We start from the raw sequence: 57,671 nt of genomic DNA, 5'->3' as shown, positions 1-57,671 counted from the left end.
TCTTGGGTTATGACATCTTTGCTTGGTACGGTTCTGCTGCCTTAGCAGAATACCTGCCGCTCTCTGATAAAATCTGGAAATTAAAGCCATGACGCCTTTTGAGTGGTGATCGCTGGTAATTCCCAGACCATTATTGAATTACTCGTACGATTGCAGAGCCTTCTTAAATTTACTGCGCATTCTACGACGCAAACGTTTGGGGCCAATGACTTCTAAGCTTTCACCAAATCCCAATAATAAACGCTCCAATTCATAATTCAAATGGGCGTGTATTTGAAAGGTGACACTACCATCATCATGCTCTTCAAGAATCTTTTGACTATGATGGAAAGGTTTGGTCACCACATAAGGCGCATTATCTCGATCTACTCTAAAAACAACGTCCTGTAATTCCCGGTTGGAAAGAACGGTAACGCCTATGGTATGCTCATAATAAGCATCTGCATCAAGATGTGCCGATTTGTAACGGGATTTGAAATCGTAATCAACCCCTAAAATGCGATCCAGCGCAAGCGTCAGGATCTTATCATTCTCATCCCGCATACCGACGATAAACCAGCGGTTGTTATATTCCTTCAACAACTGTGGATGAAATTTAATCATCGATGGTGCATGGGCTTTAAACGACTGGTACATCAAATCGAGAACCACTTCCTTTAAGATCGCTTGATACAATTCATCCAGCAATTCCAATCCTTTAAGGTTTGCATTCTTATCCAAATGTATCACAGCGGCCTTATGGTGCCGCTGGGTATAGATCTTATCCTCTAATTTTTGAAAGACGCCTTTAAACTCGTCAAATAAGGAGAAATCCTGAAATTGCTTGAGCATATCCATAGTCTCTGACAGCACACTCATATCATTCTCGGTAAGTGGGATATTGGTGATGCTATAATCAGGATCAGAATACCGGTAATATTTCTTTTCATACACCTCTATGGGAGCATTATAACCCAACGCATCTCCTCTCATATGCTGTAAATCGAGCTGTATGGTTCGTTTACTCACGTTCACATCCTTTCCTGCCAGATCATACAAGGCATCACTACAAGCGTCGATCAGATCCTCAAGCGTCCAGTCCCGCATGTTATTCTGCAAACACTTATCAATAGTTTTATAACGTATCAGTGCATTTTTATTCAGTGCCATAGCTTTAATTCTAACTAAATCTAAAGATTAATTATAACTACGCAAAAAGGTTGCGTAGTAGGATGCAAATATTTGTGCAGAGTTAGTAGGGAAGTATATTCTTTGTGGTTTCAACTTCCCTAAGTGGTGGCTCCGTCAACCAAAGGAGTGGGCGGAGCTTTTATTAAAGTAAATTTAAGACGATGAAAACAGTTACAACAATTACTGGAAAAGATTTAGTAGACATGGGTTTTCCTCCTGGAAAATGGTTTAGAAAAGCCATCGACCATATCAATGAAAAACAACTTTCTAAAACCGAGATGGAAAATTATCTAGAGCAGTTTAGGTTGCCAGATCCTCAACCACTATTTGAGGTGCCTGTTTTTTATAATATGAACATTAGCGCTTCTAATGAATTGGAAGTAGAAAATATCGCCAAAGTCAAAGAAACTATGGATGCGGTCATGCGCACACCAACTGTCGTTGGTGGTTCTGTAATGCCTGATGCATGTCCTGCGGGACCTATGGGAACGATTCCCGTAGGTGGTGTGGTAGCGGCTAAAAATGCGATCCACCCAGGGATGCATAGTGCAGATATTTGCTGCTCGGTCATGTTAACGGACTTCGGTCAAGCAGACCCTAAGATGATTCTGGATGCTGCACAATCTGTGACGCATTTCGGTCCTGGCGGTCGTCCTCGTGGGCAGCAATTCCAAATGCCGGATGATTTGATGGAGGCTTTTAAAACCAATGAATTTCTTTGGGATGAAAAATCCATCTCGGTCGCTCGCGAGCATTTGGGTACTCAAGGTGATGGGAATCATTTCTTGTTTGTCGGCAAGTCAGAAAAAACCGGTAATACCATGATGATCACGCACCACGGCTCTAGAGGTCCTGGAGCAAGATTGTACAGCAAAGGCATGGCTACAGCAGCTCGTTTTAAGGAATTGCTGTCGCCTCAAACCTTACGCCAAAATGCTTGGATTCCTTTTGATACCGAAGAAGGACAAGAGTATTGGAGTGCGCTACAGATCATACGCGATTGGACAAAATTGAATCACGAGTTGATTCATGACGAGGTGGCTAAAAAAGCAAAGGCGACCCAGGAAAACAGATTCTGGAACGAGCATAACTTTGTCTTCAAGGATGGAGATATCTTCTACCATGCAAAAGGTGCAACACCTCTAGACGCCAAGTTCATGCCGGATATCACAGGACCTCGATTGATTCCATTGAATATGTCAGAGCCTGTGTTGATCGTTCAAGGAGAAACGACTAAAACCAACTTAGGCTTTGCGCCTCATGGAGCTGGTAGAAATATGAGCAGATCACAGCATAAACGTAATTTGGCACACCTGACAAACGAAGAAATCTTTGCGGAAGAAACCAAAGGATTGGATATCCGATTCTACTCTAACGAAATTGATATTTCAGAACTTCCTAGTGCCTACAAGGATGCAGACAACGTACGTGAGCAAATGCAGGAATTCAACCTAGGCAGGGTGTTGGACAAAGTGATGCCTTATGGCTGTATCATGGCAGGAGACTGGCAAAAAAACGCCCCTTGGAAGAAAAAGAAACGCCATCGTAGAAATTAGAATCAAAAGCCCGCTAGAGATAGTAGGCTTTTTTTGTTTAATAAAGTCACCTACGTAACTCCTGAGCGCTTACTAACTTATAATCTTTATCCCATATCGTAGTAAGATACAGGTCATACAATTTATAAGGTGCATTCACTTTAGACTTCACTTTGTATTCCATCGGGTAGGTGATATAAAAGTCACCATTATCTTGTTCAACTATATTGATCTTTTCAAAGTCGACTTTCGTTTCCGTAAAAGGATATGTATTTCTATAATCCTCAATATCTTTTCTAACATCTTCTAGACTTGGATTCTTCACGCCATACCAGTTGCGCATCTTGGGCGATATGTAATTGTGTAATGTGGCTAAGTCATTACTATCTAGATGTTGGTAATATTCAGCAATGGTATTTTTTAATACTTCAGTATTGGTCTCAGGATTTACGGCGACAGTGGTAGGTGTATCTCTACTTTCATCGTCTAAGAAAAAATAAGTCGTGCCAAACGCAATCACAGCAACGAGACCTAGGACCGAAAGAATCGGTTTGGATAAGAATGCCTTTTTAGTATGTTCAGTAGCTTCAAAAGCTACAGGTTCGACTTTTTCGTCTGTTGTGACCCGCGTTGTAATTAATGAACTAGGAACCTCAGCTTTTGGGATTTGAAGTTGGAAAGCCGTGCTCACAGGTATGGACTGCTCACGATGCATTTCATAGGGTATCAGACTCACGTATTCTGGATCCTCTGCCGTGTTCCCATAACCCAAAACAATATAGATGGGAACCTCTGTAGTATGAATTTCTTGAAAAGTTGTCGTTTGGGTATCACTTAAAATTTCATAACGCTCTTTAAAAGAATTGGTTCGATATTTCGCCTCCACATGGAATTCCTTACCAGTCAAGCGACACTTGAATCTAAAGTCTGGCTTTCGCGAGTTGGTCACATAACGCTCTTTATTTTGTTCATAGCCATTTGTTTTATGCTGGAGATCATAAGCATTGTAAGGAAACAGAACCTTTTCTACATAGTCTTCAAAGGCTAGTCCTTTGTCAAAGGAATCTTGGTTGTGATTTTCACTCATGATGGCAATCTATAAAAGTCCACTTCACTTTCCAAATATTGGTTTTTCTAGTTTCATGATGACTTCAACGGTTGAGATAAACGTGTCTATTCGTTTTTACATAATAACACCTCTCAATCCCTTATTTTATTTGAGATCAAGCAACTCAAATATCTCTTTTGCCATATATGGATTAAGGCTAGAGCCTTTAATCACATGCACAAATCCTAATTTGCAAGAATGATGTCCCATATCTAAGTACGGTAATACAAATTTTCCTGAGTTATGTGTTTGGGAGCCATCATTCGGATACAACAACATACTTTGTTTGGCATCCCAATGGTGGTTATAAACGTACATTTGTTTTAAATCAGCATCATTGGGCTTGTTGCTCTTTATGACTTTCCATTTAGTGTCGATCACATATTTCAAACCCTCTTTCTCTAGTACAATATCGGGCCGAATGGTTTTCCTCTTCCAAAACAACTGGGATTCCTGTCCCTTTATGTGCCAGCTTCCATCATTACCCTTTCTCAAAATACGCAAGACATATTCCTCCCACAATCTATTCATATCAAACATGATGGCAAGCAAATCCTTGCGACCTGCCTTGATATCAGGCCGGTAATTAAGCAAAATAAGTTTTGCAATGGACAGTGCTTTTTGATAGGGTTTATGCTTTCGCGAAAGCGGAATACGTTCAAATAATGTTGCATTTACTTTAACTCTGCTCACTTCGGGAAATAGGGAACGAACCCGACCCATTTTGTCAGCAAGTTGTGAGTCTTTTGAAATGATGGATATCAGACAGAGAGCCTCGTTTAAGATTTGATGCATAAGGTGGTCTTTAGAATAAATCGTATGGTGTGTAAAGAACCGTTCCTTATGGACCAAATTCTTACTGACGTGCTGGCTAAAAACTAGTGCCCCTTTAAGCGCTCTCTGTTGTCCTTGCTGCTTGCTATATTTCTTAATGAGTCCTTGTCTAATAAGCGCTTCAACCTCGTTTAGGAATAATTCAAAATATAATTCCAAAACAGAGTTAGCTCTTAGCTTCAAATTGGCTGACCCGCTTTCTTTTGCCGTGAGCAAATGACAAGTTTTGAGCATGGTAAGCAAGACATGCTGCCATTCCTTTTTATTATCATTCCTACCAGCTTTCGGCAAGACTTCAATGGTGGTGTTGCCTATTTGAATGGCACCAACATATTGCTGGAATTTAACGCCTTGATTGACTAGAGTGAAGAATGGGGTATCAGGATTTGCGTCGAAATAGTCTAAAAAGGACTTATATATCTCTTTTGAGATAAGTTGTTTGCTAGGACGCCTAGCCGTATTAGTAGTAAGTGTCTCATATTCAAAAACCGATATATACTTTGGTCTTCTAGGCATCGTTACTATGGCCCATTAGCTGCTTGATAGCATCGCTTATATTGATTTTCTCATCAGCTCTAATTTCATATTTGATGACATCACTGTAATCAGAATCATAATCACCATCAGTGGAAGCAAAAGTGACGTTGCTATATTGATCCTTATCCATAAAACCTTCTCCTATTACCATAGCGATCTTGACATAATCATTAAAGAAATATTCCTGAAGTAATGGTATGATCTTATACTTGAAAACTGTTTTTAAGTCCTTTCCTAGGTTGCTAGAGTTTATCAAATTAAGAAAATAAGAGTGCCCTATTTGATGATCCCGATCTATGAGAACGGTAATACGGTTGTTGATGGTTCTAAGAATATTAGAAATTTGATACCCTTCAAACTCTTGATAGTTAAGCACATCGTCGATCACATCGTAGTCTGGCAACATTTCCTTAAATTCAAATCTACGTCTCAAAGCGCTATCCAGCGCCTCAATAGAACGGTCTGCGGTATTCATGGTACCTATGATGTGAAGGTTTTGTGGTACAGAGAATTTTGTTTTAGAATAGGGTAAAATGACGCTCAACTCATTCTCTGCTCCTGCCCTTTTATCCTTTTCAATAAGTGTGATGAGTTCTCCAAAAATGGAAGCGACATTTCCACGATTGATCTCGTCTATAAAAATAGCATAAGGTTGTTCAGGGTTATTTCTTGCAAGATTAGCCAGTCTTTTGAATACACCATCGCTCATTTCATAACGCAGCTCTGCATTCTCATCTTCAAGGACTGGCTTAATTCCTTCCACGAAATCCTCATAAGTGAAGGATTGATGAAATGTCACGAATTCGTAGTTTTTTACTTCATCACCAGAGTTTGTTTTATAATTTTTGAATCGATCGAGAATATCTTCGAGTTCAGAAAAAGCATCCTCGTCTATTCCATCAGCAATTCTCCATGTCTTATCTTCATTTTTCCAAAAGGCTCTTACATTACCTCTACCTACAACATTCACATTATCACATTCATCAACCGTGTGCCTTTGTAAACAGCCCCAGGCAGATGCTTTTATGTTTCTAATAGAACTCAACTTTGACTTTGCAACAATTGCTGGATGAATTATTAAATCTGATACTTTCGAATTTGGAATGTCTTTTAGAGCTATATAATAGACTTCCCACCATTGCAAAGACTCTACCTCTTCTATCAAATAATCTTCTTTAGTTTTGGCATTAGCGGTCTTAGTAAAATGCTCAAAATAATTGTTCTGTAGCTTAAAAGTCTTTCCCGTTCCAGGAGGCCCGTAAAGAATTTGATTTAAAGGCATTGTCTTCTTTTTATAAGTTGCCGCTGGTTCCGATACTTCGGTGAAGGATCCAGTGAATTGCTTTCTATACTGCTGTTCAAAAACTGCTTTCTCGAAAGCGGTATTCATGTTTTTTCGAAACCCGGATTTTTTAATTCCGTCCAATTCCCGAATCATCTGATCCAAGACAACTTTTTTATTATTAATAAGTACATCGATCCTATCAAATTTTACCATTACGATACCATCATTACCTTCATAGCTATAAGTAACCTCTTCAAATGGTTCATTGCTTATTACTTCATAAGCACCTCTATTTGTTCTGGAATCTAACGACCAACCTATTCGCTGGCCTATAAGAAAAGCTAAACGCTTTTCATCTTGACGAGTATTATATGTAAAACGATCATCTCCCCTTTCTATCTTCAAGACTGAATGTATCTCATCTAAAAAATTAAAAAAGTTATCTATTTGAGTTTGAGTAAAGTTTACTAATACATTTTTTAATTGAGTCTCATCTTCTTGAAAAACCTGTATTGGCGTTTTCGAATTTTTCGCATTAGTACTTTCCCAAGCTAAATAAGATAATTCAGGAAATGACAATTCAGATTTTTCCTTGATGGTTTTGTTGATTTGTTGATACTCCTCATAATTTTCAAAGTGAAAATCAATACCTAATTCATCTTTCAAATATGGTTTTGAAGGACCATTGATTGGAAAATAATCAAAAGGGCGTACATAAAATAGCACCTCTGTAATTTTAGTTTTGCCAACATTCCGAATATTTAATGCGCGTTGAAATAGTTCGTTTGATATTGTGTGATCTATGGCCGCATTAAATAGCTCCCAGAGTATTCCAAATTCATCTCCAACTCTCTCAAAGGCATATGGAAACATCCAGACTTTTTGAGCATTAGCTGTGGGAATGCCACGTTCACCGTTTGGGTAGAATAAATCCAACTTATTTGCCAGCGACTGAAGAATCTTTAATCTTTTAGTTTCTCCATATTTGTGGATATAGCAGAAAAAAGTAAAGGGATCAATTTCTTCAATTTCTCCTCGAACTCCATTACCAAAATCATCCTTACCAATAACAACACCCGTATCTTCAAGCATTTTTAGAAGCTGCTTACTTTTTGAACGTTTATCCTTTAAGTATTCAACTAATTCTAGATGAGTCTGTGTCCAATTATAAAAATCAACTTTTTCTTTAGGTTCAATTTTAAAATTATTTCTCTCATAAGCCTTGAAACAATCTGTCTCTAATCCACCCTTGAAGTACCGTTCTATCTTTCTGCCAACGGCATGAAAATTAGCATAGGCCATAACCGCTTTGGGAGGGAATGTTTTACCATCGTGGATTAAATCATATGTGGAGGAAGGACCAAAACCTTCTGGAAAACCTTTGTCTTCAAAGTCTTCAATACCCTTTAATATGTGTTGCTCTGTAACTTTATCAAATAGCATTCTTGTTCTCTGATTAATTATTTTAAACGACCTAACTTATCAAATTCATCTACAGTTCAATCTAGCTTACATCGAATTTTATCATTTGAATCCATATTGCTCCAGGCCGAACCTATCCCGTCATTCCCTGCACAAAAACCTCAACAAACTCTTTCATTTTATCCAATATTCGTTCGCCTATTTCACGGGCTTTTAAAATGCTAGGTCTGTTGTCCAGGCATTTGAATATATCATCCCGCAGGGGTTCTCTTCCGTAATTTGTGTAGCTATCGATAAGTGCTCTAAATTGTTTCTTATCCAGATTTTCTTCTTCACAAATTTTAGAAAGCGCCATGATGCGCTCTTCGTGCCAGAAACGTTCAAACTCATCCTGTATAGCGTCGACATCGTTAATGTAGGGCAGGTTTTCTTCTATAAACTTTTCTATCAATTCGCGTTTGCTTCTCAGCTCTACATCACCAGTTAGCATATCAATGATGGCTTTTTTCTGAGCAGTGGCGTCAGCAGATTTTGACTCCTTCAGTTGTGCTAGTAATTGTAATATATAGGCGACATTTATCTTATCCCGATGGATCAACTCCAACTCAAAATCGATATCGTCCAGAATGGATGCTTTGTGGACTTGTCGATCGTTCTTGACTTTATCGTTGAGGTCAAGGTATTTTCCCTTATAATCTTCAAAAGTCTGCTCATCGATACCCAGATCGTCCCAATCAAAATCTGTGTAAGATTCTAGAACATTTTTGGCTCTCAATAAACGTCTAAAAGCCATTACGAATGCAAGCTCATCCTCTTCACTCATCAGATCATCAACACTTTGGTAGGTTGGAACGATCTCCAATAAATTTTTTAAGGCTTCATCAAATTTCTCTGCTATAGATTCATAAGGCGGTAGAATGATTTCTTCTATCGCATCTTTATTAGAGAATAGGGTAACGGCCTCATCTGTGGCTTTCTTCAGGTTTCTAAAGCATAGGATGTTCCCTTGCGACTTCTGCTCTCCCAGAATTCTATTCGTTCTGGAATAGGCTTGTATGAGGCCGTGGTATTTCAAGTTCTTATCTACATACAGGGTATTCACGCGCTTAGCATCAAAACCGGTAAGCATCATGTTGACGACGATCACAAGGTCTAATCGATCTTTATCTTGAAAAGTTGTTTTCTCACGTTCCTTCAATCGTTTACTTATATCCTTGAAGTAGTTCTCAAACTGCTGTCCATCTTTAGTGGAAAAGCTCGTATGGAACATGGCGTTATAATCAGAGATATAGCTATCTAATTTTTCTCTGGTATGACTTGTTTTGTAAGACGCAGTAGGCTCCGCAGCCATGGCCAGTTGATCATCGTCTGGCAGGTAATCTTGTGCATCTTCGTCATCTTCATTAGTGCCGTAGGAAAATATGGTGGCAATACGCATATCATGCTCGCCCTCATCCTTCTTGCGTTTGAAAATATCGTAATACGTAATGAGTGTTTCAATATTGCTTACGGCAAACAATGCCGAATACTCTTTACTAAAAGTTTTCTGGTTGTGATAAGCGATGATGTAATCTGCTATTTTTTCTAGACGTTTAGGATCTTTAAAGACTTCTGCCTTATCGATATCTTCTACTTCTATATCTATAAAAGTTTTGCTCTTGCGTTTGTATTTACCAACATACTCAATCCCAAAGCGCAATACATTCTGGTCTTTGATAGCATCTGTAATCACGTATTTATGCAAGCATTGACCAAATAAATCTTTAGTAGTACGCTTGCCCAGGTCATTCTTGGCAGCATTATCCTTAAATATGGGAGTTCCTGTAAAACCAAATAACTGACTACTGGTAAAATACTCGGTAATTTTTTTATGGGTATCGCCAAATTGACTCCTGTGACATTCGTCAAATATGAACACTACTTTTTTATCCTGAAGGTGTTTGAGGCTCTTCTCATAGTGCACTTTGGAAATAGCATTATTCAGTTTTTGAATGGTTGTCAATACCAGCTTTGAATCGTCTGTAAGTTGTCGTACTAAGGATTGTGTATTGTCTGTGACATCAACGCTATCCTTTTTAAAGCTGTTGAACTCCAGCATGGTCTGGTAATCTAGATCTTTCCTGTCCACTACAAATACTACTTTATGGACATTAGGCAAGTCCATAATGATCTGGCTGGCTTTGAAAGAGGTTAAGGTTTTACCACTACCGGTCGTGTGCCATATATAACCGTTGTCATTGCTCGTCGCTACTTGATGGACCAGCTTTTCTGTGGCGTAGTACTGATAAGGTCGTAATACCATAAGAATCTTGTGCGTCTCATTGTGTACTACGTACTGAGCGATCATTTTCGCCAGGTGGCTGGTCGATAAAAACGCTTTCGCGAAAGCGAACAAATCAGTAATATTTTTGTTATCCACATCTGCCCAAAAGAAGGTTTGCTTGACGGATTGCAACTTATTATTGGCGAGATATTTAGTATTGACCCCATTACTAATCACAAATAATTGCACGTACTGGAACAGGCCACGATTGGACCAGAATGAATGCCGCTGATAGCGATTGATCTGATTGAAGGCTTCCTTGATTTCAAGACCACGCCTTTTCAATTCTATTTGAACCAACGGCAAACCGTTTATGAGTAGCGTGACGTCATAACGGTTTTTATAAGTGCCTTCCTGAGTAATTTGATTGGTTACCTGAAAGAGATTGGTATTCCAGTCTTCTTTATCAAAGAAGCGCACATAAAAACTATCGCCATTCTCGCGGGTTATGTGCAAACGATCTCGCAAGGTTTTGGCCTTTTCAAAGACATTGCCTTTTTCTAAATGATTAAGGATAATTTCAAATTCTCTATCAGAAAAGGACGTTTGATTAAAGCGTTCTAATTGGTTTTTCAGGTTAGCAAGTAGCACATCACCATCTGCGATGAGGATATTCTCGTATCCCTGCTTTACCAGCTGCGCAATGAGCTTGTTCTCTAACTCAAGTTCTGATTGTTTGCTCATCGCTTTTATTTACCGAAATCTTGGAAAAGATAAGGCTCTGTTTCCTGAATAAATTGGATAATCTGTTGGCAGGTAGTTGAAACTAGATTTTCATAATGATCGGATTCAGAGTGGTAGAGTTTTTTCAGTAAATCTGATGAATTTAGATGGAGGTTATTGCCGCTTTTTGTCATCAAAGTTTGGATGTGTTTCCAAACATCATTCAACTTGTTTGGATTAGGAAGTGACGAACAGATTGCACCTTTATGGCCATAAAGTCCTACAAACATGGCTCCATTTGTATTACCTCTACCGCTAAAAGGTTCTACACAAAAGCTAAATGGAACGTGTTTCTTATCAATGTAATGAACCCATATTTTAGAATAGGTTTGATCAATAGGATGTTCACTGATTACATCATATTTGCTAATATCCAGACTAATTTTTAATCGCTTAATGATTTCCTTCCTGAAGTTTTCTCGTATAGTGTTCACTAACTTTTGGTAATTATCAGCTACATATTTGGATTCTTCAAAATAGTCGATCATAGTGTCAAATAGCTCCATCTCTGCTTTGTTATCTAGGGTGTGTGTTAGTTTTTTGATAAGTAAAATATATTGATTGATCGCCTCTCTGAGCGCAGTGAAATTGGCGACTTCCCTTAAACATAATTCTAACCAATGTTGAATCTCATCTCTGTAACTGATATTGTAAAAATGCTCGCCAGACTTTAACTCTAACTTACTAAATTCTGAAGGCTCGTCGCCCTTTAAAGTCAAATAGTAAACTGTATTTTGATCAGTCCTATGGTTGCAGTAACGCTGTATTTGAGCCTCTTGATCATCTGCATGAATTTTGTTCTCTATACTGATGATATTATAATCCTTATCCTTCAAATAAATATCTATCCTACCACCTTTGGCATTACTGGTAGCTTTCCCTATTTTATTCCTACACAAATTTATCGTGCCGACAGCTTGCTCTGCTCTTACTTTGGCATTGTTTGTATAGAAAGGTTGAGAATGATTTATGGTGGTCAGAAAATGTTTAAGAAACACGTCACCCATACGATGAGATCCTTTTGGATTAAGTAGTTCTGTCAAAAACGCAGAATGCGTTCTGTTTTCCCTAGTTTCTATATTTAGGACCGCAAATAAATTAAAGTGATCACCTTTAGCTATAGACAGCTCCTCTTGATGCTCTATAATCTTTCTAGTTTCTTTAAGCAGTTTTTTCAAGTCTTTTACTTTTTCCATTTGAATAGGCTGGCTTGTGGTGCTACTTTGTTTTGATTAGCTCCATAAAAATGGAGCGGAATTTTATTGTAGTAGTTGCAAGCCAATCAATGGCTTCATCCCAGTTTTCCTTGTCATTTAAATCAAACTGCTTTAAAAGCGTAATGACTTTATCTCTATTCTCTGGGTTTGGGTTCCACGAAAGTTCTTCACCTATGAAATTTTCAATATGACTTTTTTTACTTTCAAAGTAAGGCAACCATTCTTCTGCGTTCTTACTACCAATATAAACCCTTACTCCTATTTCGTTTCGATCAGTGTTGAATGTATTGGACAAATGAATACCAGATTTTCCTAAAGCAATATCAAACCAATATTGCGGTCTAGGAGTTTGTAGCTTTTGTATCTCATCAAACTGTAACAATCTTGTTTTAAATATTTTCCAGAAGTCTAATTGCGTTTTTCGGGTATCACTCAGACCCTGCCCTTTTTCTAGATCTTCTCGTTTCTTTTCTTGGGCATCAATCATGAACTCCTCTGTTTCTGGCAAAGGAATTATTTGTTCTACTTGCAGGAATATATTTTCACCTTCCGTAAACGGTGTTGCTCTAAAACACTGAACTTTTATTTCATGTGTTATCAACCACAAAACTGTAGAAGTGACTTCTTTTCTAAAGTGGTTAGCAATAAAAATAATTCGTTGATCTCCAGAATTGAGATACAATTCTTCATCCTCGATAGCCAGAAAGTCCATCACTAAATCATCTGCACTTTCTTCAGAATGACTCTGTAATAGGTATTGTTGAAATAAGTTTAGTATTTGTTTGGTTGTGAGAGTTGAGCAATAGGATGCATATTTGATGGCCTGCCAAGCAACATTCCTACCTGAATCATCAAGCTTGTTTTCAATAATAACTAGATTACCTTCTTTATCTAGTGCCAATAAATCAAGTCGCTCGTTTGTATCATTAAAGCCACTAAATTCTTTTTGAATGATGAGCAAATCTTCACCTAAGACCTCTGGATTTTTAGCGATCCATTCTTGTAAATGATCACGCTCTCTAAAACCTAGATCTTTAAACAAACGCTCTTCTAGCTTCTCAATGTCGTTCGTTAGCGTATTAATTTTATACATGTTCTATTAATTCTAAGGTGTTCATTTAGTTTTCTAATATCGTTACACAAACAACCGCTGCAACAATCCCTTTTTAAACTCCTGCGTTTTTAGTAGCTGACCAGCAACGGTTTCTATTTTTGCGTCTAGCGCGCTCAAGTAAGTCGCTATTTTTTGTTGTTCTTTTTGGGTTGGACAAATGATAATCGTGCTGTAAACTATGTCGCTACTTATATTTTGAACTACACCGCCAGTTGACAATCTCAAATATTGCTTCTGTAAAAATTCAGAATTCAATAAATGTAACAGGTATTCCCTATTTAAAAAGTCTTCGTATTCTCGAAGAACAAACCAACCATCGTAAATACAACCTTCAATTTCTAACAAGTATGATTTTCCAAAACTCATAGAGTTTGCTAGGATAATCTCGCCTTTTCTAACAAACCTTGACTTTAAAGAACCTTTTTTAGTGATTTTTTCAGCCACGTCGGATATTCTGTAATTGTTTGAGTTTTTAGTATCGCCTATTTTAATCCAATTAACGCCATCGCTTTCCGTTGTGGTATATTTTATAATAGGTCTTGGTGAACTTCCTCTGTAAAGTTTTATGTATTTAGAAAACCTCTTCTTTTCCCAATCTGGAAAATCATTTCCATCATCATCTTTAAAACGCAATTGCTGGCTGAAAAGCTGTTGCATCACGCCTTTTTTATAGTGTTCTAGTTGTTCTTTTTTGGTGGTGAGTTGCTGTAGCTTTTTATCTACTGCGGTTAGGAAACTGGCTATTTTTTGTTGTTCTGGGTGTGATGGTATAAATACATTAAACAATCTAATACTTTGAAAGTTCAAGCCTTCTCGTCCACTTCCTGTTTGTCTTTGAAGAATAAGTTTTTGACCTTTATAAGAGGATATAAAAGATTGGATAAACTTTGGACTATTGTTTTTATTCAATCTGATTATACAGACATGTTGATTAACATTCCCTATTTCAAAATCATTTGGCACAATACAACTCCTGCCTATCGAACCTCCAGTAATGTTTAACAAGATGTCTTCAGATTTCACAATACTACCTTTCATTTTAGAATTTATGTCTTCTGAAATACAAATTCCATCCAAAATTAATTTTCCATCAATCACATTTTGACTTCTAATAAATGGTATTCCAGAATCTTGATATACCTCAGAGCCTCCTTTTGGTGTACTACCACTTCCTACTTTGACAGAAATGTTTCCAAACTTCTTCCTTTCCCATTCCCCATCAAACTCTTTAAACCTTAATTGAGGCACCATTATGTTTTTCTTTTGCGCACCCATTAAAAAGGAGTTTCAATATTTAGCTGCTTGCAAAAGTCGGCTATGGTCTTATCGGTCTCGTGCATGTCAAGATCCAGTTGTTTTATTGCTGTCGCGACAGCAGTAATATCTATGGGTTCTTCTTCTTCAAAGGTGTCCACATAGCGTGGGATGTTCAGGTTGTAATCGTTTTCTTTGACCTCTTCCAAAGTAGCGACATAGCTGTATTTATCTTTAGAAACCCTGTTGCGGTAGGTGTCTATGATAAGGTTAATGTGTTCCTTTTGGAGTACGTTTTGGGTTTTTACTTTTTCAAAATGGGCGCTGGCGTCTATAAAAAGGATATCGCCAGCGTGTTCCCGTTTTTTCTTTAATACCAAAATACTGGTTGGGATGCTGGTACCATAGAATATGTTTGCAGGCAATCCTATCACGGCATCTAGGTAATTTTTATCCTTGATAAGGAATTTCCTAATATGACCTTCGGCCGCACCGCGAAAAAGCACACCATGCGGTAAGACGCAGGCCATGGTCCCATCGTCTGCCAGCTGGTGCACCATGTGTTGTACAAAGGCAAAATCGGCTTTGGATTTGGGCGCCAGTTTCCCATAATCAGCAAAGCGGTCATCGCTCATAAAAAGTGGGCTCGCGCTCCAGTTTGCCGAGAATGGTGGGTTTGCCACAATGGCTTCAAATCGTTTGTCTATATGCTTAGGGCTGGGATTTACCAGCGTGTCCTCGTTATAAATATCAAAACGCTTGTAATGCACGTCGTGCATGATCATATTCATACGGCATAAGTTGTAGGTGGTCGGGTTGCTTTCCTGACCATAGAACTCGCCTACTTCTTTAACTTCTTTGGCCACACGCAATAGTAAGGACCCAGAACCACAGGTAGGGTCATAGACGCTTTTGAGTTTGATTTTATTTGTGGTGACTAACTGCGCAAGAATTTTAGACACTTGTTGTGGCGTATAGAACTCACCCGCTTTTTTACCGGCACCGCTGGCAAATTGCCCTATCAAATATTCATAGGCATCACCCAGCACATCACTGTCAGAGTTCTCTAAATCAAAATCGATACCGTCCAGGTGCGTGAGTACCTTAACGATAAGCTCGTTCTTAGCATCTTCAGTCTTTCCTAGCTTGCTGCTGGTCAAGTCCAAATCTTCAAACAGATTGCCAAAATCGTCTTCACTCTCGCTGCCCATGGTGCTTTGCTCAATGCTGGTAAGCACATTTGCCAGGTCGCCCAGTATAAACTTGTTTTTGCCGCCAGAGTTGCCACGCTTTGCCAACTCGCTAAACAGCTCACTAGGTTTTAAAAAGTAGCCCAGTTTATCAAGCGCTTCATAACGTATGGCTTCCAGGTATTCGGCTGCGTTCTCGTGAGTCTCTACGGTATCATAACTCAAGCCGTCGGGCTCGAGGATAACATTTGCATACAGTTCCATTTTACGGCTCAAATACTTGTAAAAAATGAACCCAAGGATATAATCCCTAAAATCATCTGCATCCATATTACCACGCAAATCGTTGGCTATGTTCCAGAGCGTTTGTTTGAGTATTTGTTGTTTTTCTTCTTCTGACATTTAAGTGTTTAACTATAAGTTATAGGTCAATTACATGCCTGCCTGCCGTCCAAGCAGAAAAGCAAAATAAAACCCCAAAAACCAGATTTAATCCTGTATCAGGAAAACATCATTCTTTTGGGGTTTCTAAATATAACAAGTTTGATAGAAAGAGCACGGATGTCGGCCCAGATCGTTCGTAAAACATAAGATCCAACGTAGGCTGGTAATCAGTTAAGTTATCTCAACCGACTCCTTTATAAAATATATCAACAATTTGAGCTCTGCTTTGTCATATTTTGATCCTCAAATAGTTACAAAATAGTTGTAAATAGTTATAGAAAATGGCAAGAACTCAGGTTTATAAACACCTTATCCACAAAAATGATCTTCTCATTGTTGAATACTGGTATAGATGAAAATGGGTACAAATCATTTAATGACAGTACTTTTGGAAAGTTGACAAGCATTATTAACATAAGTCCTACTTATAAACACTTAGTGTAATAAACAATTCATGATACCCAGAATCGTCATACGAGCCGAAGAAGTACAAGCCCTGGAAGGCTGCAGTGCCTCAACCGCCTATGAACGCATTCGCCTGGCCAAAGCTGCTCTTGACAAAAAGCCATACCAAAAACTAACCATAGCAGAATTCTGCAACTATTACGGCTACGATCTAGAATTGGTTACCGATTGTTTGACAAACCTCCAGAAGGCTTCTTAAAACAAATAGCAGCCTCAGACTAAAACAGAACATTTAAATCTTAATAAACTGATTTAATGCATCTTGCACACCTCATCGATGTACAAAGTGAGGTGTACTTTTTAAAATTCATGCCTTGTCGTAGGTTGCATTCCATAAGTTCAAAATCGTAAAGGAAAGATGAGCAAAAATCGCCATCATGTAGATAAAATAAAATGTTACCGCACGGTAAAAAAAGGGCTTTTACCTTTAACAATCAGTAGCAACAAAAGTTGTCCTTTTAATTACCACAGACTTTTAATAAGTTGGTGCTGGAATGGACTAAAACGGCCTTAGCCTAGGAATAACAATAGATCAGAACCTTGAAAACGTCGCTACATAGCAAAAGACTCATCATCCAGGTACAGGATGTGATGACTATTTTTGGCGTTTCCAAAGAGACCGCCTACCGGCGCATCAAACTCGCCAAGGACGCCCTGGGCAAAAAGAAACACCAGCAACTCACCATCACCCAATTCTGCGAGTACTACGACGTTCCCACCCAGGAATTCCACCAATCCATCTTCAACCTGTAAAACATTCTCGAACTCGAACTCGAACTCGAACTTGAACTTGAACTTGAACTTGAACTTGAACTTGAACTTAAGTTTAGGTTTAATTGGGACTCAAACATCCCTTCTCATCTTACTTTTATTTTTATTTTTCTTTTTCTCCTTCCCCAACACCTCGTCAAAACCACCACAGCCAGAATACAAGTCGAAATTCCATAAGACCTCACCGCAGGAAGTGGCGGATTTCTAGAGTGGCTTATGATTACTCAGCGGCTCGCTATCCATCAATTTCATTTCAATAATCCTTCTAATTTAATTACTTCCAGAACTTGAATTCAAACTCGAACTTCAATTTGGTTTTAAATTTAAGTTTAGATTTAGATTTAAAACAGACTTAGACAGAAACGAAAGCTTATACTCCGTCTCATCTTCCTTTTACTTTTCCTTTTACTTTTACTTTTATTTTTCTTTTACCTTCTTCAACTTAGACTTAAACTTGAACTTGCACTTGAATTTGGTTTTAGATTTCAGTTTAAGTTTAGATTTAGATTTAGACAAAAAAAAAGCCCTCAAGTAACCTAAAGAGCTTTTCTTCATCCGGGATTTCATCTTATCCCACCGCAATCAAATTCAAAACATTATAACTGCCATTATTCAGCGCATAATGCACACCGTTCACCTGCTGGCTAAAACTAAGCAGTAACAAATAAACCGTCACGCCCAGCTCAGCGGGTAATGAACTGGGGACTAAAGTCACGTCACTACTCACGGTATCGCCTACTGCAAAAACCGTCTCTGTACTTTGTCGCAACTGACTTTCACCAGTTTCAAAATTAATACTGGCAACGCCCAACGACATACTCACGTGTGTCGATCCATTAGGCGGCACAATATCTCTATTGGGCACCAACCCGTTGATTTGCAAAGTACCCGTGACCGAATCTAGTTCATAAGGCGCATACAGGATACTTCCCAAAACCGCTTGATTATTAAAATCAAAACCTTGCAAGGCAAGCTTACCCTCGGGTGTAGCAATACCAGTGGCAACATTTCGGTAACCACGCATATTGGTTTGGTCCTGATTCTTGATTTGACTCATGATCTTGACCATGCGGGAGCTCACGCGCTTGTCCTTGGCCTGCAGCAGCATGGGACGTATGGCATTGCGCAAAACCTTGCCACTTTGCGCTGTGTGGCCAAATTCCCTACCATTCTCCCGCGTACGGGCAAATGCTGGGTCATTGTCAATACGGGACTTACTCACACCGCCTTTGGTGCGAACCAGGTATCCGTCTCCGGTCTTGTAAAAGGTCATCCCATCCAGGGTGCCCTCTACTTTCAAAAGGCTTTTTTGTTTTGCCATAATTGAAAAAATTAAACGATTAAGACACAAACATATTTCCATCCCATCTGCCCAGTGACAGGATCTACGGCATTTGACAATCATGACCTAAATCAGCTTAAAAACCATCTATTGACAATCCTGACAAAAAATGACATTATTCACTATAACCAACTCATAACCATACGTATAACACATATCAGAATACTACAGGCTAATCGTAATCCTCGTAATTTTCGATAAATTCCGGACGTATGGGAGTCTTAGATCTGTTGGATCTGGACCGAGGATACTTAGGGGATACTAGGGATATACTTAGGGGATAGTGTATGGGAATGCGGTACAAAATGGCACGAGCAAAAGTCCATCCATCCACCTCCATCAAAAATAATCAGGATCCGGATGCAAGTGGTAGTTGTTCCGCTTTCGCGCCTGCCTGCCGCATAGGCAGGAAAGCGAAGGACCTCCATCCTTCCTGCGTCCATCAACGATGGGAATTCGATCCGTACATCGCGGGCACCTGTGGAATCCTGGGTCCAAATTGGGAGTCGTTTCCGTTTTTACCGTTATTTGTAGGCTTTAATACTTACCCATGATCGCCATACGATACTGTTTCCTCTTAGTTTTCATCCTTTCAAGCGGCCTCATCCAGGCCCAGGAATTACTGGCCGAAAGTTATTTTAAACCTTCCCGATTGAATAGTGAGGTCGTCACGGTGATCGACAACGATTCCATGATCAATCTCTTTGCGTTCAACAACAAAAAGATCCACCGTTTAAAATATAGCGCAGATTTCAGACTGCTCTCCAGTACGGATTATGACGCACCTCGATCAAGATATGGTGAGGTGGCAGGCTATGCGGTACAGGAAGATGGTACCATCCAATTGTATTATAGCAATTCCCGCGGGAATAAGTTCAGTTTGAATGCTATCCAAGAAGGACAAGGACAAATTACAGTAGATGAATTTGATTTTAAGTTTGATGAGGATATTCAATTGGAACATTTTACTCATCAGAATCGGTTTTATATACTGGCCATCAATAGGAATTCCACACTCAAGTTATTTGAGTTTGATGGTGCCAGCTACACGGTTGAGGAGTATCCGCAATCTTCCATGTCCTTTGATCTTACCTCAAACGGCAAAGCTGGAGAACTCTTTGATTTCTTTGTAACGGGCAACGCTTTCAAGAGAACTGAGGGCGACTTGCAATGGATGGATACGGAAAGTCCGAATTCCATTGAATCCGTATCTGTACTCAACAAGCTGTACACTATTGGCGACCGCCTTTACATCACCTTAGATAAGGCAGATGAAAATACTTATGTGATTGAAATTTCCCTAGCGGATAAAACCATCAAGACAACAACCTTTCCACAACCAGCTGCCGAATTTGATCGTGCGACCGTTAAGTCCAACTCGTACCTGTACGATGGTAAACTCTTCCAGAATATAGTTTCCAGGGATAGGTTGATCACCACGGTAACAGATTATGAAACAAGAAGTCAGATTAAACGCTTGGACATTGCGCGCGATGATGAATTGACCATCGCAAACTCATCCATCATCCAGGAAGGTGGTACTTATGATGACTATCGCGAACTGGAAAAGACCAGCAAGCTGCTCAGGAAAATGACATCAGCCACACCTGGTATTTCGGTTTACAAAATGAATGGTGATTATGAGTTGACCATAGGTGGCTCTAAAGAGGTAAGCGCTGCGCCCATGGTGGGTTTTGGTTTTGGTGGTGGTGCGACGATTCCCATAGGTGGTGGCAACAGCGGTATTGGACTGACGTTTATTAGCCTAAGCCCTACTTGGCATGCCTATAATGCTTATACCAATACAAAATCGACCTACTTCATAAGTATGTTTGACCAACAAATGAACCATCTGGATGGCGAGGTAAGAGAGAATGTTTTTGACAAGATCAACACCTATGTAGAAGATAAAAATCCAATGATTGAGACCGTTTTCAGGTACGACGACAGCTTCATTTATGCCTACTTTGATAAACGACAAAAGAAGCACATACTGGTAGGTTTTAGGGATTAAACCCCATCTGAAAAATCATAGAGCAATGAAAAAACCTCATTTTGTTTAAGGATTGATTGTTGTATAAGGGCAATAAATGAACATTTAGAATTCCTTAACAACCTTCCTGTTAGACTAAGGAAATTTACAATTTTGATTATCAGCAGGTTGCTTGTTGAGTAGGCTTTTCACAGAATTCCTAATTTTAAAGAAGAACCAGCGCTACCGTCAGGAATGAAAATGTACTACTCCATTTGCTATTTGAGCAAGTCGTCAGAAGATCTGACTAAGGATGATATTAAAAACTTGTTTGCCTACTCTGCAGAACAGAATAATGAGTGTAATGTTTCAGGAATTCTTTTGCATGCAATAGGACGCTTTTTTCAAGTAATTGAGGGCAATGAGCGATATCTCAAGGATCTCTATCTTAAAATCAAGAAAGATCATAGACATAGTGAGATCATAGAACTTTTTAATGGCCCAACCGCGCATCCAATCTTTTTAAGATATAACTCTAAATTCAACATCGTAAAGTCAAACGATGACCTCTCTAGAATTGATCAATACATAAATGAAAACCGCCTTCATCCTTCAAGCGATACCTTGAAGCGTATACTAGAACCCTTTGTGCTCATGGGAATGGAATAGCCGAGCAGTTAATTTTCTAATTCTTTGGCTGGACGGTCACTTTTAAATAAGCAAACAGGATCACATGCGGTATGGTGGTCATGGCTCCTAGCAACACAATGGTGGTCAAGGATAGCAGGGCGATTCCCATAAAATAATAAAGGATAAACAGCCCAAAAATACTGGTTAGGTAAAAAGGCATCGCGTGTTTGCTATAGGCTATAAACCCTTTCCAACCAGAAAGTCCCAAAACCTTGATTTGGGAAAATATCGATGGTATGCTATGCCACAAAACAAAGTAAAAAGCAAAGGAACTGAACAAATCCAACTGCTCAAAAATAAAATACAACAGCACTAAACTGAGTTCCAAAAATAAGAACTGCAACAAGCTGGCCTTTCCTAAAAATAGATGTGCCAATCCCAACACCACTTGAACCACTACGATGGGAATCATAAAAAAAGTACTCCAGGTCAATACGCCAGGCGCATAATCACTGGCTTCCAAGAATTGCTCTAACGTAGATAAATGCGTCAAAAACAATAGTGAAAAAACAGATAAACCATAAAAGAAGCACCACAAGATAAAGGCAACATTTTTTTGCTCCTTCCACCAGGAGAAGTGCTCTTCTCCAAAATGAAATGCAGATAATAATACAAACAAGTTGATGCCCAGCACAGGTTCCAGATAAACGACCACACCTATCACACAGGCAAACAAAACATAGAGCAAAATGAACAATAGGGCAGATACATTCTGTTGGGTAGAGCGTCTATAAATCAACAAATCATTAGCGCCATGAAAGATTCCTAAGGTAGCCATGGCGATAAAAGCCGCTCCTTGGGCCACTGGTGTGACGGTTTGCTGTGTGGTCGTGAATAGGAGTAATAACAGCAACAGGGAAATTCCTGCGATGTACCAATAAACTTTGGAATAAGTCAAGCGGATGAATTTTACTTCAATATACCATGATGTATAGAAACGCCAGCCTCATTCAAGGTAGAAATTGCCATTTTAATGGATTTAACCAGTATGGGGTCTTGCTTCATGTAATTCCACATCTCTTCAAAACAATAAGCAGCCAGATCTTCATTAGCCAGAAATGGGATATAAACAAAGTGTTCATTGTCTGTACTGTAGCAATTATATCCTTGGAGTTGCCCTCTTTTAATGAGCAATTGGGTGATGTAATCAATGGCACCCAAGGAGGTTCCAGGATCATTGATGGCTGGTGAACTACCTTTTATGGCAACTTCTACCAGGTGTTTGATCTCCGTCTCATTAAGTTCCAATGGGACTCTGGAATCTACAGAGACTTGACGACTAAAATTGTGGTTTTTGGCTTCAAAGGCTTTGGAGGTTCTGATCAACACCTCACCGTCATAAATAAAGGTTCCAGGCAATCGAGTAATGTAGATATGAGCGTGATTGTCCTTGGCAAAGTCGGCTAGATCTTTAATATCTGGCAATTGTACATAGCCACAATCCTTGGCCTGGACGCCTTCCCATGATTCCAGATCTTGCGGTGTGTCTTTATGACAGCCTATGTGTTCCAAGTCCTGTAAATCCCTTTGATTGCGCAGGGAGCGATCATAGCTTTTACGCAATATGTAGTTGACATGTATAGATTGCGATACACTATGAATAAAGTAAATAAACAGGAAAACGCATAAAATGCTCATCATGACGCCTACAAAAGCTCCTAGTGGTGGGAATTCCTGAACGTTATCTCCACTAGCAGCAATGGACATGATCATGGAATAGATAATGGTTCCACTAGTGAAACCTAGGATCAATTGATGATGCCTTTCTGATAGAATCAGCGGTATCAATCGCGGTGAGTAATTACTAATACTGCGATTGAGTACGTTCATCACCATGGTGTAACTAAAGATCGTAAGCGTGAAAATACCGCCTATGATAAAAGCAAAAATGAATTGCAGATCTCCCTTTTCAAGAATCACGATACCATCTAAAAAATCTGGTAGGTAGTCGTCGTTAAATGGAAAACTGATTTGACCTATTGCCATTAGAGCAAAAAATAGCGCTATGCCGGTAGGCAATAGCGCTATACTATTATAGATCTTTCTAAAGGTAGAAAGCAAACTAGGCAGCTTTGTGATCTACACCTATGCGACCTAGTGCTTGTTGAGCAGGTACGTAACCAGCTGCTGCAGATTGGTTCACCGCAATGTAAGTGATCATTAGACCATAAATTACCTTACTGGAAATATCTGCTACGGTAAATAAGACTTGTCTCAATACAACACCATCAGCACTATTCATAAAGTAAGGTACTAGATATGCGATAGGATACAAGGTCCATGCAAACATCATTAACCAGAACACCTTCATGATGGTAGAGTTCGTACCACCTAGCATGCTTGCTTTTTGGGCACCAATCTTTTTACCAACGATAAAGTTCATGATAACAAAGAATACGGTACTCGCAGCACCCCAGTACATCAAAGCACTTAGATCACTTACTTCATACAGTTGTCCTACATAACCAGTAATGATCATACCCCAAGCGGCAAGAATCAAATACGTAGCTGTAGAGAAAAGTTCTTTTCCTTTAAGGTTTAAGACAATAAGTAATTGGACAAGAAGACATGGAATGGTGGCCATCCAATTTACATAACGATAACCGTTAGAAAAGGTCAAATCTTGTAATTGGTAGGTTCCATCTACATAAGCAAAGGAATCTGTCCACATGGCAGCCTGACTGTTAAGAATCAATCCAGCCGATACCATAACGATACAGGATAAGGCAGTTGCTATTCTATACTTGGGAGCCACAAATTGCGACACCACAAGAAAAAAGACTAAAGCGGCAAGGTGCACACCTACGCCCATGGTAAATAGGTGGTCAATAAATTCAAATTGACCTACCGTGTAGTCAAAAAGGTTTTCAATATTGTTCATAAGAGTTGTTTTGATTGTAAGATTTAAAAATAGCGGTGTGAGTGAAGGCTTAATGTGAATGAATTCGCAATTAGCCTTTCATTAACTATGGATAAAAACCAAATCCTTGATTACCATGACAATAATGAACCTCTTGAATCCACCCTGAAAATCAAATATTCAATCCACCGTCTGAAGCCATTCCAAAGCCTGGAACCCTAGGTACCACATGGCTCATTGCCAAATAATTAATGGCTCGCCTCAAATCCTGTGGAACCTTTAAGAAATAATCCTATATTTAACAGGAAGAATGAAAACCCTATGAAAGTACTCTTTTTGACTCGAGAGTTTCCGCCGCATGTTTATGGCGGTGCTGGCGTCCATGTAGAATATCTTGCTCGAGAACTTGCCCAACTCATGCAGGTGGAAGTAAGGTGTTTTGGCGACCAGGACGTTGATCAAAAGAATCTTAGTGTAGAAGGTTATGATTATGAGGATATCGCTTTCGCGAAAGCGGACTCACAATTAAAAGGACTGCTACAAACGCTCTCTACCGGTGTGCACATGAACATCAAACCAGTAGATGCAGATGTGACGCATTGCCATACCTGGTACAGCCATTTTGCTGGGATCATGGCCAAATTATGCTACGGCACGCCACTCGTGGTCACCACGCATTCCTTAGAACCATTGAGACCCTGGAAAAGAGACCAATTGGGTCGTGGCTATGATGCCTCGTCCTGGATTGAAAAGACGGCCATTGAAATGGCAGATGCCGTGATCGCTGTCTCCAAAGAAACCAAAGATGACGTACTACGGTTTTTTGATGTAGACGAGCACAAAATTGAAGTCATCTACAACGGTATCGATCTACAACAATATCAAAAAACCAGCAGTACCAGTGCTTTAGACAAATATGGTATCGATCCCAACAAGCCATTCGTACTTTTTGTGGGACGCATCACTAAACAAAAAGGAATCATCCATCTGGTCAATGCGATACAATATATTGATCCAGATACTCAAGTAGTCCTGTGTGCAGGCGCACCAGACACTAAGGAAATCGCTGCAGAAATGGAGCAAGCCGTCGCCGCCGTTAAAAAGGATCGCGATAATGTGATCTGGATTGACGAGATGCTGGACAAACCGTCCATCATTCAGTTTTACTCTCATGCAACCGTATTTTGCTGTCCTTCTATTTATGAACCTTTTGGTATTATCAATATAGAAGCCATGGCATGTCATACACCAGTCGTGGCCAGTGCGGTAGGCGGCATTAAAGAAGTGGTCATTCATGAAAAAACAGGGCTACTCATTCCTGTAAAGCAACAGCAAGAAGCACCATTTGAACCTGTGGATCCCGATCGGTTCGCTCAAGACTTGGCAGCAGGCATCAACAAAGTGGTCGCAGATCCAGAATTGCAAAAACAAATGGCCAGTGCCGGGCGACAACGTGTGGAAGAACACTTTGACTGGAAAGCCATTGCACAACAAACAGCAGACTTATATTCATCACTTATAGCTTAGACACATGATCAATAACGAGGTAATTTCCATCATTTTGGGCGGCGGCCAGGGAACAAGATTATATCCATTAACTGAATCCAGATCAAAACCAGCGGTTCCTATTGCTGGAAAATACCGACTTGTGGATATTCCTATCTCCAATTGTATCAACAGCGACATCAAAAGAATGTACGTGCTGACGCAGTTCAACAGTGCGTCACTTAATAGACACATCAAGAACACCTTTCACTTCAGCTTCTTTAGCAGTGCCTTTGTGGATGTACTCGCCGCAGAACAGACTCCAGGAAACTCTGACTGGTTTCAGGGAACAGCAGATGCCGTGAGACAAAGCATGCACCATTTTACACGTCACGATTTTGATTATTTCCTCATCCTATCTGGTGATCAATTGTACCAGATGGACTATAGCGAAATGATCCAAGCGCATAAAGACAGTAAGGCAGATATCACTCTTGCCACGATCCCAGTAAACGCAAAAGATGCGCCTAGTTTTGGAATACTAAAATCCAATGAAGAAAATCAGATCACTTCATTTATAGAAAAACCCAAAACAGAACTACTTAAGGACTGGTCCAGCGAGGTAAGTGAAGACATGCAAAAGGAAGGTCGTCATTATCTAGCGAGCATGGGAATCTACATTTTCAACAGGGATCTACTCATCAAATTAATGGAAGAAGAAGGAACAGTAGATTTTGGTAAAGAGATCATTCCGCAAAATATTGATAAGCTCAAAATACAGAGTTACCAATTTGAAGGCTACTGGACAGACATAGGTAATGTAGATTCCTTCTTTGAGGCCAACCTTGAGCTCACTGACAACATTCCTGCATTCAACCTGTTTGATAAGAACTTTCCTATCTATACAAGACCTAGGATGCTACCTACTTCAAAAATCTCTGGCACCGCGATGGACCGCACGGTTATAGGTGATGGTTGTATTATCGCAGCCTCAAAAATCGAGCGATCTGTCATAGGAATTCGATCACGCATAGGTAAGGAAACCACCGTCATCAATACCTACATGATGGGTTCTGATTATTACGAATCCCTAGAAGAAATAGAGCGTAATAAGATTGAAATATTACTGGGAATAGGTGAACGATGCTTCATTAAGAATGCCATTGTAGATAAAAATTGCCGCATAGGCGACGATGTAAGAATCAATGGTGGTCCGCATCTGGAAGATCAAGAAACTGAAATGTACGTGATTAAATCTGGAATCGTTGTGCTTAAAAAAGGTGCCGTGATTCCTTCAGGATTTACCTTGTAATACCAACAATTTAAGCAGCAGTTGATCCGTAAGGAAGACCTTTCTAGGTCAACCAATTCATACCTAGAAAAGGCTCCAGTTCTTCAGCCGATGTATTAAAGGCACCATATCGTTTTTGTCGTTTCAAAAACATTTTTAATGATGCCAGTTCAAAGCTTGAGGTAATCAGGTTAAACTTAGAATTGTATTCATTGAAAATAGGTGACCTTAATTCAGTATTAAATATCTCGTAGATGTTTGAATGTCTGGAGTCCTCGCATATTTTATCGTAAAGTTCCTGGATCTGGTTTTGATCACCTTCCAATACCTGAAGAAAATTGCCATCCTTAAAAAGCAATATGCCTTTGATACCAAAAAGATTGTTCCTTCTTTCAGAAGAGAGCAACATCTCGTGGATCTCATAATCGGTAAGCGTCTCGTTGGCGCGGCTTATGTAAGCAATACTGTACATATGTAATATCCTTCAAGAATATGTTTTTTAAAATAGGGAATTTCTTTTATTAAGAATAATAGGTCATTGGATTTTTCACTTAGGAAAATAGTCAAAGGACCCCTTCACTTTTAAACAAGAGTTTTGAAACACCGCGCTAAAGTAGAGCCACAAGGCTGATCGTATTTATTTTATGATTAAAAGCTGTAACCCAAGGTAGTATTGATTTATTAAAAAATGAGATCTTTTTTTAGGATATAGACATAAGCCTAGTTATCAAGGTTATTTCATCAAGCAATGTAGAGATGTTAAAATATTGCGTAATATCTATAAATAAACTTTAAAGAATTTAAAAGATGGCAACATCATAACCTCTTACCTATTAATTTTATGATTCAACTTAAAAAACTTAACACATGCAACAATTAGGAGACGCTAATTTTGAGAATTACATAGGTGCTACAGAAGGCTTTTCTGAAATGGCCTACCAAATGACTTCTCACGTTCTGACTTTAGGCTATGCCGTGATGCTCGCTGGCCTACTCTACTTCATTTTAACCATCAAAAACGTAGACAAGAAATTTAGAATGTCCAATATTCTTTCTGCCGTGGTGATGGTCTCCGCTTTTTTGTTGTTGTATGCACAGGCAGGTAACTGGACCAGCAGCTTTACTTTTGACATAGAACGAGGCAAGTATTTCCTCGATCCAGAAGGCGACTTATTCAACAATGGTTACAGATACCTTAACTGGTTAATCGATGTACCAATGCTATTGTTCCAGATCCTTTTTGTTGTGACTCTGACCAAATCCAAATTAAGTTCTGTTCGTAATCAATTCTGGTTCTCTGGAGCCATGATGATCATTACGGGATACATAGGTCAATTCTATGAAGTTTCTGATCTGCCTCTTTTCTTTATTTGGGGTGCAATCTCTACCGCATTTTTCTTCCACATCTTATGGTTGATGCATAAAGTAATCAAAGAAGGAAAGTCTGGATTACCACAAAAAGCCCAAAAAATCTTGAGCAATATCTGGGTTTTATTCCTCATTTCTTGGTTCCTATATCCAGGTGCCTATTTGATGCCTTACTTGGGCGGTCTTGATGGTTTCCTATACAATGAGTCTGGTGTTGTGGGACGCCAAATCACTTACACCATTGCAGACGTTTGTTCTAAGGTCATCTACGGTGTATTGTTAGGTAATCTGGCCATGACCTTGAGTAAGAAACACCAAAACGTTGAAGAGACAAACTAAAAAATATAGTTAGCACCCTAAGATCCAGCAGCCTAAGGTTGCTGGATTTTTTTATGGATGATAGTTTCGCTTTCGCGTCTGCCTGCCGGACAGGCAGGAAAACGAACTGAAACCCATTGCCGCTATTAATTCACACGATCTTTTTCATCTTCAAGACCTGTGTCACGACTGCGCGCTTTTTTGACATCAGAACTTCCAAAATTATAGGTCAATCCCAATGCGACATTACGAGAATCACTACCTCCAGATCCATCAATGACAAGCTGTCCAAATCTGGTCGTCCCTTTCCAAAAGCTCGTGAACAGCACATCATTGAATGATAGCCTCACATTGAGTTTGTCATTTATAAACTTCTTTTGAAGGGCAAGGTTCAAAGAACCCAAAGCCTTAGTTTCATATGTGCCACCCCAAACCGATGGTGAGCTATACCAACCGCCTACCTCTAGCCGATACTGCGATGGTAGGTTGATCGTGTTTTGCATGTACAAGCCCAATGTCTCCTGACTGGTTGATACAAAATCAGGATTGGTAGAAGTATAGGAGTTTGAAGAGGCATTGATACTCAAGTAGACGTTCCACCATTTTTTAATTTCAAATGGATAGGATAAGGACAAGTTCCATACCTCTTGATCTGCAATGTTGCGTTCGTTGATAAAGTTTCGATTATCTCCATCCGTTTCGGTGACCTGTGTGAAGAAATCCGAAACATAGGCATAACTCAAGGCAGTGGTAAAGCGGTATTTGTAGGTGTGGCTCAACTTGATGTTATCTGTATACTGGGGTTGTAAAAAAGGGTTGCCGCGCCGTGAGCTCAATTCATCAATCTTATACTCAAAGGGATTGAGTGACGAATAATTGGGCCGTTGGATGCGCTGGCTGTAGTTGATCGCCCATTGATGATCACGACTGGCAGTATAAGTCAATCCACCACTCCAAAAAAAGTTGGTATAAGATCGCTTCACACGGCTACGATCATTGATCTGGTCGCTGGTCAAATTACCATCAGAGTCGGTATGTTCCATACGTACGCCTAACTGGTAATTCCACTTTTCAATTGTTTTGTTATAGTTAAAGTATGCTGCATAAATACGCTCTGTGTACTCAAACTTATTGCTTTGCTCTCTATTGAGTTCAAAATCCTGATCCCGACGATTAAAGAATTGAAAGTCATTATTAGTATTTACATAGGAACCCTTGATTCCCATGGCCGCTTTGCCATTGAAAAGATTGTAATCGTAATCCATTCTTAATGCAAGAATATCGATTTGAATAGGAGTAATTTGCTGGGTGATGTTTTGGCTAATTACGGTCGTTTCTGCTCCATTGAAATAAAAGTTAGGCTGGTATTGACGGCTATCATTTATGTAATTACCATAATCTAGATCCATGTTAAGTTCATGCCCTAGAGTGTCCTTGAATCGATAATTGAGATTAGTGGTGTAGTTCTGTATGTCACCTCTATAGACATTATTTGCCACAAGAACGCTATCAATGACGTTGGATCCTATTTCTCTTATAGGTGTACGTGAATCATTATTGTTGTTTCGACTTGTAAAATTCACTGAAGCAATGACGCCTATGGTATTCTTGTCATTCAAGAAATAATCGTATCCCAATCTTATATTGTGTATACTGCGATCATCAATGGTATTAGTGCGCGCATTAAAATTTGTTCCGTTTTGAGTTCGGTCCAAATAAAGAAAGCCGGTAGTGCGTCCAAAACTATTGCTGTAATTCCCATATAAATTCCCATTTAGACCACGATTATTGAAGTTGACAGAATTACTGTTGCGCACATAATCACCTGCAGTCGCTGTGGTGCTTATCGAGCCATTTGTTCCTAAACCTTTATTCTTCTTGAGCTTGATATTTATGATCCCAGCTGTTCCAGCGGCATCATATTTTGAAGATGGTTGTGTAATGAGCTCTATGGATTCAACATCTGCAGCTTGTAGAGACTGTAAGAATGCCTCGAGATCAGTTCCAGAAAGCCGCGATGGGCGACCATCAATCCAGATCTGTACACCTGTTTTACCTTCTAGGATGATATTGTTATTGTTGTCCATGACCACTCCAGGTGCCTTGCGCAATAATTCCATGCCATTGGTTCCTACAGCATTTATCGTGTTTTCCACATTAAATACGGTTTTTTCTGCTAGTACTTGGACTATGGGTTTAGTGGTACTTACCGTTACCGCATCAAGCGATTGAGCTGCGGGTTGCAGTTCTATGGTACCTAGATTGGTATCGGTAACCAGTTCTATATTTTGACGCCAGCTGGCAAATCCCATAAAGGAGATTTCTATGAAATAGTTGTCCTTCGGTAGGTTCAAAAGTTGAAATTGTCCAGAGTCGTTGGAGGTTCCCGCTTTCGCGAAAGCGGAATCCACAGCAGTCCTTAAAACAATGGTCGCAAATGCTACAGGTTCTCCAGATGGATCCTTAACCGTTCCCTCAAGTCTGGCCGTCTGACTGAAAGCCGAGATACTGAAAAATACTAGAGCGTAGAATAAATAGGTTTTCATAATTAGATGTTTGATGTCGCAAATATGAAATGTGAGTGCAGGCATCACAATGAAAAGCAGACGGAGCGCACCATGAGCTGTTCAATGGCCTTGCGGCAATTCATCTCTCTATAGGGCGACTCGTCGGGTTTCTCTTTTAATAGGAGAAAGCTGTTTCTACTTTAGCATCTCAATTTTAAACACCATCGATATGAAAATTCTTATTCTTATTCTAGCAAGTTTTGTGGCCACTAGCGTGTTTGCCCAGGATCACTATGCCGTTGTCAAGAAAAATGATGAGGTGACCTATAATTATCCAGAGAGTTCTGTATTTACTCTAGAAGATCCTGCGGGCAATAAAAGGTTGCTTGAAAAGGATGATGCCATTGACGTTACCGGTGACTACACCTTATACATTGAAAATTACTGGAGCAATGAGCCAGAGGTCATCAAAGCTAACGGCGGCCGTCTTGAGGTTTTCATCTTGCCTAATAATTATAGAAATGAGGTAAAGGAATATTACAGCAAGAAAGTCTCTCATGAGCATCAAAATGCGAATTATGACAAAAAACCTACTCTAGAAACTAAAGAAATCACTCAATCCAAGAAAGGCGCGCCTTATGATCTACTTGCGGTATTTTCAAACAGTCTGATTTTCAAATTTAGCGATGGGAAGCCGCGAGCCTGGTTAAACGGTAACGAGGTGGCAGTAACCAATAGATATTTAGTACAATCTCCAGAAGGTTTGCTTAAATTGAGTTTCAATCCCAGCAATGGTGAGTTTTGGTACACGTTTGACACCCATTATAAATACTAATCATGTCCACTAGTTTGAATAGCCCGTTTTCAAGAATCACCATCCGGGAAATCCTGGGTGTGATTCTTTTTTATTTTTTCTTTTCCTTTCTTTATCATATCGTTTTGGGTTATCTGGGCACAAGAGATAATTACAGTTTTTATGATCAGTATCTGGAGTTTCCAGATTTCTGGGAGCGTGCTGGTATGCAGTACGTTTTCTATTTTATAGGCTCTGTGGTCATTTGGTTTCTGGGAATATTTCTATTTAAAAAATATTCCAATTATCTACAGATTGCTGTGGTTGCCCTAATGGTTCCTTTATTTGTCTGGCTTTTACGTGATTTGAGATATTACATATTAGATACCCAAGACATCTGGCACCTGGAAGGCACCTCGCAGGTTTGGGATTGGTACATACCTTCCTTATTTCTTTGGATACAATTCGGTTGCTTTTTTGCCTATCGATACTTCAGGGAAAACAAACGCAAACTTTTAGTTGAAGGTGAATTGCGACAAGCCGCCTTAAAAAGCGAACTTTCCGCCATCAAAGCACAGCTCAACCCGCATTTTTTATACAATGTTTTTAATACGATCAACGCGTCATTACCAGCAGAAAATGAGCGTACACGTCGTATGATTGCGCAATTATCTGATATTTTTAGATATCAGCTTAAAGCTACTAAGCAAGAAAAAGTACCGCTACATGAAGAGCTGGATTTTGTGACTAAATATCTGAATCTTGAAAAAGAACGTTTTGAAGATCGACTCAAGATCGATATTAATGTTCCCTTTGAATTAATGAATGAGCCTGTGCCACCTATGTTATTACAGCCGCTGGTTGAAAATAGCGTGAAGCATGGTTTGAGTTCTTTGATAGAAGGTGGCGAGATCTCCATCCAAATTCATCGAGAAAACGACAAATTGAAATTCGTCATCTCTGATACAGGTGTAGGCGTTGAAGATCCCAATGCGCTGATGGAAAAAGGAATAGGACTCACCAATACAAGACTGCGACTTCAAAAAATGTACAATTCTACTTTAGAGATTCTCCACAATGATCCACGTGGTTTGAAAATTGAATTCACGATATGAAAAAAGTGATTATTGTAGATGATGAACGTGCAGGTCGCGATTTGATCAAGGAATATTTAGAGAAACATCCGGATTTGATCATCATGGGCGAAGCTAATAATGGAGTCGATGCTGTGAAGTTGATTAAAGAGTTTCAGCCAGATTTAGTTTTTATGGACATTCAAATGCCTGGTCTCACCGGTTTTGAGGTGCTGAAGCGACTGGATGAAATCCCACAAATCATTTTCTCGACGGCCTATGATGAATATGCACTGGACGCTTTTGAGGTCCATGCCGTGGATTATTTGCTCAAGCCTTACACCATGGAACGCTTCAACAAGGCTGTGGCTAGACTCCAGATCAACAGCGAGGTAAACAACATCAATTCACTGGCAGAAAGTCTTCTCAAAGATCTACCAGACTATCCAGAACAGATCCTGGTCAACAAAAACCGAAAACTAGTTACCCTTAAACTCAAGGACATTCAATGGATTGAGGCTTATGGTGATTATTCCAAAATCCACACTCTAGACCAGGTTTTTATAAGCAACAGTGGTATCACAGCCCTTGAAGAACGCCTCAATCCAAAACATTTTATTAGGGTTCACAGGTCTGCCATTACCCATCTCAAGCAAATACAGACCGCTGAAAAATACGGCAAAGGCTACAGTCTCAAAATGAACAACGGCGACATCGTGCGCGTGAGCCGCGGTTATGTAGATCGTTTGAGGGAATTGATGTTTTAAGGATAGTTTCGCTTCCGCGCCTGCCTGTCGGCAGACAGGAAAGCGAACTCTTTAAAAAGCCTGTTATCTAAAATGTTCCAAGACATCATCTACCAAAGTACGTGAGATACGAAAACAGGTATCCTGTAAATAAACGGTTGTCTTATCCACCTTGACCACGGCACGTCTACATACCGCGACACTGCGGTTGATCCTGATGAGTTCATTGTCAGGAAATTGATCCTGAAATGCTTGCAGTGAGATGCGTAGCACGTCAGATCCTTGATCGTGAAAGACTTCTGTATAGACATGATCTGCCTGTGCATAATAGATAGCATCCAGATGATATTGGTGAATACCGTTTCCTACCTGTACCGTCACTTCATCATTGTGGTGATCCAGTCTCGCGAACAAAAGGTCTATGTTTGTAGTGAGCGTCGCCGCTTGAACTGGTTTTGAAATGTAACCTGCGGGCTGGGTCGATTTAAGCTCTGCGATTGTTTTGGGATCTGTATATGAAGTAATGTACATAAAAGGAATCCCATATTCTTGATTGATGAGTTTTGCGACATCTACACCACTTTTCTTACCTGATAGTGACACGTCCAATAAGGCCAGATCAAAAACATGGGTTTTCAACTGTCGTTCTGCCTGCTCATAGTCTATAGCGATTGCTGAGACCTGATAACCACCTTTAGATAAAATGCGTTCCAGATTACCAGCAATCATAAGTTCATCTTCTACAATTAAAATACGTTTCATTCTTACCGTCTTTTAATGTTAATGCTGTAATTGGAATCGATACGATTCATGGTCCCGCGCAACTGTAAAACCATGGTTTTGATAATATAAAGTCCTAAGGTTTCCTTTTCTGGATGTAATTCAAAGGCTTTACCGTTGTCCCTATAATCTAATCTAAGTTCATTTCCCTTTTCCTTCAATACGATTTCTATCACTAGTTTAGGCCCTATGGGATCAGAATGCTTGATGGAGTTTGTAATCAATTCATTGATCAAAATCCCAAGCGGAACGGCCGTTTCCAGGTTGACCTTAATATCCTCAATTTTTCTGATCAGGTCGACTTTTCCATGATGTGTCATGACCTGTGCACTGGCAATGGTCTCAATGTAGGATGCAATGGCTATTTCTTTCTTACCAGCACCACTGTTGGCACTAACAAATTGATCATGAAGAACTGCTATGGCATGTATGCGATTATTAAGACTCTCTAGATTAACCGTGGTTTCCTTCTGGCTGGATTGATCCAATTGAAAGGCAATCAAACTTTGAATAAAGGCAAGGTTATTTTTTACACGGTGATTGACTTCTTTAAGTAGAAACTCTTTTTCGGCAATGTTAGCGGTTAGTTCGTGATTGGTTTCTTTAATTTCTGTATTCTGATCTCTGATCTTTTTATTACGTGAGGCCAGCGTGATGATGAGCAGCCCAAGACATAACAGGAAAAAAGCACCTAAACCAAGTAAGACGACAAAATAGTTTTCCTTACGCGATGCTTCGGCGAGCTGTGTTTCCAGTTTTATGTTTTCTAGAATCGCCTTTTCCCGTTTTAGCTCAAATTCAATCTCTTTTACTTTGATATTACGGGCTCTTTGAAGAGCCGATAATGCTTCTTGCGCATACAGCTTCTGGTAATAAAGCGCTGTATCCAGCTGATTCATGGCTTCGGCAACCTTAGATCTATGTTTATAGATTCTAGGGCGGTCTTGTTTTGTTTTCTCTCGATCGATGATCTGCAGTGAAGAGTCATTATAGATCATGGCCAGTTCATATTTGCCTTCATCATAATGGGTTCGTGACAAAAGATTGTACATGTTGACCTTACCTGGCTCATGACTGGCGTTCTTCCATAATCGCAATCCCTTTTGGAAAAATTTTCTTTTAGCCTCATAATCATCAGGCTCTGCGTTCAAACCTAATAGCAAATAACCTGTAGCACCAACATGTAAAAACCCATTTTGTAATCCAAACTTGACGGCCTTCTCTGCCCACTCGATAGATTCCTGACGCCTGTCATTCACACGATACCAAGAACTAAGTCGGTACAAATACCTACCGTATAAAACACCTTTTGATAACTGTTCTTGTTCAAAAAGACGTTCAATACGATTAAGGTCTTTTTTGCTTTCTGGCATATTTTCAAGTAGCTCATGGAGCAAAGTTCTTTCCAATAATACTTTTACCTCCAATTCTGGATCCACATCTAGAGGCTTGAGCAATTCTTCAGAAAGTAGCAACGCCTCATCATACAACTCTGACTCCACAAGTGCTTGTAATTTATAAACCTTGAGAATGTTGAGCTGCTCTTGGGTAAAATCTGACTGAAGCAATTCATTGATGGCCAATAAGGATTCTGCTCTTTCAAAGGATAATATCTTGCTCCGGATGCGAGCATCTATTTCTCCAAATGGAAAATCTTCTAAATGCCTAGCTGGAGCTTCCTGAGCAACACTTGTGGCTACCGATAAAACCAGAACTAATACAAGCGCCAAAAATGCAGATGTACAGCGGTCTGCTTTAGGTCTTGAAGATAAATTACCACGGTTACAACAAAACATAGGAAGTGTGAGATGTGCAATGATATCTATTTAATTTAACATATAAACTTAACGCAATTACCGTTCAGAACAAAAACCTAGGCGTTCAGAACATTTCTCATTGGCTTATCCTTACTTCTTATATCTTTAAATATTGAAAAGAATAAAATCTTGATCTAAAAGAATTATTCATTAAGAATTTAGGGTAGTAATTGTACATAGGGACCTTTTTAAGGGTGCAATTACAAATAAAAAATCCAGCTGTTCAAACAGCTGGATTTTACTTTTTATATCAAGTTTATTTTACTTGATGTCTTCTAATTTTTTGACCGTATTCAAGGTATTTTCAATCATTCCTAGTTGTTTCTCCAAGATTGGTTTTACTTCAGACAATAAATCATTTTTTTCCAAAGCTTCTTTGTAATCACTTACACTAGCTTTTTCACCTCTGATACATTCTTCTAGAATAGCTTCCTCATTCTCTGAAGTGAAAGCGCTTTTGATATCCATCCAAGCTCTATGTACAGCTCCTGCTGCAGATCCTTGAGTGGTTGGCTCTTCATTAAGTCTGTGCAATTCGTTATGAATCTCTGTCGCAAACTGGCTTCTCATTGCCGCACGCTCTTGGAAGAAAGTTTTTAGTCTTGCAGAGTCAGTGTCTTCAATAGCCTTTTTATACCCTTTTTCTGCGTCATAACTCTTTTCCAAAAGTTGATTCAACTGCGTTACAGTAGTATCGTGTACTTTTTGATGAGCTGCTTCTCTTGTAGTTTCCATAGTTTTTATTTTAAAGTTATGATATAAGTCCAGCGATGACTTACAATTAAAAGTCAATTCACATGTTTTTAACCTTATAAATAACGTTACACTTATTGGAATATTTCCAATATATAAATAGGAATATTTCCATAATACATGTTATTTTTGGAAGATGGATTTCAACAATCAAGTGTATGCGGTAGTCGATGTCGAGACTACTGGAAAAGGTTTAGGCGGTAACAGGATCACTGAAATCTGTATCGTGAGAATGAAGGAAGGTGAAGTACTGGATAAATTCACTAGCCTGATAAATCCGCAGCAACCTATTCCTGGATTTATTACCCAACTAACCGGTATTGACGATCACATGGTGGCAGATGCGCCCTTGTTTTCAGAAATCGCAGTTGATGTGCTTCGGTTTTTTGAAGATGCCATATTTGTTGCCCACAATGTTGGGTTCGACTACAATGTGATACGTAATGAATTCAAGAGGTTGGATGTTGATTTTAGCAGTAAAAGATTATGTACGGTTCGGCTTTCGCGAAAGCTGCTTCCCAACAAATCATCCTATAGTCTAGGAAGATTGTGTCATTCCTTAAGCATTCCGCTCGACAATCGCCACCGCGCAGAAGGCGATACGGATGCGACCGTGATCCTGTTCCAACGATTGTTGTCGCTGGATGATGATCATGAAGTCATCACTGAATTTCTCAAAGTAAAGAGCAAGGAAAGCACCTTGCCACCACATGTACCCAAAGCCCATTTTGACCAGCTGCCGTCCACTCCTGGTATTTATCTTTTCAAAGATAAATCCCATAAAGTCATTTATGTAGGCAAGGCCATCAATATCAAAAAACGGGTGCTATCCCATTTCTATACCAAGAAGAGTAAATCCTATCTCATGGGACAAGAAATGCATCACATTGATTTTGAAGAAACGGGAAATGAGGCCGTGGCCCTTTTGCGAGAAGCAGATTTGATACGCCATCATTACCCTAAATTCAATAGTGCGCAGAAAAAACCTCGCAACACTTATCAAATTATCTCATACAAAAATCAGCGAGGTGTGATACAGTTGGCCGTCGCGGTTTCAAAATCCTTTGACTATTCTGTCATCACTTTCTACAATCGTGCGCAAGCGGTAGAAAAATTAGAATGGATGTGTGAGGAGTTTCACCTATGCCCGCGTTATTGCTCGCTGCAACTCACAACCGGTCGCTGTACGCATTATAAATTGCGCAATTGCGAAGGCATCTGTACCCATGAAGAAGAAGTGGATCATTACAATGAGAAAGTCCTGAAAGCCATTGAGGCCTTGCAAAATGACAAGCCAACTTTTATCATCAAAGAAAAAGGACGCCATCCCGAAGAGAATTGTGTGGTTTTAATTAAAGACGGCCGCTATCAAGGTTATGGATTTGTGGATCATGACATTCCAGTTTCTACCATTGATGAGTGCGAATCCTACATTGAACGTAAAACGCCCAATTATCACACCCATCAAATTATCAATACGTATTTAAGAAAAAACGAAATGCGTAATGTGGTTGTGCTGGACCAGGTGACGGCCTAGGTCTTCTGCTTCTTTTTACGAGCCGCTGGAAACAAGACGTTGTTGAGAATCAATCGGTAACCAGGTGAATTGGGATGCAAACTCAATTCTGTTTTTGGGTCACCTACCCTATGCTGGTAATCTTCTGGATCGTGGCCGCCATAGAACGTGAAAAAACCTTTGCCCCTAATACCATGAATGTATCGCGCTTCTTTATTGGTCTTGTTTTCTCCTAGCACCAAGACATTTTTCTTGACCTCATCCCGATCATAACTGGTTGTTTGACCCATAAATCCTTTGACCAGACTGGTATGGTTTTGATTCAACATGGTGGGAATAGGATCCCATTTTGCGCTAAAATCCATCAAAGAAAAGTAATCGCGTTCTTTTTCAATCCTGCGTTTTCTCGTCATGTCAATACTACTAAACTCATAAACCATAGGCGAACGCTCTAATTCAAAATCAGTGAACGCAAAAGTTTTGGTGTAATCAATCTTACTTTGATAATTAGCATCAGATGGGTCACCATCAAACATAGTCTCTGCTATATCGACGCCTTCTACAGCAAGGGCAATGTCAAAACTATCAGTGGCGCTACACATGGCAAACATAAAACCGCCGCCTATCACATAGTCTCTGATTTTAAGAGCGACATCACGCTTTTCCTCGCTCACTTTGGAATAACCTAATTCTGCGGCTAGCTTTTCAGCGTCTTGTTTTTCCTCGATGTACCAAGGTGCTGTCCTGTAGTTGCGATAAAATTTACCATATTGACCAGTAAAATCTTCATGGTGAAGGTGCAACCAGTCGTACAAGAGCAACTCATCAGCTAGGACTTCTTTGTCATAGATTTTTTCATAAGGAATCTCTGCATAAGTGAGAACCATGGTCACCGCATCGTCCCAAGGCGCTTTTCCCGTAGGCGTATACACCGCAATTTTAGGAGCTTTTTCAAGCAACACTTCCTGCATGTTTTGAGATGGGCTGGCGATAAGCTCTAGCATAGAAGTAACCTCACCGTCGCTCATGGGTTCATAAGAAACGCCGCGAACGATCAGTTCCTTTTTGAATTCTTCCGTTTCTGGGATGAGAAAGGAGCCGCCACGGTAATTGAGTAACCACTTTACTTTGGTCCCTTTGGCGAGCAGCCAGTAGGAAATTCCGTAAGCTTTTAGGTGGTCCGTTTGTGTTTCGGCATCCATGGGAATCAGCAAATATTGCGCGTTAACGTTGGATAGCGCCAGTAAAAATGCCATCAAACATAAAACGGAACGTAAGGATTTATTTCTCACTGCAAGTTGTTTTGAAGATCCACAAATGTATTTAGTTAGAGACTAAGGTTGAAAAAGAGTAAGCTTTCGAGAAAGCGAATTCCATATCCACCACAAAGTACATATCAAAAGCTAAACTGCAATTTTCCTGCCGACTTTTCTCTAGAACGCCAGACCGTCGTCGTCGTCACTTTGTGGACCACCGAAGGCATCACCAGGCGAAGGGAATTTAGGCGTATCTGGTCTAAAAGTATCATCATTTGCCTGATTCATTTTGCTACCAAACTCTTGTGGTATCGCCCATTGCTCTTCAAGGTTATCAAACTTACCAAATTGACCCAAGAACTTGAGCCTGATAGAGTCTGTCGCACCATTACGGTGTTTTGCCACTATAAATTCTGCCTGGTTTTTACATGGTGTCTGGTCGTCATCGTCCCATTCTTCCAGACCATAATATTCTGGTCTGTAGATAAAGGAAACGATATCTGCATCCTGCTCGATCGCTCCAGATTCACGCAGGTCAGAAAGCAACGGTCGCTTGCTACCACCACGTGTCTCTACCGCACGTGATAATTGGGATAGTGCAATGACGGGTACCTCAAGTTCTTTGGCAAGTGCCTTAAGGTTACGGGAAATCGTTGATATTTCCTGCTCACGGTTCCCACCTTTGGCATTTGTCTGTGCGGTCATTAACTGCAGATAATCTACCATGATCAATTTGATACCGTGCTGTGAAGCTAGACGTCTACATTTTGCACGCAGGTCAAATATGGATAGTGATGGCGTATCATCAATAAATATAGGTGCCTGTTCCAGATCTTTCACTTTTACATTGAGTTGTTCCCATTCATGTGGCTCAAGATTACCGGTACGTAATTTTTCTGAGGACAGACCTGTTTCTGAAGATATCAAACGCGTGATCAACTGGACGCTACTCATCTCTAGAGAAAAGAACGCTACTGGAATGTTGCTACCTACCGCAATGTTACGCGCCATGGACAAGGTAAAGGCCGTTTTTCCCATACCTGGACGTGCCGCTATGATGACTAGGTCACTGGGCTGCCAGCCACTGGTCAATTTATCCAAATCATTAAAGCCAGTAGGCACACCACTTAGACCATCACGTTTGGCAATTTCTTCTATACGCTGCTTGGCCTGACGGACCAGATCCATCGCTGTTTCTGTACTTTTGCGTATGTTTCCTTGCGCTACTTCATAGAGCTTGGATTCTGCTTTATCTAATAGGTCAAAAACATCAGTGGATTCTTCATAGGAATCATTGATGATTTCTGTAGAAATCTTGATCAAACTGCGCTGAATGAATTTTTGCAGGATGATCCTCGCGTGGAATTCTATGTGCGCCGTAGAACTCACCAATTGAGATAATTGAACCAGATAATGGTCACCACCTACAGACTCCAACTTCTCATCACGACGCAGTTGGGCGCTAACGGTTAATAAATCTACTGGACTACCGCTTTTGAACAATTTATCAATCGCATCAAATATGGATTGGTGCGCCTTATGGTAGAAAGCATCTGGAGTTAATAGATCGATTACCTCATCAACACCTTTACCGTCAATCATTAACGCACCCAACACAACCTTCTCAAGATCAATAGCTTGTGGTGGTATTTTTCCTTTCTCTAACGATATCACAGGACTGTTTCCCGTCACGATCGATACTCTTTCCTGTACTTTTTCCATAGGATCAAAAATAGAGGAAAGCCAGCGATTTTTAAGATTTCCTTGTCTTCAGTTGGTTAACATTTTTATTGAAAAACTGGTTTATAACCTGTTGATAAGGACAAATAATTTTAGCATGTAGGCTAATCATCAAGCCTTGAGACTGTAAGAAAATTATACAAGAGCCTTCTTGTGATTTTATAACTATTGAAATTCCATTTAAAAACAAAAAACCAGCCTTGAGGCTGGTTTTTTAATCTCACAATTTGAGAAATTATTTATCCCTTAAATACGCCCATATTGGCATATTTGTCCATGCGTTGTTTCACTAATTCTTTAGGAGATAGCTCTTTTAATTCCTGATAATAGCTATCGATACATTTTGCCACAGACACAAAGATTTCTTCTCTGTTTTTGTGGGCACCACCTTCTGGTTCTTCAAGAATTTCATCTACCAGTTTAAGCTTTTTCATGTCTTTACCGGTAAGCTTGAGAGCCTCGGCAGCTTGTTCTTTGTATTCCCAACTTCTCCATAAGATAGAACTACAAGATTCTGGAGAGATAACGCTGTACCAGGTGTTTTCCAACATGACCACACGGTCACCTACTCCTATTCCTAAGGCTCCACCACTAGCTCCTTCTCCTATGATCATTACGATGATAGGCACTTTCAAGCGCGTCATTTCAAGGATGTTTCTAGCAATGGCTTCTCCTTGACCACGTTCTTCAGCTTCCAGACCAGGAAATGCTCCTGGAGTGTCGATCAATGTCACTACGGGAATGCCAAATTTCTCGGCACTTTTCATCAATCGCAACGCCTTACGATAACCTTCTGGATTTGACATCCCAAAGTTGCGGTATTGACGTGTTTTTGTATTGAATCCCTTTTGCTGCCCGATGAACATATAGGACTGATCACCTATTTTGCCCAGTCCACCTATCATGGCTTTATCATCCTTCACATTGCGGTCACCGTGCAGTTCCAGCCAGGTATCACCACAAATGCTCTTGATGTAATCCAGTGTGTAAGGACGGTCTGGATGACGGGACATTTGCACACGTTGCCACGGCGTTAAGTTGCTGTAGATCTCTTTACGTGTAGCTTTAAGTTTCTTCTCGAGTTGTTTGATCGTCTTAGTGACATCAACATCGTTTTCTGATCCTATCGCAAGGGTTTGCTGGTATTGCTCTTCCAGCTCTTTGATAGGCATTTCAAATTCTAGATATTCCATAGTTGGGTATTCCAGTTGGGGAGACAAATATAGGAAATCAAGACAGTGTTAGGTAACACCGCTTGTTCAATTTATATTAAAGTTAGTGGATGGTTCGCTTTCGCGAAAGCGAATTCACTTTCAAACATTTTCACAGCCCTCAAGCATGAATCTTCAATTCTTTCTTCTTGCGGCGGTTACGTCGATTTTTTAGGATACCATTCGTTAGGATTACAGCCAGAATTACTCCAGCGCCTACGTAGAACTCTGGCGTCATTTGCTCTGCATCGCCTAAAATGAGAAAGGCAAGGAAAATTCCATACACAGGTTCCAGGTTAATGGTGAGCATGACGGTATAAGCACTCAAAAATTTCATGACCTTAACGCTGGCTATAAATGCGTATGCCGTACAGAAACTAGCCAATATGCCTATCCACAACCAATCGTAACTTGTCAAAACCAATGGCCCTACAAAGTCTGTTGGAAAAATAAGAAAGTAAAGACTTATGAATGCAACACCGCTGGCCAATTCATAAATACTGATCAATGATGGCGGATGTTCTTTGGCCCATTTTACGTTGATAATGGAAAAAGTGGCGCTCAACACTGCGCTTATGAGTCCCAATATCATTCCAGTGACATACTGGGTTTCTACTTTAAAAATGTAATAGAGCGCCGCGATAATAATCACACCAAAGATGACTTCATACCCTACAAACTTTTTTGAGGTGAACAAAGGTTCCAATATTGCTGTAAAAAAAGCGCCTGTACTTAACATGGCCAGCGTGACACTTACATTGCTTTCCTTGATAGCTCCAAAAAAGGTCACCCAATGCAGCGCAATAACAATTCCTGCGCCTACAAAACCCAGAATGCGTTTGCGCGGTAAGGCGTTGACACCTTTGAACTGTAACGGTATGCGCATGATTTTCATGTAGATAAAAATCAAAATCACCGCCAGCAACATTCGCCACCATACCAATGGGATACTTTCAATAGAAATGAGAGCTCCTAGCACGGCCGTAAATCCCCAAATGAAAACTATAAAATGAAGGTGTAGGTAGTTAAGTAATTTATCGTCTCGCATTTCTCAACAGGAATAATGCTACGACAGCAAAAAATATGTTAGGCGTCCAGACGGCGATCCATGGGTTGAAGGTGCTCTTTTCTGCAATGGTTCCAAAAACCTTATCTAGAAACATGTATACCATCGCAATTACTATGCCTATGGCGAGATTGGTTCCCATACCACCACGTTTTTTGACGGATGACACAGCTACAGCTATGATGGTAAAAATAAAGGCACTTATTGGTATGGAGATACGCTTGTACTTCTCCACATAATAAATGTTCATGTTGGCATTACCACGTTTTTCTTCCAGAGCGATAAATTCATTGAGATCTGTGTAGGATTTGGTTTCTGCGATAAACTTAGTTGGAGTGAGCTCGTCAATATCAAAATCAAAGATGGTATCCAGTCGGTTTTTCTCATGAATGATCTCGCGATCTTCAAGGATAATCCTCTTTTTATACTGGCTCAACACATAGACACTGTCCTGAAATGCTATCCTGCTTGCGTAGATTTTGTACTTGAGTTCATCATCTTCAAAATGTTCCAGCGTAAAGTCAAAACCTGTCTGGCGTGAAGGCTGATAATTGCTCACATAAACAAAGTCATTATCGTTGATTTGCCTAAAGACATTTGTCGTTTCTGAGGCATCACCTTTTCTAAAATATTGTTGTTGGAATTCATTAAAGCCTGAGGCTGCCTGCGGTACAAAAATAGCGCTGAGTAGTAAGGCTAAGCCGCAGATCAAAGTAGCTCCTATAATATAAGGACGTAAAAACCTATTGAAGGAAACTCCCGAACTCAAAAATGCAATGACCTCTGTATTGTTAGCCAACTTTGAGGTAAAAAACATCGTGGATATAAAGAGGAAAATGGGAAACAGGAAATTTGTGAAATACATGGTGAAATCTCCCAGGTACAGAATCACCTCAAGAAAAGGAACTTCATTAGAAATGATCTTTCCTATTTTTTCGGCAACATGTACAGTTACCATGATAGGTAGGAATAGCAATAACAACAGGAAGAAACTCCCTAGATATCTTTTTAATATGTATCTATCCAGTATGCTAAACACTACAGTCTATTATCCATTTGTTTTACCATTTGATCCTTCCAGGCTCTAAAATCTCCTGCTAGTATGTGTTTGCGAGCCTCGCGCATCAACCACAAATAGAAAGCCAGGTTATGAATCGTACATATTTGCCTACCTAACATTTCATTTACGGTAAATAGATGTCTAACATAAGCTTTGGAATACTCAGTATCCACCCAAGCGTAAGCGCCATCATCCAATGGACTGAAATCCATTTCCCATTTTTTGTTCTTGATATTGATGCTCCCATTAGCAGTAAAGATCATACCATTTCTACCATTTCTGGTAGGCATCACACAATCAAACATATCGATTCCAAGGGCGACATTCTCGAGTAGATTGATAGGCGTTCCTACACCCATAAGATAACGCGGTTTGTCCTTAGGAAGTATAGCGGTGACTACATCAGTCATGGCATACATTTCCTCTGCAGGTTCACCAACGGACAATCCACCTATGGCATTGGCATCCATATCACAATTGGCCACAAACTCGGCGCTTTGCTGTCTCAATTCTGGGTAAGTACTTCCTTGAATGATGGGAAACAATGTCTGGGTAAACCCATATTTATCTGGTGTGTTATTGAAATGCTCAATACACCTTTTTAACCATCGATGCGTCATGTGCATACTGCGACGTGCATAATTGAATTCACATGGATAAGGAGTACACTCATCAAAAGCCATGATGATGTCTGCACCTATGGAGCGCTGTATATCCATGGCACGTTCTGGTGTAAAGGTGTGATAGGAACCATCAATGTGTGATTTGAATTTCACACCTTCTTCCTTGATTTTTCTATTGGCACTCAAGGAATAAACCTGGTATCCTCCAGAATCAGTCAAAATAGGACGGTCCCAATTCATGAACTGGTGCAGTCCACCAGCCTTTTCAAGAACCTCAGTTCCTGGTCTTAAATAGAGATGATAGGTGTTAGCCAGAATAATATCTGGATTCACTTCTTCCTTCAATTCCCTTTGATGCACACCTTTTACGGTACCAACTGTACCTACAGGCATAAATATAGGTGTCTCTATCGCACCGTGATCTGTATGCACCACACCTGCTCTAGCCTGGCTGTTTGCATCAGTTTGTAGTAAGTCAAATTTCATTTTCATGCGGCACAAAGATAAGTTTCTAGCTTGAAGTGTGTAGTGGTATTTAGGAATTAGTAGGTGGTAGTTGGTAGCTAGTAGTAAGTACAAAGTATTAAGACTGGCAATCCATTGTTTTAGTTCCAAAAGCTGTCATTAAAGACGAGTGCCCGTTTTAACTTAGTCTCAAGTTCAAGTTCAAGTTCAGTCTCAGGTTCAAGTTCAGTTTCAGGTTCGAGTTCGAGTTCAGGTTCAAGTTCGAGTTCAGGTTCAAGTTCGAGTTCGGGTTCAAGTTCAAGTTCAAGTTCAAGTTCAAGTTCAAGTTCACTAAGTTGTTCACAAAAGCATTCAAATCGTTAATAAATCAAATTCGTGGTAAAAGTCTTTGCAATAGGAACGTCCTACCTTTGTGAAATACTCAAATTTTCAAAAAATGGCTGATATACAGCACTTAAAAGATTTAGTATCGCAGGTACGTCGCGACATCGTTCGTCAAGTCCACGCGGTAAATAGTGGACATCCAGGTGGATCACTAGGTTGCACGGAGTTTATCGTGGCACTTTATAATGAGATCATGGAACATGATCCATCCTTCCAGATGGACGGTAAGAATGAGGATCTTTTCTTCTTATCCAACGGTCATATCTCGCCCGTGTTCTACAGTGTTTTAGCCCATGCGGGCTATTTCCCTAAAGAGGAGTTGAGCACCTTCCGCAAGTTAGATTCCCGTTTACAGGGTCACCCAACGACTCATGAAGGTCTTCCAGGCGTTAGAATCGCAAGCGGTTCGCTAGGTCAAGGAATGAGTGTTGGAATAGGCGCGGCACATTCCAAAAAACTCAACGGTGATGACAAAACCGTTTTTACCCTTCACGGTGATGGTGAATTACAGGAAGGTCAAAACTGGGAAGCCATTATGTATGCCAGCGCAAATCATGTAGACAATCTCATTGCTACCATTGATGTCAATGGACAGCAAATCGACGGTAGTACCGATAGTGTATTGGCTCTAGGAGATCTACGCAAGAAGTTTGAAGCCTTCGGCTGGGAAGTTGTCACTGTTTCAAAAGGTAACGACCTTGAGGCTGTCATTGCAGGAATCAAGGAAGCTATCTCGCTTTCGCGAAAGCGTAAACCCGTATGCATCCTGCTCCATACCGTTATGGGTCATGGCGTAGACTTTATGATGGGATCCCATGAGTGGCATGGTATCGCTCCAAACGACGAACAACTCGCCGATGCGCTGAGCCAGAACCCTGAAACACTGGGCGACTACTAATCACAAAAATCTAGCGCATTGCGCAAGAAATTATGAAGACATATACAAATACAGGAAGTAAGGATACTAGAAGTGGTTTTGGCGCAGGCCTGGCAGAATTGGGAAAGTCCAACGAAAATGTCGTTGCCCTTTGTGCCGACTTAACCGGATCACTTAAAATGAACGCCTTTGCAGAAGCTCATCCAGACCGATTTTTCCAGGTTGGAATTGCAGAAGCGAATATGATAGGGATTGCCGCTGGTATGACCATAGGCGGTAAAATTCCGTTTACGGGAACTTTTGCCAATTTCTCAACTGGTCGTGTTTATGACCAGATCAGACAAAGTGTGGCCTACTCTGACAAGAACGTCAAAATCTGTGCTTCTCATTCTGGTTTGACACTAGGTGAAGATGGCGCTACGCACCAAATTCTAGAAGATATAGGCTTGATGAAAATGTTGCCTGGAATGACGGTGATCAATACTTGTGATTACAATCAGACCAAAGCCGCAACTCTTGCGATTGCAGATCATCATGGACCGGTTTATTTAAGATTCGGTCGCCCTAAGGTGGCCAACTTCACGCCAGAAGATGGTGAGTTCCACATTGGGAAAGCAGTACACCTTCAAGAAGGTACCGATGTTACCATTGTGGCTACTGGACACCTGGTTTGGGAAGCACTGGAAGCTGCCAAGGAACTTCATGAAAAAGGCATCAGTGCAGATGTGATCAATATTCACACAATCAAGCCACTGGATGAAGAGGCTATCATCAATTCAGTTAAGAAAACAGGATGCATCGTCACTGCAGAGGAGCACAATTACATGGGCGGTCTGGGCGAGAGCGTAGCCAGAACATTTGCGCAGCACTTGCCGACACCTCAAGAATTTGTAGCTACTCAAGACACCTTTGGTGAGAGCGGTACGCCTGCACAATTGCTTGAAAAATATGGCTTAAATGCAGAAAATATTGCTGCTAAAGCTATGGCTGTTATCAAGCGTAAGAAGTTAGTTTAATGTTGATTTTCTGCTTAGCAGATTTGATCACTTATTTCAATAAAAAAGCCCTGACAGATAAATTGTCAGGGCTTTTTTTGATTAGGAGTCATGGTTAGACCTCTGTCCTATTATCTAGATAATCTGGAATCCCATCACCATCCGTATCTAATGCGTCATTAGGATTACCGTCGCCATTAGGGTCAGGATTTTCATCTTTGGTTAATATACCATCACCATCGTCGTCTGAATCTCGATAATTACTTATTCTATCACGATCGGTATCATCGGCAAACTGTGGTGACATTAAATCCTTATCACCATCTAAATCTTCATATATAGAAAGTATGCCGTCTCCATCATGATCTGTGATTCTTACGCGTCGTAATTGAAACGTAAAAATTAAAGGAGAATAGGCTGGTATTCCAGATTGAGTTGCATTGAAATATCCCAATCCCGAAGGGATGAACATAGCACCAATACCGCCATTTCTAAAACTAACGGTACCATCAGGATTTGCAATAGTGGTAGTCGCATCATTAAAGCCTGCAATACCCGTCGCAAAACCATCTATAGTCCCAGGTAGGTCGAACCAGACCGAGTTGGAATTGCTATCAAAGACGGACCCATTTAATAATGTTCCCTGATAACTTACCAGCGTACTATCTGCAAATGTGGGTTGTCTGTCACCGCTACCTTGTCTCACGTTCAAAACGAAAACCTGATAATCAATATCATCACGACGTAAAGTTCTTGAAGTGACCTGCTCTGACAAAGGAATGCGATCTGAATTATCACCGGCTATGGTATCAAAGACAATTTGAAAGTCCTCGCCATCTGGAGTGTTCTCAAACTCATCCTGATTGTAAAAGTGAGTTTGTAAAAATGTAGTGATTTCCGCAAGGTCTTCATCATATACCTCTTGTGGATCTCTAATTTCAATGGTCACATCATCATCGTCGCTACCACAAGAAATCAATAATGCTGCAATGAAGGCTATACAACCTATTTTTTTCAAATAATTCATGTTTTCTTTTTCAGGGGCCAAAGATAGTATTTTCGGCTATTTTTGTAGGTGAAACGCTTCTATATAAGCTGTCATATGCGCATCGATAAATTTTTATGGTCAGTACGATACTACAAGACACGCAGTAAAGCTACAGACGCCGCAAAAAAGGGAAAGTTTAAAATCAACGGCGATATTGTCAAACCTGCAAGGGATGTCTATCCTGGTGATGTGATCACGCTGCGCAAGGACCAGATCGATTATGTGGTCGAGGTTCTGGACCTGCCATCCAGCCGTGTGGGCAACAAACTGGTAGATCTCTATAGAGTGGACCGCACGCCAACAGAAAATTTTGAGGCTCGCAAGATGATCGAGCTCAACCAAGACTATTACCGCCGCAAAGGTGAAGGCAGGCCTACCAAAAAAGACCGGCGCGATCTTGGAAATTTGTTGAACGGTGACCTTGAAGAAGAGTGATTCATTACATTTGAGAAAAGCTATGGATGAGTTCGCTTTCGCGAAAGCGAATTCCCTCAACACCGCCATTTACCTTTAAAACTATTATGGAGATTCTAAATCACGAGCAGGTCAATCATAAAATAAGACGCATCGCATATCAAATTGCAGAAGTCTACATGGAACATGACGAGATCATTCTTGCTGGTATTGCAGATGGTGGCTACGTTCTGGCAAGACGGTTAAAAGACCAGCTGGAACATATTTGTGAATTCCAGATCACGCTGTGCGAAGTGAAAATGGATAAGAAAAATCCACTTGCGGAAATTCATACCAGCCTATCTCCTGACCAATATAAAGAAAAGGGAATCGTATTGTGCGATGATGTCTTGAACTCTGGAACGACTCTTATCTATGCGGTGAGGCACTTTCTTAATGTCCCACTGAAAAAATTTAAAACGGCTGTACTGGTTAATCGAAACCACAAAAAGTTTCCTGTCAAGGCAGATTTTAAAGGAATTTCACTTTCCACCACTATGGAAGAGCATATTACCGTGATCCTTGACAATAAAGCTAGTAGTGTTTCTTTAAGCTAGATCAAGAATCTCTAGCGCAATGGCTTGTGGTGTTTTATTCTCGATTTCTACCACATTATGGGCCTGATTATAAAACGCAGACCTTTCTAAAAGATGCTTACCTATAAATTCTGCGAGTTCGTCCCTATTGTCAATTCCTGCAATTAATGGTCTGGTTTGTCTTTCTTCAAATAGTCGTTGGGTAAGAAAAGGAACGTTTGCTCTTAGGTAAATCGATCGACTTTCAGGTTTTTCATTGATCAGCTCCATATTATTATAGTAACATGGTGTACCACCACCAAGTGATAAAACGATGGACTCTCGTCGTTTTAAAACCGATTTTAGATACAATAATTCTTGTTTTCTGAAATAAATTATTCCCTTTTGGGCGATAATTTGGGAGATAGACATCGATTCCTGCGCTTCTATGTAATCATCGAGATCTATAAAGGGCAGTGAAGTCAAGGATGCAAGCACTTGTCCTACAGTACTTTTACCAGATCCCATGTAGCCCAGCAAAATATAACTGACGGGCTTTTTATTCTCTAATTGCAAAGGTTTAATTTTCTCTCAAATTTATGGGAAAAAGATTAGTAGGTTAAGGAATATACGTTTTATATTTGCACCCGCATTTAGAAATGACGACTTGGTAGCTCAGCTGGTAGAGCATCACACTTTTAATGTGAGGGTCCTGGGTTCGAACCCCAGCCAAGTCACGAAGGCCGTAAGGCGCTAAAGTCCTTATTTTATAAGGACTTTTTTTATACCCAGGTGCTGAAATTGGTAGACAGGCACGGTTGAGGGCCGTGTGTATTTATACGTGTGGGTTCAAGTCCCATCCTGGGTACATTTTTTGAGGTCTTGATGATATCATCAAGACCTTTTTTTATGCGATTAGATTTTAATAAGCTTTCTAATATCCTTCAATAAAGGAGGTTTGAGATGCCTTTCAATGACTATCCTGACATTAAGCCCGTAGTTTCTATCCAGAGCTGAAAGATCGAGGTCTACTTCAAATTGTTTAACTTTATCGACTTATTCTTAAACGAACGTCTTGATCAAAAGTACCTTCTCCATAAAAGATCTAGAAAACCTAAGTGGCATCAAGGCACATACGATACGCATCTGGGAAAAGAGGCATCATCTCCTAGAACCTGATCGCAGTGAGACTAATATCAGAGTTTACAATCTTCATGCTCTTCAAAAAATTCTCAACGTGAGTTATTTGAAAAATACGGGAATGAAGATCAGTGCCATCGCTACCTTGAGTAATGAAGAGATAGAACAAAGGGTTCGTACTCAAGCAGAATCAGAACATCAACATAATCTTAGGCTGCAAGAGTTGAAGCTGGCCATGGTCAATTTTGATGAAAACCTTTTTAATAACGTTTATGACGCAGAATTATCTCAAAAAGGTTTTGACATTGTCTTTTATGACTTACTCATACCACTCTTAGAAGAGTTAGGTAGTTTATGGCAAACCAATACCATCAACATTGCGCATGAGCATTTTATAAGTAATCTTATCAAGCAAAAGCTCTTGATACAGACTCAAGTATTAGATAGCCATCGAGACTCGTTAGACTCACCACCTTATATTCTTTTCATGCCAGAAAATGAAATGCATGATTTAGGTCTTTTATTTTTGAACTATAGGCTGAGATCTGCAGGATTCCATACTATTTTCTTAGGTGCAAGTATGAAGTTGGACACGTTATCTTTTTTCCAGCGTAATGGTCAAAACCCAACTTTTGTTACCTTTATCACTGTGCAACCTACTTCTAAAAAACTACCTAAGTTTCTCAAGAAATTTAATTCTAAGGTCAATCAGGCGCCTTTAGTGTTATTAGGAACAAAAACTGCCGACTTAGACCAAGAAACATTGACACCCAACCAAAAAGTCTTCAAGAGCATCGAGCATGCCATGAACTATTTTGAAGAGCAATTACAATCTATATGAGTAAAAAAACAGCCGTAATAGGTTCGGGTTTTTCTTCCCTTGCCGCGGCCTCTTATCTGGCGGCATCTGGCCACCAAGTCACCGTTTATGAAAAAAATGATACAGTAGGTGGTAGAGCACGCAGGCTAGAAAAAGATGGCTTTACCTTTGACATAGGTCCGTCATGGTACTGGATGCCAGATATATTTGAACGCTTCTTTGCAGATTTTGGTAAGAAACCGTCCGATTATTACGAACTGGATAAACTTAATCCTGCTTATTCGGTTTACTTTGAAAATGATCGCATACAAATAGGCGACGATCTTGAAAAGATCAAAGCTACTTTTGAGTCCGTAGAGTCTGGAAGCGCTGCAAAGCTTCAAGAGTTTATGGATACTTCCAGTGAGAATTATGACATTGCCATTAAAAATCTTGTTTATAGGCCAGGAGAATCTCCTTTAGAGCTAGTAACGCCACAGACGATTAAAAAGCTCGGAGCTTTTATTGGAAATGTTTCCAAGGACGTTCGCAAAAAATTCAAGGAACCCAGATTGGTTTCCATTCTGGAATTTCCTGTCTTGTTTCTGGGCGCTACTCCTGGAAATACACCTAGTTTCTATAATTTCATGAATTATGCAGACTTTGGTTTAGGGACATGGCACCCTAAAGGCGGTATGTATGAGGTCATCCTGGGAATGAAAAAACTTGCCGAGGAACTAGGCGTTGTCATCAAAACAAATTCACCAGTCACAGAAATTTTAGTCAATGATCAGCAACGTGCAGAAGGTATCTCCTTAAGCGGTGAAGTGCATCTTTACGATAATGTGCTCTCTGGTGCAGATTATCATCATTCTGAAACCTTACTTCCTGAAAAATTGAGACAATACTCAGAGGCTTATTGGGAAAGAAAAACGTTCGCGCCTAGCTCTTTGATATTCTATATTGGTTTTGACAAGAAATTGAAAAATGTAGACCACCACAACCTTTTCTTTGATACGGATTTTACAAAACACGCTAATGAAATTTACGAGGATCCCAAATGGCCGGAAGATCCATTATTCTACGCAAACTTTACATCAATAACAGATTCCAGTACCGCGCCTGACGGCTGCGAAAATGGTTTTTTTCTCATCCCACTAGCCCCAGGATTAGAAGATACACCAGAATTAAGGGAAACCTATTTCAAAAAAATAATGGATAGGTTTGAAAAACTGACCGACCAAAAGGTGATGGATCATATCCTTTTCAAAGAGTCTTTTTGTGTAAACGATTTTAAAGAAGCTTATAATAGCTACAAGGGAAACGCCTATGGCATGGCCAATACTTTACTACAAACTGCATTTCTTAGACCTAATTTAAGAAGTAGAAAGGTAAAAAGTCTTTACTTTACGGGTCAGCTTACGGTTCCTGGTCCTGGCGTACCGCCTTCATTGATTTCTGGTAAACTGGCTGCCCAATTGATTAACAAACATATCAATCGATGAAAAGTATTTTTGACGAGGTTTCCCGCCAATGTAGTAAGGCTGTAACTCATAATTACAGCACTTCGTTTTCTCTTGCCAGCAAAATGTTGGGTCCAACCATACGCCAAGACATTCACAACATTTATGGCTTCGTTCGTTTTGCTGATGAAATCGTAGATACCTTCCACGATTATGATAAACGCAGTCTATTGGATCGATTTGAGAATGATCTCAAACTGGCTATCGAAGAAAAAATTAGCTTAAACCCTATCCTAAATTCTTTTCAGGAAACGGTTAATAAATACAACATCACACCAGACATGTATGGAGCCTTTATCCACAGCATGCGTCTGGACCTAGACAAATCAGTTTATTTGACTGATGAAGAATATAGAAACTACATCTATGGCAGTGCAGATGTCGTAGGTCTTATGTCTCTCAAGGTATTTGTCAAAGGAGATCAACAGAAGTACGATGACCTTAAAGAAGACGCTATGAGACTAGGCAGCGCTTTTCAAAAAGTGAATTTTTTGAGAGACCTCAAGGCAGATCTTGATGTATTGGAACGCAGCTACTTTCCTAATACAAATCTGCACGATCTTAAAGAAGAAGATAAGGAACGGTTAATTGAAGAAATAAAAGCAGATTTTGATGCAGGTCTCAACGGCATTCAACGACTACCTGTAGAAGCTAAGTTGGGTGTTTACACGGCCTATATTTATTATCGTCGCTTATTGACGAGATTGGAACGCACACCATCTGCTGAAATACGAAATACAAGAATTAGAGTACCCAACTATGAAAAAATTGGACTACTCGCAAAAGGTTACGTAAGTTACCGCCTCAACCTCATATAAAAATGCAAGTATTATTCTGGATCGCGATCTTTCTGGTTACCTTTTTAATCATGGAGTTCATGGCGTGGTTTATACATAAGTATGTCATGCATGGTTTCTTATGGAATCTACATGAAGATCATCATCACAAAACACATGATAGCTGGTTTGAAAAGAACGACTGGTTCTTTGTCTTTTTTGCCAGTGTAAGTATCACCTTTAAATTACTCCATAGTTTTCTAGACCTTTGGTGGGCATTGCCCATAAGCGCAGGGATTTTTGCGTATGGTGTGGCCTATTTTGTGGTTCACGATATTTTTATTCACCAACGGTTCAAATGGTTGCGCAAGGCAAGTAACGTATATGCTAAAGGCGTGCGTCGAGCCCACAAGATCCACCACAAACATTTAGGCAAGGAGAAAGGTGAAAACTTTGGAATGCTCATCGTTCCATTGAAATACTTCAAGTAAGATGTTGCGCGCTGCCGTTATAGGCGCAGGTATTGGTGGCCTTGCTGCAGCTTTAAGATTGCATCATAAAGGTTACCATGTCACAGTTTTTGAAAAAAATGATTATGCTGGCGGCAAACTGCATGCTATAGAACAGGATGGTTATAGGTTTGACCTAGGTCCATCGTTGTTTACCTTACCAGAGTTGATGGATGAACTGCATCAACTATTTCAAGAAAAAGTTGACTTTGATTATAGTTCTCAGGAGATTACCTGTCACTATTTTTGGGAAGACGGCACGCAATTTCAAGCACCAGCACAACCTTCAAAGTTTGCTTCAAAAGCTTCAGAGGTTTTCAATGAACCTGAAAAGAACATAGCTAAATATTTAGAAAACAGTAAGGATAAGTACGAGACCACAAAATCCTTATTTCTTGAAAAATCGCTGCACAAGGCGAGCACCTACCTAAACCAAGACACCTTAAAAGCTATTGCAAAAATTCCGTTACTGGGAATAACGGGAACATTGGACAGCTATAACCAAACGTTTAATAATCCAAAGCTCACGCAGCTATTCAATAGATACGCCACATATAATGGCTCATCGCCGTATCAAACTCCAGGCATCATGAGCATGATTCCACACTTGGAGATTGGTTTGGGGACGTACTATCCACAAGGCGGCATGCATCGCATCTCGCAATCCCTATTTGAACTTGCAGCTAAGGTTGGAGTGGAATTTCGCTTTCGCGAAAGCGTAACTTCCATCAATCAAAAGAACAACACAGTTACAGGAATCTCGACAGACCAACAGGATTATGATTTTGACCTAGTGGTATCAAACATGGACATTTTCCCTACCTATAAAAAATTGATGCCAGACGTTAAAGAGCCTAAACGCACGCTGGAGCAGGAACGTTCGAGCAGCGCGCTCATTTTTTATTGGGGCATCAATCAAGAATTCCCGCAGCTAGGTTTGCACAACATTCTTTTTAGCGAGGATTATCCTACGGAATTCCAACATATTTTTGAGCAAAAGACACTTTTTGAAGATCCAACGGTGTACATCAATATCACCAGTAAATTGTCGCCCGAAGACGCGCCTGCAGGTTGCGAGAACTGGTTCGTAATGATCAATGCGCCAGGCGATTACGGTCAAGATTGGGATCAAATGGTAGAACAATCCAGAAAAAACATCATCTCAAAAATCAAAAAAGTCCTGAATGTAGATGTGGAACCACTCATTCAAACGGAATATATTCTCACGCCTCAAGACATAGAAAAAAACACAAGTAGCTATCGCGGTGCGCTTTATGGTGCGGCCAGCAATAATAAATTTGCTGCTTTTTTGAGACATCCTAACTTCAGCAAAATAAAAAACTTGTATCACGTGGGCGGTTCTGTCCATCCAGGTGGTGGCATTCCATTATGTCTATTAAGTGCAAAAATCACGGCAGACTTAATACCTGATGCCCAATGAAAAATGCAGCGATCATCTTTCTATGGGTCATTCATTTCAGTGCTTTAATAGGTATTGCGCTGGGTTATGAGACTTTCTTTTTAGGGAAATCGCCCTTTACCATGCTTTACATAACAGCATTGTTAGCCGTCTTTTTTCCGATCATGGATCTCAAGACGCTTGGGTTGTTTACAATATGTTTTGTCACAGGAATGACTGCGGAATGGATAGGCGTTCATACGGGCTGGCTGTTTGGCGAGTATAGTTATGGTGATAATTTTGGCCCAAAGCTCGATGGGATTCCTTTTTTAATTGGCGTCAACTGGGCTGTACTCACGTTTGTCACTCATGCCATCGCGAGTAAACAGACTTCAAATCCTTGGGCTATTTCGGTCATTGGAGCTAGTCTGATGGTGATTCTGGACTTTTTCCTGGAGCAGATTTGCGACTATGCGGGATTCTGGAGTTTTACTGGTGGCGCAGGATGGTATAACTATTTATGCTGGTTTATCATCGCCTTTATATTGCACTACATCGCCACGCATTACAAGCTAAAAGGAGATTTCAAAACCTCGTTACATATTTACATCGTTCAACTCATTTTTGCCAGCATCCTATGGATCATCATCAGTACGATATAGCCATCATAGGATTAGGCAACGCAGGTAGTCAGGTGTTACTATCCATGCTGGAGCATCAAGGATTTGAGGACCATAAGATTCTGGTTTTGGACGATTTTCAAGGTGAAAGCCTAGACAAGACTTGGAGTTTTTGGGAAAAAGGAACCGGAAAATGGGATCATCTCATTTCGTATGCATGGGACCTTGGAAGTTTTAAAACAAACGACCTGAAACTGGATTTTGATCTCACGCCCTATCATTACAAACAATTGAAAAGCCGTGATGTTATCGCTTTCGCGAAAGCGAAACTCATCGACCATCCCAACTGCACCTTAGTAGAAAACAGAGTTACCGCTGTCATTGAAAATGCCGAAACGGCCACCATCACCACCGAAGCAGATTCCTTTGAGGCCAAGCTGGTTCTTGACAGTCGTATCCCAACCGCTTTTTTTCAAGACACTAAATCGATCAAACTCCAACAACACTTT

The 57,671-nt window shown here is 40.1% G+C and carries 50 protein-coding genes and 2 tRNA genes (2 of these 52 running past the window's edge); 26 read left to right on the top strand and 26 right to left on the bottom strand.

Annotation, left to right across the window (positions count from 1 at the left end; translation table 11 throughout):
* On the top strand, positions 1 to 92 hold the end of the coding sequence (locus AAU57_RS06660) for a YciI family protein (protein ID WP_055412171.1). The gene continues 394 nt to the left of window position 1, outside the view; only the last 92 of its 486 coding nucleotides appear in the window; its start codon lies beyond the left edge, outside the window; it ends in the stop codon at positions 90 to 92.
* 46 nt (positions 93 to 138) lie between these two features.
* Here AAU57_RS06660 and AAU57_RS06655 read toward each other — a convergent pair whose 3' ends face one another.
* Entirely contained in the window at positions 139 to 1,149 is a 1,011-nt protein-coding gene (locus AAU57_RS06655) for a helix-turn-helix transcriptional regulator (RefSeq protein ID WP_055412170.1), read from the bottom strand.
* A 182-nt stretch (positions 1,150 to 1,331) separates the two neighbouring features.
* On the opposite strand from AAU57_RS06655, the gene AAU57_RS06650 reads away from it, so the two are divergent.
* Positions 1,332 to 2,726: an RtcB family protein gene (locus tag AAU57_RS06650; protein WP_055412169.1), complete on the top strand. Its 1,395-nt coding sequence runs from the start codon at positions 1,332 to 1,334 to the stop codon at positions 2,724 to 2,726.
* Positions 2,727 to 2,772: 46 nt separating this feature from the next.
* Here the strand turns inward: AAU57_RS06650 and AAU57_RS06645 are convergent, their stop codons facing one another.
* The 8 genes from AAU57_RS06645 to AAU57_RS06610 all read right to left on the bottom strand — a co-directional run bounded on the left by AAU57_RS06645 (position 2,773) and on the right by AAU57_RS06610 (position 16,114).
* Positions 2,773 to 3,792 (bottom strand): hypothetical protein, encoded by a 1,020-nt coding sequence (locus AAU57_RS06645; protein ID WP_055412168.1) that lies wholly within the window; start codon positions 3,790 to 3,792, stop codon positions 2,773 to 2,775.
* A gap of 126 nt (positions 3,793 to 3,918) precedes the next feature.
* Positions 3,919 to 5,163, bottom strand: a complete 1,245-nt coding sequence (locus tag AAU57_RS06640) for an McrC family protein (RefSeq protein ID WP_055412167.1) — start codon at positions 5,161 to 5,163, stop codon at positions 3,919 to 3,921.
* Complete coding sequence (locus tag AAU57_RS06635) at positions 5,156 to 7,912, bottom strand: McrB family protein (protein ID WP_055412166.1); 2,757 nt, start codon at positions 7,910 to 7,912, stop codon at positions 5,156 to 5,158. The genes AAU57_RS06640 and AAU57_RS06635 overlap by 8 nt, the downstream gene beginning before the upstream one ends.
* Before the next feature lie 112 nt (positions 7,913 to 8,024).
* Positions 8,025 to 10,898 carry a type I restriction endonuclease subunit R gene (locus tag AAU57_RS06630; protein WP_055412165.1) on the bottom strand — a complete coding sequence of 958 codons (2,874 nt, stop codon included), beginning with the start codon at positions 10,896 to 10,898 and terminating at the stop codon, positions 8,025 to 8,027.
* A gap of 5 nt (positions 10,899 to 10,903) precedes the next feature.
* A complete protein-coding gene (locus AAU57_RS06625; protein ID WP_055412164.1) occupies positions 10,904 to 12,133 on the bottom strand; it encodes a PD-(D/E)XK nuclease family protein in 1,230 nt (409 codons plus the stop codon).
* A gap of 22 nt (positions 12,134 to 12,155) precedes the next feature.
* A complete protein-coding gene (locus AAU57_RS06620; RefSeq protein WP_055412163.1) occupies positions 12,156 to 13,247 on the bottom strand; it encodes a DUF4268 domain-containing protein in 1,092 nt (363 codons plus the stop codon).
* Positions 13,248 to 13,289: 42 nt separating this feature from the next.
* Positions 13,290 to 14,543, bottom strand: coding sequence for a restriction endonuclease subunit S (locus AAU57_RS06615; RefSeq protein ID WP_055412162.1), 1,254 nt, complete (start codon positions 14,541 to 14,543; stop codon positions 13,290 to 13,292).
* Positions 14,543 to 16,114: a type I restriction-modification system subunit M gene (locus AAU57_RS06610; RefSeq protein ID WP_055412161.1), complete on the bottom strand. Its 1,572-nt coding sequence runs from the start codon at positions 16,112 to 16,114 to the stop codon at positions 14,543 to 14,545. Before AAU57_RS06610 ends, AAU57_RS06615 begins: the two co-directional genes overlap by 1 nt.
* A 496-nt stretch (positions 16,115 to 16,610) precedes the next feature.
* Here AAU57_RS06610 and AAU57_RS06605 point away from each other — a divergent pair, with 496 nt between their 5' ends.
* Both AAU57_RS06605 and AAU57_RS14990 read left to right on the top strand, forming a co-directional pair.
* Positions 16,611 to 16,820, top strand: a complete 210-nt coding sequence (locus tag AAU57_RS06605; RefSeq protein ID WP_055412160.1) for a hypothetical protein — start codon at positions 16,611 to 16,613, stop codon at positions 16,818 to 16,820.
* 341 nt (positions 16,821 to 17,161) lie between these two features.
* The gene (locus AAU57_RS14990; protein ID WP_156340020.1) at positions 17,162 to 17,374 is read left to right on the top strand and encodes a hypothetical protein; all 213 of its coding nucleotides are present in this window, start codon (positions 17,162 to 17,164) and stop codon (positions 17,372 to 17,374) included.
* A 586-nt stretch (positions 17,375 to 17,960) separates the two neighbouring features.
* Here the strand turns inward: AAU57_RS14990 and AAU57_RS06595 are convergent.
* Positions 17,961 to 18,713, bottom strand: coding sequence for a hypothetical protein (locus tag AAU57_RS06595; RefSeq protein ID WP_055412158.1), 753 nt, complete (start codon positions 18,711 to 18,713; stop codon positions 17,961 to 17,963).
* Positions 18,714 to 19,284: 571 nt separating this feature from the next.
* Between AAU57_RS06595 and AAU57_RS06590 the strand changes: the two genes are divergently transcribed.
* Positions 19,285 to 20,748, top strand: coding sequence for a hypothetical protein (locus AAU57_RS06590; protein ID WP_055412157.1), 1,464 nt, complete (start codon positions 19,285 to 19,287; stop codon positions 20,746 to 20,748).
* 213 nt (positions 20,749 to 20,961) lie between these two features.
* The gene (locus tag AAU57_RS06585) at positions 20,962 to 21,375 is read left to right on the top strand and encodes a BLUF domain-containing protein (RefSeq protein WP_082438563.1); all 414 of its coding nucleotides are present in this window, start codon (positions 20,962 to 20,964) and stop codon (positions 21,373 to 21,375) included.
* A 16-nt stretch (positions 21,376 to 21,391) separates the two neighbouring features.
* On the opposite strand, the gene AAU57_RS06580 is transcribed toward AAU57_RS06585, so the two are convergent.
* The 3 genes from AAU57_RS06580 to AAU57_RS06570 are packed head-to-tail and all read right to left on the bottom strand — an operon-like array spanning position 21,392 to position 24,277.
* Positions 21,392 to 22,294, bottom strand: a complete 903-nt coding sequence (locus AAU57_RS06580; RefSeq protein ID WP_055412155.1) for a Brp/Blh family beta-carotene 15,15'-dioxygenase — start codon at positions 22,292 to 22,294, stop codon at positions 21,392 to 21,394.
* 11 nt (positions 22,295 to 22,305) lie between these two features.
* Entirely contained in the window at positions 22,306 to 23,457 is a 1,152-nt protein-coding gene (locus AAU57_RS06575; protein WP_156340019.1) for a DUF2254 domain-containing protein, read from the bottom strand.
* A 1-nt stretch (position 23,458) separates the two neighbouring features.
* Complete coding sequence (locus tag AAU57_RS06570; protein ID WP_055412153.1) at positions 23,459 to 24,277, bottom strand: bacteriorhodopsin; 819 nt, start codon at positions 24,275 to 24,277, stop codon at positions 23,459 to 23,461.
* Between the two features lie 300 nt (positions 24,278 to 24,577).
* On the opposite strand from AAU57_RS06570, the gene glgA reads away from it, so the two are divergent.
* Complete coding sequence (gene glgA, locus AAU57_RS06565) at positions 24,578 to 25,783, top strand: glycogen synthase (protein ID WP_055412152.1); 1,206 nt, start codon at positions 24,578 to 24,580, stop codon at positions 25,781 to 25,783.
* A gap of 4 nt (positions 25,784 to 25,787) precedes the next feature.
* Positions 25,788 to 27,053 carry a glucose-1-phosphate adenylyltransferase gene (locus AAU57_RS06560; RefSeq protein ID WP_055412151.1) on the top strand — a complete coding sequence of 422 codons (1,266 nt, stop codon included), beginning with the start codon at positions 25,788 to 25,790 and terminating at the stop codon, positions 27,051 to 27,053.
* 43 nt (positions 27,054 to 27,096) lie between these two features.
* Here the strand turns inward: AAU57_RS06560 and AAU57_RS06555 are convergent, their stop codons facing one another.
* The gene (locus tag AAU57_RS06555; protein ID WP_055412150.1) at positions 27,097 to 27,504 is read right to left on the bottom strand and encodes a BLUF domain-containing protein; all 408 of its coding nucleotides are present in this window, start codon (positions 27,502 to 27,504) and stop codon (positions 27,097 to 27,099) included.
* A gap of 395 nt (positions 27,505 to 27,899) precedes the next feature.
* Here AAU57_RS06555 and AAU57_RS06550 point away from each other — a divergent pair, with 395 nt between their 5' ends.
* Positions 27,900 to 28,739, top strand: a complete 840-nt coding sequence (locus tag AAU57_RS06550; protein ID WP_055412149.1) for a bacteriorhodopsin — start codon at positions 27,900 to 27,902, stop codon at positions 28,737 to 28,739.
* A 125-nt stretch (positions 28,740 to 28,864) separates the two neighbouring features.
* Here the strand turns inward: AAU57_RS06550 and AAU57_RS06545 are convergent, their stop codons facing one another.
* Positions 28,865 to 31,264 (bottom strand): TonB-dependent receptor, encoded by a 2,400-nt coding sequence (locus AAU57_RS06545; RefSeq protein ID WP_055412148.1) that lies wholly within the window; start codon positions 31,262 to 31,264, stop codon positions 28,865 to 28,867.
* A gap of 190 nt (positions 31,265 to 31,454) precedes the next feature.
* On the opposite strand from AAU57_RS06545, the gene AAU57_RS06540 reads away from it, so the two are divergent.
* From AAU57_RS06540 to AAU57_RS06530, 3 genes are read left to right on the top strand one after another with little or no spacing between them, the layout of a single operon-like run.
* Positions 31,455 to 32,060: a hypothetical protein gene (locus tag AAU57_RS06540; protein WP_055412147.1), complete on the top strand. Its 606-nt coding sequence runs from the start codon at positions 31,455 to 31,457 to the stop codon at positions 32,058 to 32,060.
* A 2-nt stretch (positions 32,061 to 32,062) separates the two neighbouring features.
* Positions 32,063 to 33,133 carry a sensor histidine kinase gene (locus AAU57_RS06535; protein WP_055412146.1) on the top strand — a complete coding sequence of 357 codons (1,071 nt, stop codon included), beginning with the start codon at positions 32,063 to 32,065 and terminating at the stop codon, positions 33,131 to 33,133.
* The gene (locus AAU57_RS06530) at positions 33,130 to 33,858 is read left to right on the top strand and encodes a LytR/AlgR family response regulator transcription factor (RefSeq protein ID WP_055412145.1); all 729 of its coding nucleotides are present in this window, start codon (positions 33,130 to 33,132) and stop codon (positions 33,856 to 33,858) included. The genes AAU57_RS06535 and AAU57_RS06530 overlap by 4 nt, the downstream gene beginning before the upstream one ends.
* 63 nt (positions 33,859 to 33,921) lie before the next feature.
* Here AAU57_RS06530 and AAU57_RS06525 read toward each other — a convergent pair whose 3' ends face one another.
* From AAU57_RS06525 to AAU57_RS06515, 3 genes are all read right to left on the bottom strand, one after another.
* On the bottom strand, positions 33,922 to 34,599 hold the full coding sequence (locus tag AAU57_RS06525; protein ID WP_055412144.1) for a response regulator: 678 nt from the start codon (positions 34,597 to 34,599) through the stop codon (positions 33,922 to 33,924).
* A 2-nt stretch (positions 34,600 to 34,601) separates the two neighbouring features.
* Positions 34,602 to 36,347: a sensor histidine kinase gene (locus tag AAU57_RS06520; RefSeq protein WP_197275394.1), complete on the bottom strand. Its 1,746-nt coding sequence runs from the start codon at positions 36,345 to 36,347 to the stop codon at positions 34,602 to 34,604.
* A 348-nt stretch (positions 36,348 to 36,695) separates the two neighbouring features.
* Positions 36,696 to 37,169: a ferritin-like domain-containing protein gene (locus tag AAU57_RS06515; protein ID WP_055412142.1), complete on the bottom strand. Its 474-nt coding sequence runs from the start codon at positions 37,167 to 37,169 to the stop codon at positions 36,696 to 36,698.
* Between the two features lie 154 nt (positions 37,170 to 37,323).
* Between AAU57_RS06515 and AAU57_RS06510 the strand changes: the two genes are divergently transcribed.
* A complete protein-coding gene (locus tag AAU57_RS06510; RefSeq protein ID WP_055412141.1) occupies positions 37,324 to 38,724 on the top strand; it encodes an exonuclease domain-containing protein in 1,401 nt (466 codons plus the stop codon).
* Here AAU57_RS06510 and AAU57_RS06505 read toward each other — a convergent pair.
* The 6 genes from AAU57_RS06505 to tgt form a co-directional block, all read right to left on the bottom strand.
* Positions 38,721 to 39,959 carry an asparagine synthetase B gene (locus AAU57_RS06505; protein WP_082438562.1) on the bottom strand — a complete coding sequence of 413 codons (1,239 nt, stop codon included), beginning with the start codon at positions 39,957 to 39,959 and terminating at the stop codon, positions 38,721 to 38,723. The two genes, AAU57_RS06510 and AAU57_RS06505, sit on opposite strands and share 4 nt — an antisense overlap.
* 177 nt (positions 39,960 to 40,136) lie before the next feature.
* Positions 40,137 to 41,681: a replicative DNA helicase gene (dnaB, locus tag AAU57_RS06500; RefSeq protein ID WP_055412140.1), complete on the bottom strand. Its 1,545-nt coding sequence runs from the start codon at positions 41,679 to 41,681 to the stop codon at positions 40,137 to 40,139.
* A gap of 257 nt (positions 41,682 to 41,938) precedes the next feature.
* A complete protein-coding gene (locus tag AAU57_RS06495) occupies positions 41,939 to 42,892 on the bottom strand; it encodes an acetyl-CoA carboxylase carboxyltransferase subunit alpha (protein ID WP_055412139.1) in 954 nt (317 codons plus the stop codon).
* Between the two features lie 139 nt (positions 42,893 to 43,031).
* Positions 43,032 to 43,958 carry a DMT family transporter gene (locus AAU57_RS06490; RefSeq protein WP_055412138.1) on the bottom strand — a complete coding sequence of 309 codons (927 nt, stop codon included), beginning with the start codon at positions 43,956 to 43,958 and terminating at the stop codon, positions 43,032 to 43,034.
* Entirely contained in the window at positions 43,945 to 45,015 is a 1,071-nt protein-coding gene (locus tag AAU57_RS06485) for an LptF/LptG family permease (protein ID WP_055412137.1), read from the bottom strand. Before AAU57_RS06485 ends, AAU57_RS06490 begins: the two co-directional genes overlap by 14 nt.
* Entirely contained in the window at positions 45,015 to 46,145 is a 1,131-nt protein-coding gene (gene tgt, locus AAU57_RS06480; RefSeq protein ID WP_055413696.1) for a tRNA guanosine(34) transglycosylase Tgt, read from the bottom strand. The genes AAU57_RS06485 and tgt overlap by 1 nt, the downstream gene beginning before the upstream one ends.
* Positions 46,146 to 46,560: 415 nt before the next feature.
* Here tgt and AAU57_RS06475 point away from each other — a divergent pair, with 415 nt between their 5' ends.
* Positions 46,561 to 47,406: a transketolase gene (locus AAU57_RS06475; RefSeq protein ID WP_055412136.1), complete on the top strand. Its 846-nt coding sequence runs from the start codon at positions 46,561 to 46,563 to the stop codon at positions 47,404 to 47,406.
* A gap of 32 nt (positions 47,407 to 47,438) precedes the next feature.
* Positions 47,439 to 48,401 carry a transketolase family protein gene (locus AAU57_RS06470; RefSeq protein WP_055412135.1) on the top strand — a complete coding sequence of 321 codons (963 nt, stop codon included), beginning with the start codon at positions 47,439 to 47,441 and terminating at the stop codon, positions 48,399 to 48,401.
* A 94-nt stretch (positions 48,402 to 48,495) separates the two neighbouring features.
* On the opposite strand, the gene AAU57_RS06465 is transcribed toward AAU57_RS06470, so the two are convergent.
* Positions 48,496 to 49,407 (bottom strand): FKBP-type peptidyl-prolyl cis-trans isomerase, encoded by a 912-nt coding sequence (locus AAU57_RS06465; protein ID WP_055412134.1) that lies wholly within the window; start codon positions 49,405 to 49,407, stop codon positions 48,496 to 48,498.
* Between the two features lie 75 nt (positions 49,408 to 49,482).
* Here AAU57_RS06465 and AAU57_RS06460 point away from each other — a divergent pair, with 75 nt between their 5' ends.
* Positions 49,483 to 49,863, top strand: coding sequence for an RNA-binding S4 domain-containing protein (locus tag AAU57_RS06460; RefSeq protein WP_055412133.1), 381 nt, complete (start codon positions 49,483 to 49,485; stop codon positions 49,861 to 49,863).
* A gap of 86 nt (positions 49,864 to 49,949) precedes the next feature.
* The gene (locus AAU57_RS06455; protein WP_082438561.1) at positions 49,950 to 50,438 is read left to right on the top strand and encodes a phosphoribosyltransferase domain-containing protein; all 489 of its coding nucleotides are present in this window, start codon (positions 49,950 to 49,952) and stop codon (positions 50,436 to 50,438) included.
* Here AAU57_RS06455 and AAU57_RS06450 read toward each other — a convergent pair.
* Positions 50,430 to 50,972 (bottom strand): shikimate kinase, encoded by a 543-nt coding sequence (locus AAU57_RS06450; RefSeq protein WP_231717780.1) that lies wholly within the window; start codon positions 50,970 to 50,972, stop codon positions 50,430 to 50,432. The genes AAU57_RS06455 and AAU57_RS06450 overlap by 9 nt on opposite strands.
* 88 nt (positions 50,973 to 51,060) lie before the next feature.
* On the opposite strand from AAU57_RS06450, the gene AAU57_RS06445 reads away from it, so the two are divergent.
* The 9 genes from AAU57_RS06445 to AAU57_RS06405 all read left to right on the top strand — a co-directional run.
* Positions 51,061 to 51,133: transfer RNA gene (locus AAU57_RS06445), tRNA-Lys, on the top strand.
* Between the two features lie 49 nt (positions 51,134 to 51,182).
* Positions 51,183 to 51,264: transfer RNA gene (locus AAU57_RS06440), tRNA-Leu, on the top strand.
* Positions 51,265 to 51,471: 207 nt separating this feature from the next.
* A complete protein-coding gene (locus AAU57_RS06435) occupies positions 51,472 to 52,377 on the top strand; it encodes a MerR family transcriptional regulator (RefSeq protein ID WP_055412130.1) in 906 nt (301 codons plus the stop codon).
* On the top strand, positions 52,374 to 53,840 hold the full coding sequence (locus AAU57_RS06430; protein WP_055412129.1) for a phytoene desaturase family protein: 1,467 nt from the start codon (positions 52,374 to 52,376) through the stop codon (positions 53,838 to 53,840). Before AAU57_RS06435 ends, AAU57_RS06430 begins: the two co-directional genes overlap by 4 nt.
* On the top strand, positions 53,837 to 54,676 hold the full coding sequence (locus AAU57_RS06425) for a phytoene/squalene synthase family protein (RefSeq protein WP_055412128.1): 840 nt from the start codon (positions 53,837 to 53,839) through the stop codon (positions 54,674 to 54,676). The genes AAU57_RS06430 and AAU57_RS06425 overlap by 4 nt, the downstream gene beginning before the upstream one ends.
* Before the next feature lie 2 nt (positions 54,677 to 54,678).
* A complete protein-coding gene (locus tag AAU57_RS06420; protein WP_055412127.1) occupies positions 54,679 to 55,125 on the top strand; it encodes a sterol desaturase family protein in 447 nt (148 codons plus the stop codon).
* Between the two features lies 1 nt (position 55,126).
* Complete coding sequence (gene crtD / locus AAU57_RS06415; protein WP_055412126.1) at positions 55,127 to 56,584, top strand: 1-hydroxycarotenoid 3,4-desaturase CrtD; 1,458 nt, start codon at positions 55,127 to 55,129, stop codon at positions 56,582 to 56,584.
* Entirely contained in the window at positions 56,581 to 57,204 is a 624-nt protein-coding gene (locus tag AAU57_RS06410) for a carotenoid biosynthesis protein (RefSeq protein ID WP_055412125.1), read from the top strand. The genes crtD and AAU57_RS06410 overlap by 4 nt, the downstream gene beginning before the upstream one ends.
* Positions 57,180 to 57,671, top strand: the start of a protein-coding gene (locus AAU57_RS06405) for a lycopene cyclase family protein (protein WP_055412124.1). The gene runs 654 nt beyond the window's last position; the window shows 492 of its 1,146 coding nt (coding positions 1–492); its start codon is at positions 57,180 to 57,182; its stop codon lies off the right edge, out of view. Before AAU57_RS06410 ends, AAU57_RS06405 begins: the two co-directional genes overlap by 25 nt.

Source organism: Nonlabens sp. YIK11 (assembly GCF_001413925.1).
Lineage (GTDB): Bacteria > Bacteroidota > Bacteroidia > Flavobacteriales > Flavobacteriaceae > Nonlabens.
Note: the sequence above shows the minus strand (reverse complement) of the source record. Positions and strands in the feature narration are given on the sequence as shown.

Excerpts from the sequence above, each read along its gene's own strand:
- AAU57_RS06655 (WP_055412170.1), bottom strand. The coding sequence starts at position 1,149 with ATGGCACTGAATAAAAATGCACTGATACGTTATAAAACTATTGATAAG.
- AAU57_RS06475 (WP_055412136.1), top strand. The coding sequence starts at position 46,561 with ATGGCTGATATACAGCACTTAAAAGATTTAGTATCGCAGGTACGTCGC.
- AAU57_RS06525 (WP_055412144.1), bottom strand. The coding sequence starts at position 34,599 with ATGAAACGTATTTTAATTGTAGAAGATGAACTTATGATTGCTGGTAAT.
- AAU57_RS06530 (WP_055412145.1), top strand. The coding sequence starts at position 33,130 with ATGAAAAAAGTGATTATTGTAGATGATGAACGTGCAGGTCGCGATTTG.
- AAU57_RS06590 (WP_055412157.1), top strand. The coding sequence starts at position 19,285 with ATGATCGCCATACGATACTGTTTCCTCTTAGTTTTCATCCTTTCAAGC.
- AAU57_RS06630 (WP_055412165.1), bottom strand. The coding sequence starts at position 10,898 with ATGAGCAAACAATCAGAACTTGAGTTAGAGAACAAGCTCATTGCGCAG.
- dnaB (WP_055412140.1), bottom strand. The coding sequence starts at position 41,681 with ATGGAAAAAGTACAGGAAAGAGTATCGATCGTGACGGGAAACAGTCCT.
- AAU57_RS06560 (WP_055412151.1), top strand. The coding sequence starts at position 25,788 with ATGATCAATAACGAGGTAATTTCCATCATTTTGGGCGGCGGCCAGGGA.
- AAU57_RS06555 (WP_055412150.1), bottom strand. The coding sequence starts at position 27,504 with ATGTACAGTATTGCTTACATAAGCCGCGCCAACGAGACGCTTACCGAT.
- AAU57_RS06455 (WP_082438561.1), top strand. The coding sequence starts at position 49,950 with ATGGAGATTCTAAATCACGAGCAGGTCAATCATAAAATAAGACGCATC.
- AAU57_RS06550 (WP_055412149.1), top strand. The coding sequence starts at position 27,900 with ATGCAACAATTAGGAGACGCTAATTTTGAGAATTACATAGGTGCTACA.
- glgA (WP_055412152.1), top strand. The coding sequence starts at position 24,578 with ATGAAAGTACTCTTTTTGACTCGAGAGTTTCCGCCGCATGTTTATGGC.
- AAU57_RS06605 (WP_055412160.1), top strand. The coding sequence starts at position 16,611 with ATGATACCCAGAATCGTCATACGAGCCGAAGAAGTACAAGCCCTGGAA.
- AAU57_RS06640 (WP_055412167.1), bottom strand. The coding sequence starts at position 5,163 with ATGCCTAGAAGACCAAAGTATATATCGGTTTTTGAATATGAGACACTT.
- AAU57_RS06510 (WP_055412141.1), top strand. The coding sequence starts at position 37,324 with ATGGATTTCAACAATCAAGTGTATGCGGTAGTCGATGTCGAGACTACT.
- crtD (WP_055412126.1), top strand. The coding sequence starts at position 55,127 with ATGTTGCGCGCTGCCGTTATAGGCGCAGGTATTGGTGGCCTTGCTGCA.
- AAU57_RS06540 (WP_055412147.1), top strand. The coding sequence starts at position 31,455 with ATGAAAATTCTTATTCTTATTCTAGCAAGTTTTGTGGCCACTAGCGTG.
- AAU57_RS06535 (WP_055412146.1), top strand. The coding sequence starts at position 32,063 with ATGTCCACTAGTTTGAATAGCCCGTTTTCAAGAATCACCATCCGGGAA.
- AAU57_RS06410 (WP_055412125.1), top strand. The coding sequence starts at position 56,581 with ATGAAAAATGCAGCGATCATCTTTCTATGGGTCATTCATTTCAGTGCT.
- AAU57_RS06460 (WP_055412133.1), top strand. The coding sequence starts at position 49,483 with ATGCGCATCGATAAATTTTTATGGTCAGTACGATACTACAAGACACGC.
- AAU57_RS06515 (WP_055412142.1), bottom strand. The coding sequence starts at position 37,169 with ATGGAAACTACAAGAGAAGCAGCTCATCAAAAAGTACACGATACTACT.
- AAU57_RS06545 (WP_055412148.1), bottom strand. The coding sequence starts at position 31,264 with ATGAAAACCTATTTATTCTACGCTCTAGTATTTTTCAGTATCTCGGCT.
- AAU57_RS06430 (WP_055412129.1), top strand. The coding sequence starts at position 52,374 with ATGAGTAAAAAAACAGCCGTAATAGGTTCGGGTTTTTCTTCCCTTGCC.
- AAU57_RS06615 (WP_055412162.1), bottom strand. The coding sequence starts at position 14,543 with ATGGGTGCGCAAAAGAAAAACATAATGGTGCCTCAATTAAGGTTTAAA.
- AAU57_RS06470 (WP_055412135.1), top strand. The coding sequence starts at position 47,439 with ATGAAGACATATACAAATACAGGAAGTAAGGATACTAGAAGTGGTTTT.
- AAU57_RS06635 (WP_055412166.1), bottom strand. The coding sequence starts at position 7,912 with ATGCTATTTGATAAAGTTACAGAGCAACACATATTAAAGGGTATTGAA.
- AAU57_RS06495 (WP_055412139.1), bottom strand. The coding sequence starts at position 42,892 with ATGGAATATCTAGAATTTGAAATGCCTATCAAAGAGCTGGAAGAGCAA.
- AAU57_RS06595 (WP_055412158.1), bottom strand. The coding sequence starts at position 18,713 with ATGGCAAAACAAAAAAGCCTTTTGAAAGTAGAGGGCACCCTGGATGGG.
- AAU57_RS06650 (WP_055412169.1), top strand. The coding sequence starts at position 1,332 with ATGAAAACAGTTACAACAATTACTGGAAAAGATTTAGTAGACATGGGT.
- AAU57_RS06490 (WP_055412138.1), bottom strand. The coding sequence starts at position 43,958 with ATGCGAGACGATAAATTACTTAACTACCTACACCTTCATTTTATAGTT.
- AAU57_RS06505 (WP_082438562.1), bottom strand. The coding sequence starts at position 39,959 with ATGGCATTTTTACTGGCGCTATCCAACGTTAACGCGCAATATTTGCTG.
- AAU57_RS06585 (WP_082438563.1), top strand. The coding sequence starts at position 20,962 with ATGAAAATGTACTACTCCATTTGCTATTTGAGCAAGTCGTCAGAAGAT.
- tgt (WP_055413696.1), bottom strand. The coding sequence starts at position 46,145 with ATGAAATTTGACTTACTACAAACTGATGCAAACAGCCAGGCTAGAGCA.
- AAU57_RS06610 (WP_055412161.1), bottom strand. The coding sequence starts at position 16,114 with ATGTCAGAAGAAGAAAAACAACAAATACTCAAACAAACGCTCTGGAAC.
- AAU57_RS06570 (WP_055412153.1), bottom strand. The coding sequence starts at position 24,277 with ATGAACAATATTGAAAACCTTTTTGACTACACGGTAGGTCAATTTGAA.
- AAU57_RS06625 (WP_055412164.1), bottom strand. The coding sequence starts at position 12,133 with ATGGAAAAAGTAAAAGACTTGAAAAAACTGCTTAAAGAAACTAGAAAG.
- AAU57_RS06645 (WP_055412168.1), bottom strand. The coding sequence starts at position 3,792 with ATGAGTGAAAATCACAACCAAGATTCCTTTGACAAAGGACTAGCCTTT.
- AAU57_RS06420 (WP_055412127.1), top strand. The coding sequence starts at position 54,679 with ATGCAAGTATTATTCTGGATCGCGATCTTTCTGGTTACCTTTTTAATC.
- AAU57_RS06465 (WP_055412134.1), bottom strand. The coding sequence starts at position 49,407 with ATGAATTATTTGAAAAAAATAGGTTGTATAGCCTTCATTGCAGCATTA.
- AAU57_RS06620 (WP_055412163.1), bottom strand. The coding sequence starts at position 13,247 with ATGTATAAAATTAATACGCTAACGAACGACATTGAGAAGCTAGAAGAG.
- AAU57_RS06425 (WP_055412128.1), top strand. The coding sequence starts at position 53,837 with ATGAAAAGTATTTTTGACGAGGTTTCCCGCCAATGTAGTAAGGCTGTA.